Source organism: Anoxynatronum sibiricum (assembly GCF_039414295.1).
Taxonomy (GTDB): domain Bacteria; phylum Bacillota; class Clostridia; order Peptostreptococcales; family Tindalliaceae; genus Anoxynatronum; species Anoxynatronum sibiricum.
The window spans coordinates 1-57,671 of sequence record NZ_JBCITM010000020.1 but is presented as its reverse complement, the minus strand read 5'-3'; the positions used below and the strand labels follow the sequence as shown (position 1 = coordinate 57,671).

The 57,671-nt window shown below is 43.1% G+C and carries 51 protein-coding genes, 1 other RNA gene and 1 pseudogene; 48 read left to right on the top strand and 5 right to left on the bottom strand.

Going from position 1 to position 57,671, the window contains the following annotated elements; translation table 11 throughout:
• The first annotated feature begins 729 nt into the window (after positions 1–729).
• The 15 genes from AAIG11_RS14910 (at position 730) to AAIG11_RS14840 (ending at position 13,483) form a co-directional block, all read left to right on the top strand.
• Complete coding sequence (locus AAIG11_RS14910) at positions 730–984, top strand: Mor transcription activator family protein (protein ID WP_343187028.1); 255 nt, start codon at positions 730–732, stop codon at positions 982–984.
• A gap of 19 nt (positions 985–1,003) precedes the next feature.
• Complete coding sequence (locus tag AAIG11_RS14905; protein ID WP_343187027.1) at positions 1,004–1,165, top strand: hypothetical protein; 162 nt, start codon at positions 1,004–1,006, stop codon at positions 1,163–1,165.
• Between the two features lie 348 nt (positions 1,166–1,513).
• Positions 1,514–2,143, top strand: a complete 630-nt coding sequence (radC, locus tag AAIG11_RS14900; protein ID WP_343187026.1) for a RadC family protein — start codon at positions 1,514–1,516, stop codon at positions 2,141–2,143.
• 98 nt (positions 2,144–2,241) lie between these two features.
• A complete protein-coding gene (locus AAIG11_RS14895) occupies positions 2,242–3,045 on the top strand; it encodes an ArdC-like ssDNA-binding domain-containing protein (protein WP_343187025.1) in 804 nt (267 codons plus the stop codon).
• Between the two features lie 55 nt (positions 3,046–3,100).
• Complete coding sequence (locus AAIG11_RS14890; protein ID WP_343187024.1) at positions 3,101–3,271, top strand: hypothetical protein; 171 nt, start codon at positions 3,101–3,103, stop codon at positions 3,269–3,271.
• Positions 3,272–3,502: 231 nt separating this feature from the next.
• Positions 3,503–4,411 carry a YqaJ viral recombinase family nuclease gene (locus AAIG11_RS14885; protein WP_343187023.1) on the top strand — a complete coding sequence of 303 codons (909 nt, stop codon included), beginning with the start codon at positions 3,503–3,505 and terminating at the stop codon, positions 4,409–4,411.
• Between the two features lie 52 nt (positions 4,412–4,463).
• The gene (locus AAIG11_RS14880) at positions 4,464–5,285 is read left to right on the top strand and encodes a hypothetical protein (protein WP_343187022.1); all 822 of its coding nucleotides are present in this window, start codon (positions 4,464–4,466) and stop codon (positions 5,283–5,285) included.
• A 95-nt stretch (positions 5,286–5,380) separates the two neighbouring features.
• Positions 5,381–7,045 (top strand): ATP-binding protein, encoded by a 1,665-nt coding sequence (locus AAIG11_RS14875; RefSeq protein WP_343187021.1) that lies wholly within the window; start codon positions 5,381–5,383, stop codon positions 7,043–7,045.
• A gap of 380 nt (positions 7,046–7,425) precedes the next feature.
• Positions 7,426–8,403 (top strand): AAA family ATPase, encoded by a 978-nt coding sequence (locus AAIG11_RS14870; RefSeq protein WP_343187020.1) that lies wholly within the window; start codon positions 7,426–7,428, stop codon positions 8,401–8,403.
• The gene (locus AAIG11_RS14865) at positions 8,393–9,355 is read left to right on the top strand and encodes a ParB/RepB/Spo0J family partition protein (RefSeq protein ID WP_343187019.1); all 963 of its coding nucleotides are present in this window, start codon (positions 8,393–8,395) and stop codon (positions 9,353–9,355) included. The genes AAIG11_RS14870 and AAIG11_RS14865 overlap by 11 nt, the downstream gene beginning before the upstream one ends.
• Before the next feature lie 331 nt (positions 9,356–9,686).
• Positions 9,687–10,670, top strand: coding sequence for a replication initiation protein (locus AAIG11_RS14860; RefSeq protein ID WP_343187018.1), 984 nt, complete (start codon positions 9,687–9,689; stop codon positions 10,668–10,670).
• Between the two features lie 18 nt (positions 10,671–10,688).
• A complete protein-coding gene (locus AAIG11_RS14855; RefSeq protein WP_343187017.1) occupies positions 10,689–10,979 on the top strand; it encodes a hypothetical protein in 291 nt (96 codons plus the stop codon).
• Between the two features lie 105 nt (positions 10,980–11,084).
• A complete protein-coding gene (locus AAIG11_RS14850; RefSeq protein ID WP_343187016.1) occupies positions 11,085–11,438 on the top strand; it encodes a BRCT domain-containing protein in 354 nt (117 codons plus the stop codon).
• A gap of 28 nt (positions 11,439–11,466) precedes the next feature.
• Positions 11,467–12,534 (top strand): CAP domain-containing protein, encoded by a 1,068-nt coding sequence (locus AAIG11_RS14845; RefSeq protein WP_343187015.1) that lies wholly within the window; start codon positions 11,467–11,469, stop codon positions 12,532–12,534.
• A gap of 106 nt (positions 12,535–12,640) precedes the next feature.
• A complete protein-coding gene (locus AAIG11_RS14840) occupies positions 12,641–13,483 on the top strand; it encodes a coiled-coil domain-containing protein (RefSeq protein WP_343187014.1) in 843 nt (280 codons plus the stop codon).
• Positions 13,484–14,220: 737 nt separating this feature from the next.
• On the opposite strand, the gene AAIG11_RS14835 is transcribed toward AAIG11_RS14840, so the two are convergent.
• Complete coding sequence (locus AAIG11_RS14835; RefSeq protein WP_343187013.1) at positions 14,221–14,601, bottom strand: DinB/UmuC family translesion DNA polymerase; 381 nt, start codon at positions 14,599–14,601, stop codon at positions 14,221–14,223.
• Positions 14,602–14,631: 30 nt separating this feature from the next.
• Between AAIG11_RS14835 and AAIG11_RS14830 the strand changes: the two genes are divergently transcribed.
• The 19 genes from AAIG11_RS14830 (at position 14,632) to AAIG11_RS14740 (ending at position 40,252) form a co-directional block, all read left to right on the top strand.
• A complete protein-coding gene (locus tag AAIG11_RS14830) occupies positions 14,632–15,111 on the top strand; it encodes a hypothetical protein (RefSeq protein ID WP_343187012.1) in 480 nt (159 codons plus the stop codon).
• A 262-nt stretch (positions 15,112–15,373) separates the two neighbouring features.
• Positions 15,374–15,541, top strand: coding sequence for a hypothetical protein (locus AAIG11_RS14825; protein ID WP_343187011.1), 168 nt, complete (start codon positions 15,374–15,376; stop codon positions 15,539–15,541).
• Between the two features lie 223 nt (positions 15,542–15,764).
• Positions 15,765–19,313 carry an S-layer homology domain-containing protein gene (locus AAIG11_RS14820; RefSeq protein ID WP_343187010.1) on the top strand — a complete coding sequence of 1,183 codons (3,549 nt, stop codon included), beginning with the start codon at positions 15,765–15,767 and terminating at the stop codon, positions 19,311–19,313.
• Positions 19,314–20,228 carry an N-acetylmuramoyl-L-alanine amidase family protein gene (locus AAIG11_RS14815; protein WP_343187009.1) on the top strand — a complete coding sequence of 305 codons (915 nt, stop codon included), beginning with the start codon at positions 19,314–19,316 and terminating at the stop codon, positions 20,226–20,228. It begins immediately after the preceding gene.
• Positions 20,229–20,276: 48 nt separating this feature from the next.
• Positions 20,277–20,552, top strand: a complete 276-nt coding sequence (locus AAIG11_RS14810) for an integrase core domain-containing protein (protein ID WP_343187008.1) — start codon at positions 20,277–20,279, stop codon at positions 20,550–20,552.
• Between the two features lie 188 nt (positions 20,553–20,740).
• Complete coding sequence (locus tag AAIG11_RS14805; protein ID WP_343187007.1) at positions 20,741–24,244, top strand: S-layer homology domain-containing protein; 3,504 nt, start codon at positions 20,741–20,743, stop codon at positions 24,242–24,244.
• An RNA gene (locus tag AAIG11_RS14800) (hammerhead ribozyme type II) lies at positions 24,245–24,316 on the top strand.
• Positions 24,317–25,787: 1,471 nt separating this feature from the next.
• Complete coding sequence (locus tag AAIG11_RS14795; RefSeq protein WP_343187006.1) at positions 25,788–26,360, top strand: site-specific integrase; 573 nt, start codon at positions 25,788–25,790, stop codon at positions 26,358–26,360.
• Between the two features lie 314 nt (positions 26,361–26,674).
• On the top strand, positions 26,675–29,422 hold the full coding sequence (locus AAIG11_RS14790; protein ID WP_343187005.1) for a type I restriction-modification system subunit M: 2,748 nt from the start codon (positions 26,675–26,677) through the stop codon (positions 29,420–29,422).
• Between the two features lies 1 nt (position 29,423).
• Positions 29,424–30,680: a restriction endonuclease subunit S gene (locus tag AAIG11_RS14785; protein ID WP_343187004.1), complete on the top strand. Its 1,257-nt coding sequence runs from the start codon at positions 29,424–29,426 to the stop codon at positions 30,678–30,680.
• A 14-nt stretch (positions 30,681–30,694) separates the two neighbouring features.
• The gene (locus AAIG11_RS14780) at positions 30,695–33,853 is read left to right on the top strand and encodes a type I restriction endonuclease subunit R (RefSeq protein WP_343187003.1); all 3,159 of its coding nucleotides are present in this window, start codon (positions 30,695–30,697) and stop codon (positions 33,851–33,853) included.
• Between the two features lie 12 nt (positions 33,854–33,865).
• Positions 33,866–34,243, top strand: a complete 378-nt coding sequence (locus AAIG11_RS14775; RefSeq protein ID WP_343187002.1) for a DUF2513 domain-containing protein — start codon at positions 33,866–33,868, stop codon at positions 34,241–34,243.
• Between the two features lie 149 nt (positions 34,244–34,392).
• Positions 34,393–34,683, top strand: coding sequence for a GIY-YIG nuclease family protein (locus AAIG11_RS14770; RefSeq protein ID WP_343187001.1), 291 nt, complete (start codon positions 34,393–34,395; stop codon positions 34,681–34,683).
• 69 nt (positions 34,684–34,752) lie between these two features.
• Entirely contained in the window at positions 34,753–35,637 is an 885-nt protein-coding gene (locus tag AAIG11_RS14765; protein ID WP_343187000.1) for a GIY-YIG nuclease family protein, read from the top strand.
• 121 nt (positions 35,638–35,758) lie between these two features.
• Positions 35,759–37,087: a hypothetical protein gene (locus AAIG11_RS14760; protein ID WP_343186999.1), complete on the top strand. Its 1,329-nt coding sequence runs from the start codon at positions 35,759–35,761 to the stop codon at positions 37,085–37,087.
• Between the two features lie 221 nt (positions 37,088–37,308).
• Positions 37,309–37,632 (top strand): hypothetical protein, encoded by a 324-nt coding sequence (locus tag AAIG11_RS14755; RefSeq protein ID WP_343186998.1) that lies wholly within the window; start codon positions 37,309–37,311, stop codon positions 37,630–37,632.
• 395 nt (positions 37,633–38,027) lie between these two features.
• Positions 38,028–39,365 (top strand): GreA/GreB family elongation factor, encoded by a 1,338-nt coding sequence (locus tag AAIG11_RS14750; protein ID WP_343186997.1) that lies wholly within the window; start codon positions 38,028–38,030, stop codon positions 39,363–39,365.
• 251 nt (positions 39,366–39,616) lie between these two features.
• Entirely contained in the window at positions 39,617–39,841 is a 225-nt protein-coding gene (locus AAIG11_RS14745; protein ID WP_343186996.1) for a hypothetical protein, read from the top strand.
• Positions 39,842–40,030: 189 nt separating this feature from the next.
• Positions 40,031–40,252: a YdbC family protein gene (locus AAIG11_RS14740; protein ID WP_343186995.1), complete on the top strand. Its 222-nt coding sequence runs from the start codon at positions 40,031–40,033 to the stop codon at positions 40,250–40,252.
• A 119-nt stretch (positions 40,253–40,371) separates the two neighbouring features.
• Here the strand turns inward: AAIG11_RS14740 and AAIG11_RS14735 are convergent, their stop codons facing one another.
• Positions 40,372–40,914 (bottom strand): XRE family transcriptional regulator, encoded by a 543-nt coding sequence (locus AAIG11_RS14735; protein ID WP_343186994.1) that lies wholly within the window; start codon positions 40,912–40,914, stop codon positions 40,372–40,374.
• 99 nt (positions 40,915–41,013) lie between these two features.
• On the opposite strand from AAIG11_RS14735, the gene AAIG11_RS14730 reads away from it, so the two are divergent.
• The 11 genes from AAIG11_RS14730 to AAIG11_RS14680 all read left to right on the top strand — a co-directional run bounded on the left by AAIG11_RS14730 (position 41,014) and on the right by AAIG11_RS14680 (position 55,273).
• Complete coding sequence (locus AAIG11_RS14730; protein WP_343186993.1) at positions 41,014–41,634, top strand: hypothetical protein; 621 nt, start codon at positions 41,014–41,016, stop codon at positions 41,632–41,634.
• Positions 41,635–42,260: 626 nt separating this feature from the next.
• Complete coding sequence (locus tag AAIG11_RS14725; protein ID WP_343186992.1) at positions 42,261–42,923, top strand: hypothetical protein; 663 nt, start codon at positions 42,261–42,263, stop codon at positions 42,921–42,923.
• A 231-nt stretch (positions 42,924–43,154) separates the two neighbouring features.
• On the top strand, positions 43,155–45,314 hold the full coding sequence (locus AAIG11_RS14720) for a protein kinase domain-containing protein (RefSeq protein ID WP_343186991.1): 2,160 nt from the start codon (positions 43,155–43,157) through the stop codon (positions 45,312–45,314).
• Positions 45,315–45,415: 101 nt separating this feature from the next.
• Complete coding sequence (locus AAIG11_RS14715; RefSeq protein ID WP_343186990.1) at positions 45,416–45,658, top strand: DUF6794 domain-containing protein; 243 nt, start codon at positions 45,416–45,418, stop codon at positions 45,656–45,658.
• 437 nt (positions 45,659–46,095) lie between these two features.
• Positions 46,096–50,427 (top strand): RecQ family ATP-dependent DNA helicase, encoded by a 4,332-nt coding sequence (locus AAIG11_RS14710; RefSeq protein ID WP_343186989.1) that lies wholly within the window; start codon positions 46,096–46,098, stop codon positions 50,425–50,427.
• Positions 50,427–51,053, top strand: a complete 627-nt coding sequence (locus tag AAIG11_RS14705; protein ID WP_343186988.1) for a V-type ATP synthase subunit I domain-containing protein — start codon at positions 50,427–50,429, stop codon at positions 51,051–51,053. The genes AAIG11_RS14710 and AAIG11_RS14705 overlap by 1 nt, the downstream gene beginning before the upstream one ends.
• Before the next feature lie 30 nt (positions 51,054–51,083).
• Positions 51,084–51,377, top strand: a complete 294-nt coding sequence (locus AAIG11_RS14700) for a hypothetical protein (RefSeq protein ID WP_343186987.1) — start codon at positions 51,084–51,086, stop codon at positions 51,375–51,377.
• A gap of 111 nt (positions 51,378–51,488) precedes the next feature.
• Entirely contained in the window at positions 51,489–52,706 is a 1,218-nt protein-coding gene (locus tag AAIG11_RS14695) for an MBL fold metallo-hydrolase (protein WP_343186986.1), read from the top strand.
• 22 nt (positions 52,707–52,728) lie between these two features.
• Positions 52,729–52,929 (top strand): DUF3006 domain-containing protein, encoded by a 201-nt coding sequence (locus tag AAIG11_RS14690; protein WP_343187040.1) that lies wholly within the window; start codon positions 52,729–52,731, stop codon positions 52,927–52,929.
• A 1-nt stretch (position 52,930) separates the two neighbouring features.
• Positions 52,931–53,863, top strand: coding sequence for a hypothetical protein (locus AAIG11_RS14685; protein WP_343186985.1), 933 nt, complete (start codon positions 52,931–52,933; stop codon positions 53,861–53,863).
• An 84-nt stretch (positions 53,864–53,947) separates the two neighbouring features.
• Entirely contained in the window at positions 53,948–55,273 is a 1,326-nt protein-coding gene (locus AAIG11_RS14680) for a hypothetical protein (RefSeq protein ID WP_343186984.1), read from the top strand.
• A gap of 77 nt (positions 55,274–55,350) precedes the next feature.
• Here AAIG11_RS14680 and AAIG11_RS14675 read toward each other — a convergent pair.
• Positions 55,351–55,560: pseudogene (locus tag AAIG11_RS14675) on the bottom strand (Tn3 family transposase); the annotation flags it as partial.
• Positions 55,561–55,667: 107 nt separating this feature from the next.
• Between AAIG11_RS14675 and relB the strand changes: the two are divergent.
• Together relB and AAIG11_RS14665 are read left to right on the top strand one after the other, a co-directional pair.
• Complete coding sequence (gene relB / locus AAIG11_RS14670; protein ID WP_343186983.1) at positions 55,668–55,892, top strand: type II toxin-antitoxin system RelB family antitoxin; 225 nt, start codon at positions 55,668–55,670, stop codon at positions 55,890–55,892.
• 30 nt (positions 55,893–55,922) lie between these two features.
• On the top strand, positions 55,923–56,303 hold the full coding sequence (locus AAIG11_RS14665; RefSeq protein ID WP_343186982.1) for a hypothetical protein: 381 nt from the start codon (positions 55,923–55,925) through the stop codon (positions 56,301–56,303).
• Positions 56,304–56,363: 60 nt separating this feature from the next.
• Here the strand turns inward: AAIG11_RS14665 and AAIG11_RS14660 are convergent, their stop codons facing one another.
• Entirely contained in the window at positions 56,364–56,723 is a 360-nt protein-coding gene (locus AAIG11_RS14660) for a type II toxin-antitoxin system HicB family antitoxin (protein WP_343186981.1), read from the bottom strand.
• Complete coding sequence (locus AAIG11_RS14655; RefSeq protein WP_343186980.1) at positions 56,716–56,979, bottom strand: type II toxin-antitoxin system HicA family toxin; 264 nt, start codon at positions 56,977–56,979, stop codon at positions 56,716–56,718. The genes AAIG11_RS14660 and AAIG11_RS14655 overlap by 8 nt, the downstream gene beginning before the upstream one ends.
• A 217-nt stretch (positions 56,980–57,196) precedes the next feature.
• On the opposite strand from AAIG11_RS14655, the gene AAIG11_RS14650 reads away from it, so the two are divergent.
• A partial coding sequence (locus AAIG11_RS14650) for a recombinase family protein (RefSeq protein ID WP_343186979.1) occupies positions 57,197–57,671 on the top strand: 475 nt, incomplete at its 3' end.

Here is a 57,671-nt window from a genome sequence, read left to right as displayed (position 1 = left end):
AAATCCATCCTAATTGGATTCGCTTTCCCACCACTTTCATGATGTGTGTCCCCACTGTCATCTTCCCGTAGTTTTTTTACTTTGCCGATGCACATTCCTTATTTTGAATAGCCTGCCAGTCCATGGTCATCCAGGAACAACACCCGTGCCGTTATTCAACCCAGATCCAGCGACAGCTTTCAGTCATCCCTTGTGCTCTGATAAAATGATGACCCATTACAGGAGAATTACCATCCAGCAAAAACCTCCCGGCGATTTCGTTCATTTGCATGTCATATCTGTGTCCAAAGCGGGTGTGGGCTTTGCCCTTTCCAAAGGAAAACCTCCTTTGGACGCTCCTGGACGCCTGTTGGCGCTCATGACGAAATGGCCGGTCATTCGTCAGGACCACATGCGGGGTCGCCCGCCAGGTAGAATAGGAGGTTGTGCAAGCACCCTATTGAGGGAGAACCCGCCTTGCATGTAAAATTCTTCGCGGTTGTCTGTCGCGAAATGCTAAAGTATCCATTTTCAAGCATATATTATCACCATGAATCGATTCATCCAACAGCTTCCAGGTCCACACTGGAAGCTGTTTTTCTTTGTCTTTTACATTGAATTATTCAAAAGATAATTCAATCTGTTTTTCTTATCATGGAAACTAGGCATGGGCCATTCCGTTCCATCCCAAAAACGGTTTTTGGGTTCGTAACAGACAGGTTTTAACATAGATAGAAAGGCGTGCTGTCCATGAAGCCTCCCTCAAAATACTCTTACCTGAACGACATCTACCGAGAAATCGCTGAGGTGTTTGATGAAGACACCGCCACACGGTTTTACCAACATTTCAAAGGGCTGCAGATCACTTACCCGGTCCGCCTTTATGACCGGGAGCATACCTTTGCTCAAATCAAAAAGGAGTATAATGGGTCCAATGTGAAAGCATTGGCTCAGAAATACCATTACTCCGAACGCTGGATCCGCAAAATGTTGGAAGAAAAATAATGGAAAGGAGGGGTCCACTATGTTTTACATCGTTTTAGCCTTTATCATGGCATCCGTCATGTTCGGTGCCGTGAATAAGATGTTCCGGATCTATTATTTTGGCTTCGGTAAAATTGCCCTGTTGTTTTCGTTCTTCTTTGTCATGTCTTTTGTGATCCTTATGCAAATTTTTGGCTCCTAGTGCCCCCCGCCCACCAAACTCCCTATTCCCATCTGCTTTTAAATAGGGGGCAGGTGGGCACCTTGTAAGAAAACCCCCTTATGCCAGGCTTTTAGGTGCTTTACTGGCTTTTTTTGGTGGGCAAACCAAGGGACGACCACCTGCCCACTCTTTCTAACACCACACCCCCTTCTTCTTCTTTTCCAAACGCAAAAGTCGTTTATTATAACCATATATCATTATCACAGTACCGAGTCGATCGGTAGCTACCCCCCCCCCGCTGTCCAGCACAGCGGGGGTTTTTTGACGTTGCTGGGGGAGCAAATATCTGTGTTCCCCCTGTCCATCCCGCTGTGAAAGGAGTTTGCCATGAGACCTTACCCATGTCTTGACACGTTATCCGATGAAGCCCTCCTTCGAATGTTGATCCGAGAAAAAGAAGGTGATGGCACTGTCCAGGAACTCTTGAGCCGCCATCAGAGCCTAACAGATCTTTTTGTCCATGCCGAGCTAGAAGAACTGTGCCGCATCAAAGGAGTGGGGCAGCAAAAAGCCCGGTTGATCAAGGTGGTGTGGGAGCTTTCCAGGCGGCTTCACCAAGCCGACCTGGCAACTGCCCCCCGGATTAAAAACCCGGACGATGTGGTGGCCTTTGTCCGTGCTGACCTGAAGTACGCCCAGAAAGAAATGTTTCTCATCCTCTTGATGAACACCAAACACATGGTGATCCATAAAGAAATCGTCAGTGTGGGCAGCCTAAACGCCAGCATTGTCCATCCCCGGGAAGTGTTCAAAACCGCCATCAAAAAGAGTGCTTCCGCCCTGATCTGTGTGCACAACCACCCTTCCGGTGACCCTTCTCCTTCCAAGGAAGACCTGGCCATCACCAAGCGTCTGGTTGATGCCGGTCAACTCATGGGCATTTCTGTCTTGGATCACATCATCCTTGCCGGCAGCCATTTTGCCAGCTTGCGGGAGGAAGGGGCAGTGGAATTTTAAGGCCTGCGAAGGCCTTTTTTCACTGTCCCATGGACGCTTTCCCGAAAACATACTTTTGGTCCACCTTGTACCCAACACCGTGGAAAGGAGAAATGATCATGGCTAAAAAATCGAAGGAAGAAATCTTTAAGGAAGCATCGAATAAGCTGCTGGAGATGTTTCAGACAGGGGCCATACCACAGGCTGTGGGCTTTACCCTCATCCGCCGCCAGGCAGGTCATTTGAAACCATCTGACAACTGGAGTATCGGCAACCAGGTCTTGATGCTTGCCGGCGGCAGCTTTGACGCCCGTGGGTTTAAACAGTGGCAGGAGGCGGGGCGGCACGTCAAAAAAGGGGCTGCCGCCATCCATATCCTGGCACCCCTGACAAAGAAAATCCAGGATAAGACCACTCAGGAAGAAAAGACACTGATTTTTGGTTTTCGGGCTATCCCCGTGTTTCGCTTTGAGGATACGGACGGAAAGCCCCTGCCCGGTCAGCCGGATTACACGCCGGACCAGCTGCCGCCTCTTTACGAAGTGGCGGCTAAGTTGGGTATTACGGTGAAATTCGCACCCTTGATCGGTAACCGTTTAGGTTCCTACAGTTCCCGGAACAAATCCATCACGCTGTCTGCTGAAGATGCCGCTGTTTATTTCCACGAGCTGTCCCACGCCATGCATGACCGGATGGCCCCTTTAAAGGGCGGCCAGGACCCCCTCCAGGAGATTGTGGCGGAACTAAGTGCTTCCGTGCTGTGCGAAATCCAGGGGATCAGTGGTTTCCAGCAGCAGTCATACGCATACATCAAGCATTACACTGCTAAGATGGGTCACCAAGATGTTCTTAAAGCCATTATGAAGGTCCTTAGTGAAGTGGAACAAGTGGTGACAGGGATCCTGGAATTAGCAGCTGCTTAAAGAGCTTTTTTCTGACCTGGCTCTTTTTCAATTTTGATGAAATGAGGTGAACACCATGCTTAGGATTAAGATCAGCTATCGTGAGCAACCCCACGCCAAGGAAGCGCACCAGTTTTCTGCCAAGGTGAACAGTCCCTTAGAGGCAATCCAGTTATTCTACGACAAGCACCCTGATGCTGTTTGGATCGGTGTCAGATCAATCCGTCTTTTAGATGATACTCTCTAGACCAGCATCTTGTTAGGAGGTTATAACCTTGCTTATTTTTCATTTTACTCTAACCGAAACTAGCCGTACCCCTGTTTCTTTAACTCTTTCCCTTGAAGCTGCCAACCTCACAGAGGCATTGGAGATGTTGCATTGTAAGGCTCCTTGTTTTAACCTACTGTCTTGGAATATCACTGACGGAAAGAAGGCGATAATGAAATGAATGCAACAATACTCGTTCACACAAACGGATTGACGCATGAAGAATGGCTGTGCCATAGAAGATCTGGAATTGGAGGGTCTGATGCTGCAGCCATCGCTGGAGTCAGTCGATGGAAAGACCCTTTCAGTGTCTATATGGACAAAACTGATAAGGGGCAACCCTTTGAAACCAATGAGGCGCTTTATTGGGGCAGTACCCTTGAAAATGTCGTTATATCAGAATTTATGAAGCGCAGCGGCTTGCGAGTAGAACCATTGCCAGTCATTCTTCAGCATCCTGAAGTGCCTTATCTCTTGGCTAATCTAGATGGCATTGTGATTGATGATGAAGGTCATGTGGGAGTCTTTGAGGCTAAAACTGCCAACGCTTTCTCAAAATGTGAATGGGAGGGTGACAAGGTACCGGATGCTTATATGCTTCAAGTCCAGCACTATTTGAATGTGACCGGATATGACTACGCCTACATTGCTGTCCTTATAGGTGGTAATGAATTCCAGTACAAACGCATCCAACGGGACAACGAGATGATCCAACACCTAATGGCTCTGGAGATGCATTTTTGGACAAATCACGTACTGGCAAAGTCACCCCCTGTCCCTACGGCACAGTCAACTGAACTGCTGGCACTGCTGTACCCTGGGGGCAAAAAAGAAACCCTGATCCTTCCTGCTGATAGCCTGGACCTGATTAAGGCCTTTGAAACCCATCAGGCATCCGAAAAAGAAGCTAAGAACCTGAAGGATGAAGCGGCAGCAAAGATCAAGGCTCTCATGGGGGATCATGAGACTGCTGCCATTGACGGTCACTGTACCATCAAATGGACACCGGTCAGTTCAGAGCGATTTGACACAACGGCATTTAAGAAAAAACACCCTATCCTGGCACAAGAATATACGAAGGCTAGTATTTCAAGACGGTTCACCGTCAAATCAAAATAAGCACTGAAAGGAGGTGGCTCCGCCTGCTCTCTTCTGAGCAAGCGGTATTTTTATGTCTAAAAAGCTGATCGATAAGCTACAGGAACAGGTGGCGACCAAAGGCATCGTATTGGAAAATGAAAGGCAGGATCTATTAAGGTTAGACGATGAGCAAAAAGATCAGCAAGGAGCTTGCATGGAATTACAGCCTCTTGTATCATCTCAAATACTTCCAACACTTGCTATCACTTTAGAGGAGGCCCGAGAACGAATCAGAATGCTTCAAACTTTTGTTGCTGAAATGATGGTGGAAGGTCAGGACTACGGAAAAATCCCAGGCTGCCAGAAACCCACACTTTTGAAGCCTGGAGCAGAAAAACTTTGCGACATATTCGGCTTCTCTAAAGAAGTGGAAGTAATCAATCGTCTGGAAGATTGGGAGAAAGGTATTTTCCATTTCGAAGTAAAAGTCAGGCTCACCAGCAAACGGACAGGGTTTGTGGAGGCGGAAGGCATTGGCAGCTGCAATACCTGGGAAAAGAAATATGCCAGCCAGGACCCCTACACCCTGGTGAACACCATCATGAAGATGGCCAAGAAACGGGCATTGGTAGATGCTGTCTTGTCTGCTACTCGTTCCAGTAACCTATTTACCCAAGACTTAGAAGACCTTAGAGTACTGTCATCCATTCGTTCCAAGGAAACAAAAGATGAACCTATCACCAAGCCTCAGATTCTAAAAATACAGCGCTTGGGCAAAGCGCTAAACTTCAGTAAAGATGATGCTCAATTGCTGCTAAAAAAAGACTTTGGGGTTGAGCATACATTTGCGTTGTCAAAGAGTCAGGCCACACAGCTGATTCGCCATCTGCTGTCCATGCAGGAAGCTTCATGAGCATCCACTCTATTTGTTCGCGATCATGGAAAGAGCAGCCTTCAACAGGACTGCTCTTTTTTTCATTTTTTGAACCCTTAAAGGAGGAAATATTAATGTTAACCAGCTTAGTCATCAATGAAAGAGAATACCTTTTCAAGGAAGAGTTCGATGTGAATTTAACCCTGGATTATGAGAATGACAGCTGGGTAGAATGGCACATCCTGCGGGAGTTTATCTCTAATGCCCTGGACAGTGTGGGCGGTGACAAGGACCGGATCAGTATCCAATCGACAGTTGACGCCATCACCATCAGTGATGACGGGGAGGGCTACGGGATTGTCCTAGCCAAGCGCATCGGTGCATCATCTAAGAAAACAGACAGTGAATCCATCGGTCAGTTCGGAGAAGGCACGAAGATGGCGCTCCTCACCTGCCTGCGGTTGGGGTTAGATGTCACATTAGGCAGCCAGAACTGGCTTATCCAGCCCTTTGAAAAGGAACTGGAATGTCAAAGGGTGTTGTTTTACAGGGTCTATGAAACAGCAGTGCCGGCACAAGGCTCTTTTGTTCAGCTCCAGACAACAGATAAGCTGCGAAGTATCATCGAGCAGCTGGGCCACTACTTTCTTCCCTACAGTACAGTGACTCCACTATGGCAAAGTGATACTGGCAGTGTCTATCCCCGTTGCAAACAGGAACACCTGGGCCGGGTCTACAATAAAGGGGTCTTTATCAAAGAGGTGGAGGCTTTGTTTGATTACGGGGTTTCCATGGAGAAGCTGAACCGGGATCGAGATTTAATGGACACCAGTGAACTGGCAGACCAGGTGGGCAGTCTCCTTCGGCACACAGACCAGGAGGAGATCATCAAAGCCATTATTGGTGTGGCCGCCATGGAGGAGGAGGTGTGGCGGCCCCTCATCGAATTTAAGCCTTATCTGTATACGACGCAGAGTGAAAAATGGGCGGCGGCCTTCCACTCCCTATTCGGTCAAAAAGCGGTGTTATCCACCAATGAACTGGCCTCCCTGGAAGCACAGGTGCTGGGTTATCAACCGCTCAAGCTGCAGTCTCAAATTCACCGTATCTTGAAAGACGCCGGGGTCCCTGAAGACGTGGAAAAACTCAGAGAAGACTATAAAATCCAGTGGGTGAGTCCCGGTGAACTGACACATCAAGAAAAAGAGCTTTTAAAACAGGCAAAAGAATGCGCTGCGGCCATCCATTGGGAATGTGACGGGGAGATCCGGGTCTTTTCCCACTACCATGATTCAGATGACATCACCGGCCTGTACCTGCCGGAAACCCGCACCATCGGGATTAAAAGAAGCCAGCTGGAAAAAGGCCTCTCTGCCACCCTGGGCACCCTTCTCCACGAACTGGCCCACCTTCATTCCGGGGCGGATGATTACTCCCGCGACTTCGCTACGGCCATTAATGAAAAGCTAGCTTCTACTCTCTTGCAGTTGATGCGAAACAACGGGGTGCCAGCAAAGGCTAATATAGAGGAAATGAATTTGGTGCTGCCATCAAGTCTTTCTATTACAGCTCAGGACCTGCAGTGCCACCTCATCGTCACCGGTGCTGACCTAATCGTTAAAACATCCCAGCATCGCCTGCGGTTCCCCCTACTTCAGGAGATGGAACCTGTGATCCTGAAGAGAAGGATCAGGTTGTCATCAGAAGGATTTTGTGTGAGTCTAACAGATGAGTTGGCAGCTGCTTTTGGCGGTCAGCAGGAACACAATCAGTCCATCCTGTGCCATCAGTTGGAGTGAGGGTGGGTGTTTTATCAAAAATAAAAGGGCCGGCGAAGAACCGGCTCTTTTCACATTCCGACTGTGCTGGCAGAAAAATCAATTTCTTAAAATCGACGCAATCGCTTTTTCGCCGTTAATTAAGCGTCCTATCCATTGATGAAACTTCATCGCAGATATTCATTTTTTGAATAACAGGGTTTGGTTGCTTTCTAAATAACATCTAAGCACTTATCAATTCTATATAATTCAAAAAAGGTGGGAAGCATGCTTCCCACCTTTTACCTGTTTTTAATTCGGTTATAACTTTTTTTAAATTAGTGTTGAATCTATAAGTTGTTAGTGTTATGCTTTTGTTGAATAGTTTTCTGACTTTTATGTTTTTAAAAAGGGGGGTACCAATGAAAAGTCGGGTATTAAATGAAGTGCTGCGCAAAAGAAGGCTTGACGTTGATTTTACTCAGCAAGATCTTTCTTCAATGTCTGGAGTAAACATTTCGATCATTAAAGCCCTCGAAACAGGGCGGAGTGATACCACCTATGAAAACATTAGCAAACTATGTGAGGCCTTAAAAATACCTATTTCCGAGGTGTATTTAGAAGATTTTCGGGAAACAAAGGTTATCACCGTCGCCAATAACAAAGGAGGCAGCGGAAAAACCAGTGTGGTAGCAAGCCTGGGTTATTGCCTTTCTGAGATAAATGAAAATAGGGTTCTTTTAATTGATGGGGATATGCAAATGAACCTGAGCTACAGCTATAACGTGGAGCGGAATGACAGGTTGAACCTATATGAGGCAATCATTCAAGAATCCCCTCTCACTGAATATATTGTCAACACAGAATTTCAAAATATTGACATCATTATTTCTGATTTCAACATGGCAACTATTGAGATGATCTTGTTTACAAAAACCCTTAGAGAAACCATCTTTAAAAGAATTTTGCAGCCAGTCATTGATATGGGAACTTACGACTATATTATCATTGATACTAATCCCACTTTAGGAATCCTCAACTTCAATATTTTAAATGCCAGTGACTATATTATCGTACCTGTTGAAATGTCAGCTTTTGGTATTTTGGGTCTTGAAATTCTAACAAAATTTATTCGTCAAGCACAAGATATAAACCAAAACCTTGCAATTGCTGGTGTTTTACGTACAAAGGTTGATAAACGAGAGCTTATTACTACCGAGGCTGAAAATGTGCTAATCGATGTTTTTGGAAATAAAATATTTGACACCTACATTCCCATTGATACTAATGTCAAAAAATCTCAGTGGGAACAAATTCCTTTAAATGTATTTAGCGAAAACAGCCGAGCGAATAAGCAATATCAAAATTTAGCTAAGGAGGTGTCTCGCATTGTCAAGTAAGTTAAAGAATACAGATAGAATGAAAAACCTAATGAAGTCTTCTGCAGAGGATAGTAATAAAAGTCTTTTCACTCGTGATATTAACATGTCCCACATACAAGGAGATACTGATATCCGGTTCATAGATGTTACTTCTCTCATCCCTGCACCGAGTGAATGGAACTTTTTCACACCATTGACTGACAGTAAAATGTTCGAGCTGATAGAAAGTATTCTAAGCAAAGGCCTTCTCCACCCTATTGTGGTTTGGGAGAGGGAAGACTCAACATACATGATCCTATCTGGACATAATCGGGTTAAAGCTTATGAATATATTTTAAAGTCCACTCAAGATGAAACTTTTAAAAAAATCCCCGCTTTCATTAAAGGTGAAAATGCCATCACTGAAGATGAAGCAAAAGAAATCATTATTGATACCAACTGGGTGCAGCGAGTACTTTCTCCTTTAGAAAAATCTCGGTCCATCGCCACTAAGTATGCTGTTCTTCGTAGTAAAAGCCACTATAAAAGTGCTTACAATAAATACGGAGATGGCAAGATCCGGGATAAGATCGCCGAAGAATATAAGATTTCTGGGCGCCAAATAACAGAGCTGGAGCGATTAAACAAACTCATTGAGCCATTTAAAGATAAGTTGTACCAAAACTCGATAAGCTATAGCGCTGGAGCGAAGATTGCTCTTTTTGATGAATCCATTCAACAATGGCTCTTCGATCATTATGTAGATAAAATGACTTCAAAATACACGCGACGTTTCAAAGGATCTTTAACTCAAAAACAGTTGGAAGATATCCTTTCTCAAGAATCAACTCAAGAGTATAAAAAAATATCTATAGAAATCTCCAGTGACGTTGCAGAACTTTTTGAAAATCTTTCTATGCTTGAAAAAAACAAATTGTCTTTAAAAATTGAGAAATTGATTGAATCAGCTAAAGAAACTTTGTCAAACTGAAACCAATTGAAAAAGTAACCAAAATCCCTTATTTTTGTCGTCTTATGGAAATGCAGCTTGGAAGTTAACATAATTAAGAACAGTTTCTCTCTATTTAACTTCATTTAACAGATTTAACTACATTTAAACCATTTAAAGAGTCTGAGACCCTTTAAAACAAAAGGATACAGAAGTTAAATAACGACAAAAACAGGGTAAAGAGACGACAAAAACAAGGAAATAAGACGACGAAAACAGGGTAAAGAGACGACAAAAACAGGGTAAAGAGACGACAAAAACAAGGAAATAAGACGACGAAAACAGGGTCTTTTTTATGTGAGGATGGGTGAAAATGACCAAGTCAAAAAACAACCAACTTGATGGAAGCAATATGGTAGCCAAAGGTCATGCTTTAGTGAGGGCAAAAGGTAAAATGGGTGCTCTTGAGCAAAAGATTGCACTAAGTGTTATTTCCCTTATCGACAAAGATGACACTGAATTTAAGGACAGCTATCAGATTGATGTAAAAGATATACAAAAGTTGACTGGGACCACAGATAAAAACTTCTACAAGGTTGTTAAGGAGACAACAAGTGACCTGATGGATAGAAAAATTGTAATAGAAGAAGAAATTGAAGGTGGCAAAAAGAGATTTTTTGAAGCCAGGTATTTATCATCTGCAGAACACGTTGAAGGATCAGGAACGATCACTGTGACCATGGAAAAAAAATTAAAGCCTTACCTTATACAATTAAAAGCATTTACTCAATTTCAGCTTCAAAACGTGTTGAAGATGAAAAGTGGATATGCCATTAAGCTCTACGAATTGTTAAAACAGTGGCCTAAAAAAAACAATTTAGCAATGGAAGTGAATCAGCTGCGGGAAATTTTAGGCATTGAAGATGATGAATATGACAGATTTTATGATTTTGAGAAGAGAGTCATTAAGACGGCCATAAATGAAATAAACAAGCATACCGATGTGAGGGTTCATTATGAAAAAGTAAAGAGAGGCAGAAATATCGAAAAAATCGTTTTTTTATATGAAACAGTCGAGTCTGATCCAGAGAAAGCCTTCCTGGAAGAAATGGTAAAAAAAGGGAGCTACGATATTGGAGACATCAAAGAAAAGTGCGGCATTGGGGAATATAAGTTTAATGCAAAGCAAGTGACTGCGTTGTATACGCTGGCCATCAATAAGTTTAACAAAGACCCTTTTGGTTACACCAAATACTATGTGGAAAAAATGAAAGAAAAGAGTGTGAAGAATAAATTCGCATATCTTAAAAAAGCCCTCTCGGAAGACTGGGATTACTACTCTTACCAAAACAGATGATATTCAGAAAAGTAGATTATGATAAATAAGAAAACCAGATCCGGTCCATCATCTTTAGTACTGGAGGTGAAAAAGGTGATGGGATGTTGGCGCTGGATCACCTCAACTCCCCACAACTCTCCAATATCTCCAAACTTTCCATTCATACCATTGAAAAAAGAAGAAGAGTGCGAATACCATGGATTAACCCGAGAACAAACCATACCCGTAACCACCCAGGAGCATCCAGCGGCCAAACTGGGTGCTTTTTTATGCGCTTTATCCTTAAAAGCCTTGCTAGGTGTCTTCTGTCGTAATATAATAAAATAAACAATGTAAACATATTGCAAATCAATGTATACAAATAATTATAGCATTGACACTTCAGACTATCCCCCCCGCCCCGCCAAACCGTCGCCATAGGAGGTGGCCGCCATGAAACAGATGGATATTTTCCAGCTCATGGAAGAAACCCGTCTACAACCATCAATTAAGGGCAAAAACATCTGCATTACCGGCACCCTGATGGCTATGACCCGGGAAAAAGCCTATGAACACATCCGGAGCAAAGGGGGCATCCCTCAGTCATCGGTGACCAAAGAAACAGACTACCTGGTGGTGGGGATTGGTCAGAGGGCTGGTAATTGTAATGGCAAAAAAAGCGCCAAAGAAAAGAAAGCCCTGTCCTATCGAGAAAAAGGGCTTTTCATTCAGGTGATCAACGAAAAACAATTAATGACCATGCTGGGAACGCGGGGGGGAGAAAAACTCATCAGCAAACGCCTATAACACATAAAGACAAGGAGGGATCCCTTCTATGAAAAAAGAGACCCTGATTGGCATCATGGCAGGCATTGCCCTGGGGATAATGGTCACCCTGACAGGCGGCCTGTTTCTCTACTTCCAGATTTCACAAGACAGCTCCCCTTTTATAACAGAAACACCAGCAGAACAGCCAGAAGAATCCATTTACAAAGAAGAACCCTTTCTGCAGCCCACCCAGGAAGAGCCGGTGGAAGAAGAGCCTCAAGCAACAGAGCAAATGGTGCCACAACCCATCACCCTGGGAATGTCCCTTGAAGAAGTGGAAAGATTCATGGGCCTACCCACAGAAATGGTGAAAAGTGAATATGGATTCCATTGGTATCTTTATACCGGGGATTATCACCACTACCTGCAGCTGGGTGTTCTCAACCACCAAGTCATCGCCTTTTATACCAATTCTGCAGAGTACCTGTGGGAAGAAGCCTTAATGGGCATGACGAAAACCCAGGCAAGACAGCGGTACGGCACCCCAGAGACTTATATTCAAAAAGGGAACACCAGGTACTTCTTCCCCTCTCCAGAAGAAGCAGACCGGTTTTTACAGGCCGGTGAATACCTGATCTTATTTTATGACCAGCACGACAGCCACCAAATCCATGGAGTGATGAAAATCACAGAGGCAGTGGAAAAAAGCCTCCCAGGTTTCCATGGAACCCTGTCAGATCCTGTGAGAGACGGCCACGAAAAACAGATCTTTCACCTGAACAACGCATTTCGTGCCAACCATGGACTGCCTCCCTACACCTGGCATGAAGGGGCAGCCTCCGCTGCCAGAAAACACAGCCAGGACATGGCAGCCAACCGCTATTTTTCCCATACCAGTCGACAAGGCACAGACCCGGGGGACCGGTTGACCCGGGAAGGAGTTACTTGGCAAATGTACGGTGAAAATATCGCTCAGGGGCCCAACGCTATTTTTGCCAACAACGGCTGGATCAATTCACTGGGCCACCGGCAAAACATGCTGGGGGATACCACTCACCTGGGGGTGGGCAGTGCCTTCGTGATAAACAGTGGCGAAGGCATGTACCATACCCAAAAGTTTGTCACCCCAAGGTAAAGCATAAAACGACAAAAACAGGGTAAAAAACATAAAGAAAAGTAAACTACGTATACATGTTGTAAATACCTATAAACTATGTTTACAAAAGAGAGGAGCCCTCCCCATGCCAGATACTACCTACAGCGTTCGTGTCCCCGAAGAATTAAAAGAAAAAATGACCCAGGTGATGCAGGAAAGCGGTTTAACCGGCAAAGAATTTGTCAGCGATCTCCTGAGCCTTTACCAGCTCCATCTAGCCAAGGAAAACGTACCTGTGGCCCTCCAGTCAGACATCGATGAACTGAGACGGTACACCAACCGGATTAACCATATTTATGCCAACATCGTGGAAAGGACCTACGAAACCACCCAGCTTCAAAAAGCCACCCATGAAGAAGCCATGGAAAAAGTAAAGGCAGAGCTTTTAGAACTCCAGGAAGACTTCCAGGGTCAAAAAGAAAGCCTTGCCCTGATGAAAGAAGAAAAGGCTGCCCTCCTGGTCCAGAAGCAAAACCTGGAAAAAGAACGAGATAACAAAGAAAAGGAATACCAGCGCTCCCTTAGTATCATGGCAGATAACCTGAAGGGAAAAGAAACCCTCCTGATGGAGTTAAAAGAAAAAGCAGAGAACCTGGCCGGCATTGTCAGTGATCAAAAAACCGACATTGAGCAGGCCAAAGCCTTTGAAAAAGAAGCGCAAGAAGCACAGAAAGCGTTGGAAAAAGAGACCAGAGAAAAAGAAGAACTGGCAGCACAGCTGGCGGCCACCAAAAAAGAACTGAAAGCTAAAGAGACCGCCCACGGGGAGGCCCTTGCCACCCTGGAAGAGAAACTGACCCTGGCCTGTGACCAAAAGCTGCTGAAAATGCAGCAGGATCATCAAGGGCAGCTCCAGGAGATCCAGGAAGGGTATAACGCAAAGGTGAAAGAACTGCTCCTGGAACTGGAGAAGGGAAGGGAGAAATAAAGGGAGAAGGGGCCGCGCCTATGCCTCAATTTGAAAAAAAGAACACCTTGTCATTGAATGACGGCGAGAAATGTACCCTCATGGCAAAAGAGATTGCAACAATGAGGATGGGACTGGAGGGGTAGAGCAGCATATGAAAGAAAGAGTGGTACTGTTGGTGGTATTGATAAGTATTGTAGGATCGGCGATGGTTAGTAGCATGAATGAACTGAATCATATGGTCAATATATTATTTTATGGTATTTCAATGGTAGCCATTATCATCACTTGTCTGGTAAGTGTCTACAAACATGTGAAGAAGAAAAGTGATCAGACCTGAAATCTTTATTGGACACAGTTTGTCAAAAAGACGACACCAACATTACCATCAGGGATATCTGTGAAGCAAGAGGAATCACGCTTCTTTCTACTACCGTTTCAGTTCCAGGAAAGCCCGGCACCACACACTGGCGGAAGACGTCGCTACCAGCCTGAAAGAAACCCCAGAAGATGCAACAAACCACAGAAAACATTCATGAGGATGACAAAAGAAGTGATAGGAAGCTAAGTCAAGCTCAAAAAAATAAATTGAAGAACGCTTTTTCCTAAAAATAAGAAATATGCTGGGAAAAATCGTCTTTCAATTTTGATAGAGTCATCGTTGATAAGCAGCCGGGTTTCAACCGTTGGGTATGACACGTGCTGCTTCAGAACATCCAGAAAAATTCAAGTAAAGGAGTGGACAGCACTGCGTAGTGCTACAGATAACTGGACATCATGGGATATGCCTCCTCCTGGTCCTGGAGAACCCCGCCCATCATGGGCCGAATGGGGGAATGGGCAAAACATCCCCTGAAAACAGCATCCGTGCCAAATCGATCCCGCAAGTGATCAATGGTCCGGTCAATGCGGCAGAGCCGATCAACGTCCCTGTCAAAAATAGTGAGCTGACAGAAATCATTACTGCACAGTTCCGACACATGCACCCCCAGGTGACGTATAGGATCTCCTTTCCAGACTTCATCAAACAGCCGGCAGGCATGCTGCCAGAGATGGGTGGTGATATCTGTCGGGGTATCCAGCGCCCTCTGGCGACGGTATGAAAGGAGCTCCTGATTGCGGTTAGTCACAGAAACCACTGGGAGGTATTGCCGTTATTTGACGAGTTCATGGATAATAAAAAACCCCCTGCGATATTGGGTATCATCTTTAAAACGATTCAAAATAACCAACTGCTGATGGGCTTTCCTATCCCAAAGTTCATATTGAATAGGATGGGTGATCAAGAAGCCATGGCCACCTGTCAGGACAACACCATGAAAGGGAAGCTGAAGCACCTTTATATGGCCATTATGGCCCTGCAGAAGGCACAGCCGGACCAGATGGTGCTGCTCTTAAAAGACCGGTATTTCTCGGAAGTGGAAGACAGCGAAGAAGCACTGTCCATCACCAGCTGGCTTTCCCCCATGGAGGAAGAAGTAAGCGTGTTCCTGGAAAAAAGTACTAAGGTTCACCGATTTCATGCTCCACTGGACCAGGTACTGGACGCCTTTGACCGGCTCATCACCGGATTGGTGCTAAATATGACCCAGGAGAAAGAGATGAAAGACCCGGAGCGGATTTGGGAGCTGCTTGTGAAGGGGTTATAGGAAACAAAAACATTGATTGGCCCATCGTGCTGGCAATAAAAACGATGGGCGTTTATGTTGACACCAAAAATATTTTCTTCAACCCCAAAAGACCCTGCGATCAGGCAGATCGTGAAATATAACTGCAGATACATTATTACCGGTGTAAAGCCTTGAAAAATCTGTGAAAACCAAGGGATCCCCTATTGCAGGATAATGATCATTTAGGTACAATGGATGATAGTTAACAGCCACCTTGTTCACACCACAGGGAGCCGATCGTATGAGCAGGATCGACCAAATGACCAGTCCGCGTAACATCCACATAGAGGGGACACCCCCTTCATTTGACATGCTAATGAACCGGTATCAACCCATGATCACCGGTTTTTTGTGTTCCCGGACAGTTTCTACCCAGCTGGCCGAACTGGGAACAGGTTGGCCCATTTAAATGCCTGAGTACTGGTTTCAAGGGCTCATCTTTCAATTACACCATGACGTCAGACGGTTACAATTCACTTTCTGGGTGGGTGGGAGTGAATTACTGAACTTGACTTGGGTTTTTACTATTGGACATGCTCCTTATCTTTTTTGTTCAAAAAAGGGTTGCCATTCCAATCATCATTTTGCTCGGGTAAAATAATTGAAATCTACATAAAACGGGGGAGATCGATATGAAACAACCGTCATATAAAATTGTGGTACTGTTGATCGTAGCTATTTTGATTTCAGGCTGTTCAAATCAAAAAAAATATAATGATAGCAAGGCATTTGACAATGCCACTGAAAACCATATGCCACGAGTGACTTTAAATGGCATGCTCATTCAACTGGATGACGAGTTCGATCATCATACATTATCAGGTGAAGCAACGATAAGGTACTTTACAGGGCAAGAGTATCGTGGAATGCTGAAAAACGGCATGAGAAATGGAACTGGATCTTATTATGATGTGGATGGAGTTAAGATCTATGAAGGAGAATGGGAGTCAGACAAAATGCATGGCCAAGGGACATTCTATCTTGATGGAGAGTCTTCATTTTATCAAGGCATATGGGAAAAGGGAGACCCGATTCAGGGACATTATTCCATTAAAAAAAATGATGGTTCCTCAGAAATAGAGGAAGGTTACTTATACAAGGGGGTCTACGCAATACCACCACAGTTTGGTTGGTCCGTTGGTTTTTCTGAAGGACTCTCTTTTACCTACGATAAAGCCAGCGACGGATGGGGCTTTATTAATCGAAAAGGCGACTTTGTTATTTCGCCGATCTTTGAGCCTGCTTCACAGTTTATATTGGAATTTCAAGACGGTGTAACTCTTGTTGAAAAAGACGGGGCAAAGTGGCTGATTGATACGATGGGGAATAAAGTGGCCGCGCTGGCAGATTACCCGCTGTTGGATGGCATGGAAATATGGGAAGTAGCAGAAATTTTTGAAGGCATAGGAGTGGCTAACGATGAACTGGATACCTACATTGACATTGACACGGGTGAACAGGTGGAACCAAGCAATGAATACTTAAAGCGAAGAAGTGAGTTCTTTGAAAACAAGTGGGTTTATGATCCTGTAACAGCTGAAGCGATTAACGAAAACAAGCGATTTCTTTATTCTTTTAAAAACGCAAACGGTGACCTTCTTGCGATACGCCCGATTATATTACCATCTGAGGAAGGAATGATGAACGGTTTTCGCGAAGGGTTGCGAGTTGCAGCACCTGTATGGGATACAAGATCTTTTAATCGATATATTCTCGATAGATATGAGCCTGAATCTCAGTATGGAAGGTACCCTTATAGCTTTGGATTCATGGACATGTATTCACTCTATTTAGAAAGAGAAGTTAAAAATTATAAGCGGCAGAATTATCTTCAAGATGAACTATGGTTTAATGGGTACCATAAACCCGTGAATATCTATCATATCAATGGAATTACGGTTTTTGTAATCGAGCATCAAGGGAGATATGATGCGAAGTTTTCTATCTATGCTATCGATAGCCAAGAGAAAATGATTTTGGAGATTGATGAAGCTGAACACTTTGTTTTTATGGATCTAAATGGCAATGGGGATACGGAATTAATAGTTCTTCCATCAGCTAACCCAGTTGATGGGTATAGCGAGGTATATGATGATATTGGACTTATGGTCTACGGGTTTCTAAAGGATAGACTGTTGCTTTATCCCGTTGAATCTTCAAATCTATATAGTCAAATGGAGAGCGAGTTTAGAGACTTGATGATGCCTGACCGGTTATACCTGACTGAACACAATGGAAATTTGATGATCTATTATTATGTTCACTTTCAGGGAGGCAATAGCCGCACGTTTGGAACAAGAGTTGCAACTTACGAATTTAAGGGAGATAGATTCTTTAAGGATGTGTATCAGTCTACCACAAGCACATCATATGATGAGCACACAAACATGTCATCGATTGAATGGAGAGAAGGGAATCTAGCTTATGAGTATCTTTTGAGTCAGTCGTGGGGTCTTACCAATAGGAACTTAAATCTGCCTACAAGGCCTAGCGAAGTTTCAATAAATCACCATCTATCTAATTTTGGCCTGTACATGGAAGATGGCATTATAAAAGACTTGCAACAGCAGGGAAGAAAAATAGATTTCGAAGTAGTGATGGAAGCACTGGAAAATGTCTATCTGAACTTAACAACAGAACAAAAAAAAGATGCCACCTTGATGCAATGGCTGATTCAGGATATGGAGCGCCTATATCAGAGTTGCTTTTATGGGCGTATTCCGTTCGTGCAGAATGTAGCGCTTGTGAATCAAGTGTCGGTGAACATCGAAGTACTTAGCAAAGCCGACAACAATGCGATGGAAATATTCAGAAGCCTTGTGAAGGAAGTATTGTCAGATCCCAACGTACAATTGATCAGAACGCCTCAATTTTGGAGCAAGCATCGTGTGGCTTGGGTGAATCACCAATATGATTTTGAAATTCAACTGGATCAATCGATTGCCGACTTGGTGAATGAACATTACGGGATCCAATTATTGGTGGGCAGATACACTTTCTTCATAGACGATGATTTTGTTCAGGAAAATCTGTCAGATAAACAGTCATTAAGAATTACTGTAAAACCTGAGGATGTTGAAAGTGGAAAGATTCGTGTGGAATTTATGGATCAAAGCAGAAGTCGGATTCAATCTTTGGTGAAAAGTCTTAGGATAAATATACCCGTGGATATTCACAAGGAAAACGTAAGCCTCTTTTTCAAAATAGAGAATGACTATAGGAATATAGGCGGGCTATACAATTTGGAAGAGCAAAGCATACAGACAGAAATTAGAGACTCGGGAGAATACAAAATTCAAGAAAATAGGATGAATTTCAAGGATCTTGAAGATTTGGATGACGAGGATCGAGAAGCGATTGAAAGGATGGCTACCACTGGAATTATCCAAGGAAGAACGGACATGCTCTTTGAACCAGACAAACCACTGACCAGGGCAGAATTTGCAGTCGCAATGATTAATGTATTCTTTGTGCTTGATCGCAACGCAGAGGCATCCTTTACGGACGTACCCAAGAACTTGTTCGAGTATGCCCATATTGCATCAGCCGAGGAGGCGGATATTGTTAGCGGATATGATGATGGAACATTTAGAGGAGACGAACCAATCATTCGAGAACAGCTGATAAGTATTGGGGCTAGAGCATTGCACGAGAAAAGAAAATATTTATACCCTGAAAACAGCCAATATTACCTACCGTTTGATGATATAAAAGATTTTTCTGAGTATGCCATCAGACAGATACCCTTAGTATTTCAACAGGGGATTATCGAAATTGATGGAAAAACCAGTTTTAAGCCAAGAGAAGTGGTCACACGTGCTGAAGCTGCAGTATTTGTCGATAAACTCTATCAAAAAATATATGGTGGAATGGCGAACTTTGATGCCATCAACAATCAGGCTGGACCCGAAATTCAGTCGCAATATATCTTGCCCAACAGTCATCAGAAGCTGCTTGGTACAGCTGATATAGAGTCATTAACAATGGAAGAATTAAGATTGGCTCGAAATGAAATTTTTGCAAGACACGGGTACGCTTTTAAATCCGAGGATTTGCAACAATACTTCAAACAAAAAGAATGGTATTCCATAAATGATAGTTACAGAGAAGATCTCTTATCGGACATTGAGAAAAAGAACGCTGAGTTCATCCTAGAATACGAAAAAAGTAGGTCGGAGTAAATGAAAAATAGGTTATTATCTTTAATCGTTATTCTGGTAGCGATTGCGTTGGGAGTGTCAGTTGTTGATATTCGAAAAGAACAGGTAACTTCACAGGTAACTTCACAGCAAAGTTCGCAGACAACTGCAGACAATACATGCTCGACTGAAAATGCCACCGATATCAAGATCATTAACAATACAATGCTTACCGGGACTGCTCCTCGCGCACCGGAGGATGAACCTGACAACACGATCACAAACGATACAAATTCAGAAGCATCATACATCGTTTGCATTGATCCGGGACATCAAGCTATTGCAAATTATGAGCATGAAAGGATTGGACCAAACACATCAGAAATGAAGATTAAAGTGAGTCAAGGAACAAAAGGTGTACACACCCAGACAATGGAATATGAACTCAACCTACAGGCAAGTATCCTACTGAAAGAGTTGTTAGAAGAAAAAGGTATCAAAGTATTGATGACGCGAACAACGAATGAAGTAAATATCAGCAATAAAGAGAGAGCTGAAATTGCAAACAATTTCGGGGCAGATCTTTTTGTGCGAATTCACGCGGATGGAGCGTCTAACCAGTCTATTAGGGGAGCGCATGTGCTGATACCCGATGAGAGTCATCCAACGCCTGGTGTGTACAGTGCAAGTAAAAAAGCAGCAATGATACTGCTTGAGCATTTAGACGGAGAAGGAATACATTTACTTAGCAGTCCACTCAGCAAGCGTAGTGATATATCTGGATTTAATTGGTCAGAAGTGCCGGTGTTTTTGCTTGAAATGGGTTTCATGACAAATCCCGAAGAAGATAAAATGATGTCAGATTTTTTATACCAGAGGAAGTTAATGAATATTACCGCAGACGCAATAGAAGAATTTTTAATGAAAGACGAAGTCGTTGAAGAGACAAGTCCTTAAGCTTAACGCCGAATTGCTCATGAGGCCGCGAGTACGGATTCTTGGAAAATGCTATTGGAAAGGCTGGACATCGTGCATGAAAGAATCCCTCCCAAAACCCCGAATATGAATGCTTACATCGAGGCATATCACAGCATCCTTGAAGATGATTTTCTTGAACAGATGACCTTCGAAACATTTCAGGAAGCGGTGGAGCAGCTTGACCGGTATGTGAAGTACTATAACAAAGTCCGTATCCATGGCAGCTTGGGTTATCTAAGCCCTGAGCAATACTATAACCAATATAACCAAGGGTGTCTGCCATCGGTAGAAATCAAACTGTAAGGCAGATTCTAACATGTGTTTGGTGTCTCATTTTAGGGGGCCTATCTGCTTGTGTCTCACCCTATGGGTTCATTTTAGGGGGATTGGATAAGAGTTGAAAATAGGCCCCTTTCTAGCGGCTGTTATGCATTGACTGGCCGCGATGCACTGATGATACAGGCCCAAATAGTTGAAAAGGAGGAATAGGTTTGACAAAAAAAATTGTAGCAGTACTACTGGTGCTAGCGTTACTACTAGCACCGCTGACCTCGTTTGCGGCCAGTGATCTGAAAGGACACTGGGCAGAAAACGTAGTCAGAGAGATGATGGCTAGGGGTGCAATTAATGGGTATCCGGACGGAACTTTCCGACCAGATAATCCAATCACCCGTGCCGAGTTCACCACAATCTTGGTCTCTGTGATGGGGTACCAGCAGGACGCATCTAAAGTGTTCGCAGATACTCAATCGCACTGGGCTAGGGCAGCGATATCTACTGCCCACCTGCAAGGTGTCGTAAAAGGGTACTCAGACAGCATGTTCGGTCCAGACGATCCGATTTCAAGAGAGCAAGTAGCTGTAATGGTGACCAAGGCAGCCAGTCTACCAAGGGGCGGACAACCAGCATTTACGGATTATATGGAAATCAGGGAATGGGCTAGAGAAGGAGTAATCGCTGCAGTATCTGCAGGTATCTTCTCCGGATACCCAGACAATTCATTTAAGCCCAGAACACCAATGACCCGTGCTGAGGCATCCGTAGTACTGCAAAAAGTTCTGATGTACAACGCAACATCTGCTTCAGAGGATTACACACCTGCTCCAAGACTAGAAAGAGAGCAGGAAGAACCGGAAACAACACGTCCCTCAACCAGCACTTCTACCAGCAACGACAGAGATTATTACGACAGAGACTATGACTACTCCGAGAGAGCACAAACATATTATCTAAGAACCTCAGGAGTGCATGGTACCGCCGGGTCTACCACGACCATCAGAGGAAACCTGGTAGTGCAGGCCAGCAACACAACCTTAAGGAATTACCACATTACTGGAGACTTAATTATTGCCTCAACTGTTGGCAATGGCGAAGTATGGTTGACAGATGTAGAAGTTAGGGGGCACACCCACGTTCGAGGTGGGGGAACCAACAGTGTATACATCGAGGGAGGGCTGTTCCAGAGGGGACTGACAGTTGAAAGAACCCCCAGTGGAGCCATCAGAGTAGTATACACAGGAAGCACGCCGTTGAATATAACCCTAAACGCTAACGACAGAGCACAAACAATAATCCTAGAGGGCAACTTTGGAACAGTAACAGCAGAGTCCGATAACCTACTGATCCAAGTAGCAGACGACTCAGTGGTAGATACCCTAAATGTAAGACCAGGATCTAGAGGGACTATTCTAGACTTGGGCTCCGCATCACGAGTCAACCTTCTGTGCAATGACAGCCCAGACCTCAGTGTTAGAGGAGAAGGTACCATTAACGAAGTAGTCGGGTCCAGAGATCCAGATATTTCAGACGATGTGGCGATCCCAGGCAGAACCATCGCTGTTAGTACAGTGTCAGTGACTTCCGAAACAGCAACAATTCAGGTAGGAAGCACCCTTCAGATGAACTCAAGTGTATTACCGGCTAATGCTACAAATAGAGCAGTAACTTGGTCAGTGACCGGCCCAGGAACCATCACCACAAGAGGACTTCTAACTGCTACAGGTGAAGGTCAAATCACAGTAACCGCAACAGCAGGTGGGGTAACCGGCACTAGAACCATCACCGCACATGCAGAACCCGTAACTACTTACACCGTCACATTTAGCCAAACAGGAAGCGGGACGGTAACTGCTACTGTGGATGGCATGTTCATTGCAACACCGATGCAATTGCCAGCTGGCGAAACTGTAGTATTCACCGCCATCCCAGGCCCAGGTGCAGAGCTCATAGAGTGGTCTGTTAACAACACAATTGTAACAAATCAATTAACAGTAACTATTCCATCGCTAGATAAAAACTACAATGTGGTCGCTAACTTCTCAACTCCGCAATCAGCAGGGCCACATACCTTGACGTACATGCTGGATATGTACCCAGAGAACTCCGGCGCAATTCGAGCTGTTGCGGCTAACGTCCCAGGGTATACTGCAGGGGACGTAATTGCTTCAGGGACAGAACTTCCTGGCAACTCCATTGTTAAGATTGAGTCGTTGCCAAGCGCTGGATATGAAGTGTACGCGTGGACTATCAACGGCTTAGTGCAGTCGGGCGAAACAGACGATCACATCTTTGTCAACATGAACGCAAACATGTTTGTGATGCTCACGCACCAATTAATAAACCCTGAACCAGCGGAAATCACCATTAGATCTGTGACAGGCGGAACAGTAACAGTGACGCAAAATAATAATCCACAGACAGACAACCCGTTCATCGCACAACGAGATGACTGGTTGCGATTCACCCCTGTACCAGACACAGGATACGAGTTTGCGTATTGGGAGTTCGAGGAAGGCAACTCTACAGAAGTACCACTTGTGCTACACTATATCCAAGAGAATGTAGAGGTTGTCCCTGTGTTTACGCCAATCGCCCCCACCACACACCAAGTAATTTTTACAGCATTAAATGGTACCATCAGCGCAACAAAAGATGGCTCCCCGATAGCAAATTACAGCTCTCACGAAGAGGGATCAGTGCTTGTATTCGAATTCACACCGAATGCGGGTAGAGTCTTCTCCAGTTGGCATGGGGCACCAGTAGGGCAGCATATAAATAACCCATTAGTAATCACACTGACAGGACCGCTAACACTCACGCCTAACACACTAGCAGCACCTCCTCCGCCTCCAGGAATGGCTACAGTAACTTTCTCTGGGTTAAATGCTACAGTAACAGCTTCAGTGAACGGTAATCCAATAAACAGTGGAGATTCCGTGGAGGTGGGTAGCTCAGTAGTGCTGGAAGCGGTGCCTGGTAGTGGATATACCTTCGTTAGTTGGAATCACCTGGGCGCTCCAGTATCGTTTAATAACCCGGCTACAGTGGTAATACTGGAGGATATTGAGTTCTTTGCCATCGCCACACCCCCAGTAGGATACAACGGCTTCACGGTATCAAGAGTAGGTGAGATGATCCGGTTTGCGATTTACCTCTTAGATGCGGATTCAAACCCTATTGGGTACGGAGATCTAGAGGCAAAAGGCGTCAATCTGGGCGACTCAGCAATATCTATTGGAATGGACAGAATTCCGTTGCCAAACTTCACCTTCTCCGGACAAAACCCAACGGTTATACAGATGACTTACGATGATTTCCTGGTGACATTCCCGAATGTGTCTGCTGTAAATATTGATTCAGCTTACTTCATTTTAGAGTACAACACTCTAGGGGTGGGTCCTCATCCGATAATAACCCCAATCGACGAAGAAGTCATAAGTCTACTAGCTGTGAATAAAGCGGTAGCAGCAATAGACGCCCTTGATATACCTGTCGGGTGGGCAGTGGAGTACACACTCAGAGTCGCTCTCGGTTTCGATGCACACAACCTCATGGCAATACAAGTCATTGACAGCGACGATACAAATAAAGTAGCTCTAGGTGACGGGATAGTCGGGGGAAGTGCTGGTGATACTGTATATGTAACCATTGAGTACACAATGGGAACAGATTCTGCAATTAAACAAGCATTTCGAGTAAACATCATAGCTCCATAAAGTCGAAACAGCCCCAGAAACTTGGGGCTGTCTATACGTAGTCGCTTACGCATACTGATGAGACAGGCTGAAAGGGTCGGCAAATAAAAACCATCGATCAATAATGGCAGAAAACACCTATTAAAAATTTGGTGTTTTCTAGTGTTTATTGAAAAGCGGTATAGAATATACGTCTCCTTATGGCCAGTCTGCTTCAGCCTTTTTACCAAGCAAACGATGGCACCTTCCCAAAGTCAAAAAGTACCGGCTTTGGGTTTGCTGCAATTATTGAAGGTTGAGCGAGGGATCTAGCGATGCAAAGTGTGGTTATAGGAAGAAGCAATATGAACCAAAGAAGTGGCGTGAACGCCCCTTGGATGCAGGATCAGAAAATACATTTCTCGCTGTTAATGCTGACTGTGTTTTTGTACATGAGCCTTATTTGGAGGAACGGCTTTTGCTGGATATTTCGGTTGAATAAGGCCATGTTATCGGTCAAAACAGGCCATCCTCACGGTGCGATTAGGCCATTAATATCGGCTTAATTCGGCCAGTGTCACGGAAGAGAAAGCTAGACAGCAGCACAATACTTGATCTTTGGCACTTTCATACACAAACCCATGAGACAAGAGCACTTTCAATTAGCCAAATGCGAGAGGGTGCCGGCAAAGTGCACTTTGCTTTGCCTTTACAAGGCACCCGGCTCGCATAGAGGCCCCGCCTTTTGGGGCCGTTGCCTGTTTTACCGCCAACCCGCGTTAAGTATGGAACTTACTCCGCGGTCGCTAAGATTCAGCAGTCACTACCCTTGGTTTGCGCTCGTGAAAGCCCTTGCCAATTTTGAATAGACGCAAACCTGTTAATCAGCCTCTGCCAGTTCTTTAGTCCTCACCGCATATTGCACTGGCAGCCATTTGCCGCTGGCTGTAACCCAGGCTCTTTAGCCTCAGTATTTCCCTGTAATTCACCATACACATCTACTTCTCTTAATGGTTTGCACAAACATTGTGCTACTTTCATTATAGGCAAATAAGATGGCTTGGTGTTCCGGTAATGCTGGCCTGATTTCACCGTTAGACTGGCCTAATATCGCCGACGCAGTGGCCTTTTTAGACTGAAATACTCATTTGCCACAATGGATCGCACATACATCATCGGGATTTTATCCTTTGGCACTATCGAAGAGAAACTGGAGAAATAGGATGCGCTGGAGGGTTACCTCACTGAAGAAATCAGTTTTTATTAAAGTCGACCATTTACGGATATCCTGTTGTTGCTTTACGGATATTCCATTGTGTTGAGCAGATGATGAGTTAAGGCGGAGACAAATTAACGGCCTTCTGTTCGTTTGTGAATCGGGCGGAGGTCCAGATCACTTTTGAAAAAGCTAGTCCCAAAAAAGAAAGATAACCGCAAAACAATGGTGCAACTCAATGTCTATTGAGTTACATAAGCTTTTATGTATTTCCAAGGCTTACACAGATTCCAAAAAGTTGCGGGCCTTTTTACGCAACATATTATCTTATATTATGATATAATGTTGCATAACTGGAGGTGAGAAGAAATGAACCGAACCGAGCCCATTCGAGATAAAAAAATGATCGAAATGATGAAGATGTACCTGAGAAATCAGTCCACCCGGAATTACCTGTTATTTGTTTTTGGCATCAACAGTAATCTTAGGATCGGTGACATCCTGTCCCTCCGGGTAAAAGATGTGTGGAGTAACCGGACGGTCTTAAAGCACATCCTCATCAAAGAACAGAAAACCGGGAAGCTCAAAAAAGTGAGACTCAATGAGAGTATTGTGGCGGCCATCAAAGAACACATTAAAACGAATCATCTGCAACCGGAGGACTACCTTTTTCAATCAAAAACCAGCCGGTACGGGAACAAGCCCATTGACCGGGTCACGGCTTTTCGGATACTATCCGAGGCAGGGGAGAGAGTAGGACTGCCTGAACCTGTGTCGCCCCACTCCTTACGAAAAACCTGGGGGTACTGGGCCTGGAAACAGGGGATTGCCCTGCCGCTGATCATGGAAGCCCTGAACCATTCCAACCAATCCATTACCCGTCGTTACCTGGGGATCAACCAGGATGAGCTGGATGATGCCTATATGGAGCTGAATTTATAGGTTGAAGGGTATAAAAAACAAGATCTGAAAAAACCGGGGCCATAGAATGGCCATAATGGCGGTGATTCGAATCTCTTCCATACAAAGCGTCTTTGAAGGGGTGAAACGACAAATTAATGCCCTCCGGGCGGTTTTCGTGAAAATGACCTGATTTTGGCGCCAAATAAAAGGATTTTGAGGATGGATGGCGAAAATAATGAATGGTATTTAGATATTTTTGATAAAGTGGACACGAGATGACCATGGTGCGTTGTATAATTGAAGTCTCGACATTTTAAATAGTAACGCAAAAAATTCGTTTCAGGAGGGTCAATATGAACAAACAAAAACTGGCCAATCGCATCTGGGAGTCAGCCAATAAAATGCGCTCCAAGATCGAAGCAAACGAGTACAAAGATTACATATTGGGCTTTATCTTTTACAAATACCTCTCAGACAGAGAGCTAAAATTTTTGAAGGAAAACGGATTTACCCAGGAAGACATCGAAGCCCTGACAGAAGAAGACGTTGAGGTTATGAAATATGTTCGTGGACGAATCGGGTATTTCATTTCCTACAGGAACCTGTTCTCCACTTGGATCAAGATGGGAAAGGACTTTGACGTTTCCAATGTCACAGACGCCTTGTCAGCCTTTAACCGCCTCATCAACCCCTCTCACAAAAAGGTGTTTGAAAGCATCTTTAATACCCTGGAGACCGGCTTAAGCAAACTGGGCGACAGCGCTGCTTCACGAACCAAATCCATCAGCGACCTTATTTACCTCATCAAAGACATCCCCATGGATGGAAAACAGGATTATGATGTCCTGGGGTTTATTTATGAATACCTGATCAGCATGTTTGCTGCCAACGCTGGTAAAAAAGCAGGAGAGTTCTATACCCCCCATGAAGTGTCACTTTTGATGTCTGAGATCGTGGCACACCATCTGAAAGATAAAACGGAGATCAGTATTTATGACCCTACCAGTGGTTCAGGCTCACTCTTGATTAACATCGGCCGTGCCGTTTCCAAGCACATCGAAGGTGAAAACAACATCAAATACTATGCCCAGGAACTGAAACAGAACACCTACAACCTCACCCGGATGAATTTGGTCATGCGGGGCATCCTGGTGGACAATATCTTTACCCGTAACGCTGACACCCTGGAAGATGATTGGCCTTACTTTGATGAAGCCAACCCAGTGGAAACCTATGACCCTCTTTATGTGGAAGCTGTGGTGTCAAATCCTCCCTACTCCCAGCACTGGGATCCTAAGAATAAAGAAGCTGACACCCGCTACGCACGTTTTGGTCTGGCACCAAAATCAAAAGCAGATTATGCTTTCCTACTCCACGACCTGTACCATCTGAAGCGGGACGGCATCATGACCATCGTATTGCCCCACGGCGTTCTGTTCCGTGGCGGGGAAGAAGGTGTAATCCGTAAGAATCTGATTGAATGCAACCACATTGACACCATCATCGGACTCCCGGCCAACATCTTTTTTGGAACAGGCATTCCCACCATTATCATGGTGCTAAAACAGAAACGGGACAATACAGATGTGTTGATCATTGACGCCTCCAAAGGCTTTGCCAAGGTGGGCAAAAACAATATGCTGCGAGCCTCAGACATTAAAAAGGTTGCCGATACCGTGGCTGCAAGAGCCGATATCGACAAATTCTCAAAGAAAGTCAGCCGGAAAAAGATCCGCGAAAACGCCTATAACCTGAACATTCCCCGGTACGTTGATTCCTCAGAATGTGCAGAAAAATGGGATATCTATGCCTCAATGTTTGGTGGCATCCCCAAGAGTGAAATCGATGAACTGAACAGATTTTGGAAAGCATTCCCTGGGCTGCGAGAAGCCTTGTTTATAGAAGGTGAAGGCCCTTGTGTCGAGCTGTTCACAGATAGCCTTGAACAGACCCTGATAGACCATCATTCTGTAAAGAATTACATTTCCAATTTTGAGGGTGTCTTTAGAGACTTTGATGAGTACTTAAAGACAGAGCTCATGACAAACATGGCAGAAGTTAAAACTTCGAAAGAAGAAGGTGTATTAACGGATTACATTTTTTCCCGCGTCACGCCCATGCCCCTGGTGGACCAATACAAAGCCTACCAGGTGCTTCATGACGAGTGGACAAAAATCGCCATCGACCTGGAAATCATCCAGACGGAAGGTTTCAGCGCAGTCAATAGGGTTGACCCCAATATGGTGAGCAAAACAAAAGATGGAAAAGAAGTGGAAGTGCAGGAGGGCTGGGTTGGCCGTGTGATCCCCTTTGACCTTGTGCAGCAGACACTACTTTTAGACGAGTACCGGGCCCTGGAACAAAAAGTAAGCCGCCTGGTGGAAATAACGGCTGAGTACGATGAAATCCTTGAGTCCATAGACGAAGAAGACAAGGAGTCAAGTGCCATCAATGATTCCGGTGATGGTTTTGTGGCCAAAGAAGTGGGGGAAGTACTGAAAGAAATCTATACTGAAGTGGAAACCCCTGAAATTGAAGCCCTTAAGGCCTACGCGGAATTGACCAAGAAAGCGGATAAACTCACTTTTATCAGCGAAAACAATGTGGTGAACTGGTCCAACATGGAAGCCAACCAAGACGACACATATGCTAAAAAAGCGGTAAACGCTTATGTACTGGAGCTTCAGTCTGTGTTTGAGTTCCCGGAAGACTCTTTCGAAGCAAAAATCATTCAGGCAAGTCGGTTGATGACGGAAGAAAAAGAAGTGAAAGCCCAAGTGAAAGCCGAGACGGCAGCACTTCAACAAAAAACAAAAGAAACCATTGAATCCCTTTCAGAAGTGCAGGCCTTGGAACTCCTTGAGAAAAAGTGGATTGTTCCTGTGGTGGAGCAGATTGGACAGCTTCCCCATGAAGTGGTGGATGAGCTGACGGGCAAGATTAAAGGCCTGGCTGAAAAGTATGCCGTTACCTACGCTACCATTGAAACTGAGATCAAAGAGACTGCAGCAGCACTATCAGACCAGATTGATGAGTTGGTAGGCAATGAGTACGACATGAAAGGTCTCAGCGAGTTACAGAAGCTGTTAAAGGGTGAGTGATATGGGAGAAGAAAGGAAAAGGCCAGATATTCGATTTGCTGGATTTAATGATGATTGGGAGCAGCGGGAATTTAAAGATCTGTTTATTACACTACAAAACAATGCATTATCCAGAGCAGATTTGATTTCTGATACGGGAATTGCGATGAATATTCACTATGGAGATATACTGACAAAATTCGGAGAACGCTTAGATATCAGAAACGAAAAACTTCCATTTATTGCAGATGATTCTTGTGTAAGAAAGTATAAGTCTTCGTTCTTGCATAATGGTGATGTAATTATTGCAGACGCTGCTGAAGATGAAATAGTTGGAAAATGCAGCGAGATAGTTGGTTTGACCACTCAAACTATCGTTTCTGGATTGCACACAATTCCGTGTCGACCTACTCGACCTTTTTCAAGTGGTTATCTTGGATACTACATGAATTCGAATTCGTATCATGACCAATTACTGCCATTGATTCAAGGCACAAAAGTGTCAGCCATTTCAAAGTCAGCGATTAGCAACACAATACTAAAGTACCCAAAATCTAAATACGAACAAACCTCTATAGCAGACTACCTTAGTAACCTCGAAAACCTCATCACCCTCCAGCAACAAAAATATGACAAGCTAAAAACTATCAAAAAAGCCATGCTGGAAAAAATGTTCCCGAAGGAGGGGACCGATGTTCCAGAAATTCGCTTTGCTGGATTTAAGGAAGCTTGGGAACAGCATAAGTTCTGCGAGTTATTTATAGAACGACGCGATAAGACGGAATCAGAATATGAAGACACATTATTATCATGTGCTATAGATGGAATGTTTCTTAACTCAGAATTATTTGGTCATTTCCGTGGCAGCACTACCATTGGCTATCTGAAGGTTAAGAAAAACAATCTTATTCTATCTGCGCAAAATTTGCATCTGGGAAATGCAAATGTTAATCTACGCTTTGAAAGTGGCATTATTTCACCTGCGTACAAAGTTTATGATTTAGATAATTGTTATCCATATTTTATTCAAGTATGGGTAAAAAAGGATGCAACAAAGAATTTCTTTTTGGCTGCTACGACAGAAGGCGCCAGCCAATGTAGAAAAAATATTGAATGGAACACTCTTGAAAATCAAACTATTAGAGTTCCATCTTTTGAAGAACAGCAAATAATTGGTGAATACTTTTCCAACCTCGATCACATTATTAACCTTCAACACCAAAAACTAGAAAAACTAAAAAACCTCAAGAGCGCCCTGCTGGAAAAAATGTTCGTATAGGAGGTGTTCGCACTATGATTTTCAACAAAGAACCTGATTTTGAAAAAGTCCTGATCGAAACACTCTTTCACAAAGGGTGGGAATCAACGGTCTTGAGAAATCCAACGGAAGAAGTCTTGCTGAATAACTGGGCAAAGATTCTTTTCGACAACAACCGGGGCATCGACCGCTTAAACGATTATCCTTTGACCAGTGGTGAGATGCAGCAGATCATGGAAGAGATTATAAATTTAAAAACACCCTTGAAGTTAAACGGGTTTATCAATGGGCGAACAGTATCCATCATCCGGGATAATCCGGAAGACACCCTGCACTTTGGTAAAGAGGTGAGCCTGAAAATTTATGACCGCCGTGAAATCGCAGCGGGGCAAAGCCGTTACCAAATTGCACAGCAACCCGTATTCAAGAGCAAATCCAACATCTTAAATGACCGGCGTGGAGACTTGATGCTTCTCATCAACGGTATGCCGGTGATCCACATAGAACTGAAGCGTAGCGGGGTATCCGTCAGCCAGGCTTATCACCAGATCGAAAAATACTCAGCCGAAGGGGCCTTCACCGGGATCTATTCCCTGATCCAGATTTTTGTTGCCATGGAGCCGAAAGAAACCGTCTATTTTGCCAACCCAGGCATGGACGGCAAGTTCAACAAAGACTTTTATTTTCATTGGGCCGATTTCAACAACGAACCCATCAATGAATGGGATAAAATCGCGTCGTCGTTGCTTTCCATCCCCATGGCCCATCAGCTCATCGGGTTTTACACCGTGGCCGATGGTTCTGATGGGGTGCTCAAAGTTATGCGTAGCTACCAATATTACGCTGCCAACGCTATTTCGGACCGTGTTTCCAAAGTCAGCTGGAATGGTCACGACCGGTTGGGGGGCTATGTGTGGCACACCACCGGCTCCGGCAAGACCATGACTAGCTTCAAGTCAGCCCAGTTGATTGCCAACTCAAAGGACGCCGATAAGGTGATCTTCCTCATGGACAGAATCGAGCTGGGCACACAATCCTTAAAAGAGTACCGCGGCTTTGCTGAAGAAAATGAGGATGTGCAGGCCACGGAAAACACAGCGGTGCTCATTTCCAAACTGCGTAGCAACGACCCTGCAGACACTTTGATCGTTACCTCCATCCAGAAAATGAGCAACATCAAAGACGAGGAGGAGGGCATCAACGCCGACGACATTGAAAAAATGAACGCCAAAAGGATCGTTATCATCGTTGATGAGGCCCATCGTTCCACCTTTGGTGATATGTTGATCACCATCAAACAAACCTTTACTTCAGCGGTTTTCTTTGGGTTTACAGGTACGCCCATCCATGAAGAAAACCAGCGGAATATGAATACCACCTCCACCATTTTCGGTGATGAGCTTCACAGGTACAGTATCGCAGACGGTATTCGTGATAAGAATGTGCTGGGGTTCGACCCCTATAAAGTGCTGACCTATAAAGATAAAGACCTACGCCATGCAGTGGCGTTGGAGCGGGCCAAAGCCGCCACCCTGGAAGAAGTCCTGAAAGACCCGGCCAAAAAAGATATTTATTACAAGTATATGAGTTCTGCTCAGGTGAAAATGGCGGGCTATATAGGAGAAGATGGAAGGTATGTAAAAGGCATTGAAGATTATTTGCCAGCCTCCCAATACCAGACAGAAGCCCACATGGACAAGGTTGTGGAAGACATCACTGCCAACTGGACCACCTTAAGCCATGGCAGTAAGTTCCATGCCATTTTTGCCACCAGCAGTATCAATGATGCCATTGATTATTACCGGAAAATAAAAGACGCCATACCAACACTAAAAGTGACCTGCTTGTTTGACCCAACCATTGATAACAACAGTGGTTTTGCTTTTAAAGAAGATGGCCTGGTGGAGATCATTGAAGACTACAACGACCGGTATGAACAGGAGTTTAGCCTGAAAAACTATCCTAAACTAAAAAAAGACATTGCGGCTAGACTGGCCCATAAAAAGCCATACCAATATTTGGAAAGAACACCAGAGAAGCAGCTGGATTTGTTAATTGTTGTGGACCAGATGCTGACAGGGTTTGATTCCAAGTGGGTGAACACACTTTATATGGATAAAAAGATCCGGTATGAAAACATCATCCAGGCATTCTCCCGCACTAATCGATTATTTGGTCCGGAAAAGCCTTTTGGAACCATCAGGTACTACCGTGCGCCCCATACCATGGAAGAAAACATAAAACAAGCTGTGAAGCTATATTCCGGAGACAAGCCCATCGGCCTGTTTGTGGAGAAACTGGAACAGAACCTGAACAAACTCAATGCCATTTTTGACGAAATTTCTTTATTATTTGCCCATGCCGGCATTCCTGACTTCGATAAGTTGCCAGATGATCTGGCGGAGCGAGGCAAGTTTTCTTCCCTATTCAAAGAATTCAACGACTACCTGGAGGCATCAAAAATTCAAGGGTTCTATTGGAACAAACTGATCTATGAATTCAGCCACGGCAGCGGCAAGCCTAAAACCACTGTGAAAATGGCACTAGATGAAAATGACTATTTAATTCTGGCACTGCGTTATAAAGAGTTGTTCAGCGGTGGTGGTCCTGGAGAAGACGATGTGCCTTTCGAGATTGACGGCTACCTGACGGAAATTGACACCGACAAAATTGACGCGGATTACATGAACACCCGCTTTGAAAAATTCCTGCGGATTCTAGAGCAAGACAAGATCGACCCAGATGAAATGCGAAAGACCTTGGATGACCTGCATAAATCTTTCGCAATGTTGTCCCAGGAGGAACAGAAGTATGCCAACATCTTCCTCCATGACGTGGAAAGGGGTATCGCTGTTCTGGAACCCGGCAAGACATTTAGGGATTATGTCACCAAATATCAATTCAAGGCAAAGAATGACCAGATCAAACGTATCACAAACTACTTGGGTGTGGATGAAAACAAGCTGCGCAGTTTATTGGCGGGCAATGTAACAGAGGCTAACTTCAACGAGTATGGTCGCTTCGACAGCCTCACCGACACCGTGGATAAAGAGAAAGCAGATGCGTATTTCGGAAAGTTGGAAAGAAGAAATTTAAAGACGTTCGAAGTTATTATTAAGGCACACGATTTGCTTCGGCGGTTTGTATTGGGTAGAGGGATTGATATAGAAGAGCCGGTGGAGGAAGAGAAATAGGGAGGCCATACTTTGAAACGGGACATAGAGTTAGTTAGGAAAATACTACTACGGGTAGAAGAGAAGTTTGAGCCCGGCACTGGTTGGATTAACAATCTGAAGATTGATCATTATGAAATGGAAACTGTTGCAGAGCATTGTGATCTACTATATCAAAATAAACTGATTAGGGAATACAAACCATTTTATGCAGATGATCAAATTTATTCCTTTGGAGTCGGTCCGTTGACCCAAGAGGGCTATCATTTTCTTGATCAAATTCGGGATGAAACAACATGGAAAAAAACGGTGAAGGAGATTAATGAAAAAAACTTACCAGGCACCATTGAAACGTATGGATGTGTGGCAGCCTCAATAGCAGGTGCGTTTCTCAGAGAGTACAATAGATAATAATAGAAATCGGTGTTATTGTGAGGGTTATGCTGACTAAGGGAGACCAAGCCATAAATAGAAGCATTTTCACTTAAAACTCCTTTAACAGTCATAGTTTTACACATTGAAAATGACATTTCATGAATCATTTATAGAAGGGAAACCTTATGAAGATCATTTATAAAATCACATATCCCAATGGAAAAATTTATATCGGTAAAGATCTTACGGATAGTATCAATTACTTTGGCAGCGCTGACAGTCAACTCATTGAAAAGGATTTCAGCAGAGAAGAACGCAGAGACTTCATCATACGAAAAGAAATTATCTGGGAATCAGACACCGCCACTGATCAAGAAGTAAACCGCAGGGAAGTCGAACTGATTCGTGAGTTCCGATCAAACGATCCGGCAGTTGGGTACAACCAGTGGCCTAAATTCAAAATGAATCGTGTGTAACGCCTATGACAAATGTTGGATGGAACACATGTTGTTGGCTCTTCGATGACGAGTTAAGGAGGATTGATAATGCCCACAAGAGGAAAAAGCATCAATCTATACCTAATGGACGGTACCGCCAATGGCCGCATCAAATGCACACTGGCCAATTGGACAGGGGTGGCTTACAAAATACCCCGCACTGAAATAGACAATTGTAAAGAACGGCATGACCTTAAGCAGAGCGGTGTCTATTTTCTCTTTGGCATCTCTGACCAGACGGGTGATCATGTGGCATACATTGGCCAGGCAGGGGCCAGAAAAAACGGGGAAGGCATCCTATACCGTTTGCAGGAGCATAAGCGCAACCCAGAGAAAGATTACTGGACAGAGGCGGTAGTGTTCACCACCTCCAACAATTCCTTTGGGCCAACGGAGATCAGTTACCTGGAGAATCGTTTCTGCAAATTGGCCACGGAGGCCAAGCGATACCTGGTCAAAAACGGAAACGACCCTACCCTTGGCAATATCACAGAAGAAAAAGAAAGTGAAATGGAGGAGTTTGTTGACTACGCCAACATCATCATGGGCACTTTTGGTCACAAAGTCTTTGAGCCCTTGGTGGGCAGCACACCAACCCCAGCCATAGCCCCTCCAACGATTGACAAAGAACCTAAGCTCTACCTGTCAACCACCAAAGCCAATGCCGTTGGCCGCCGAACCAATGAAGGTTTTGTGGTGTTTAAAGGATCCACGGTATCAACCACTCCAACAAAGAGCTGCCCGGAGACCATTGGCCGGTTAAGAAAACAGCATGCAGCACGAGTCAGCAGTGAGGGCATGCTGCTGGAAGACACCCTTTTTGGAAGCCCTTCTGCAGCGGCAGGTTTTGTGACCTACAGCAGTGCCAATGGCCTAACCATGTGGGCCACTGAAAGTGGCAAGACATTGAAAGAGCTTGAGGGTGAGGATTGATAGAAGAAGATTGCTTCTTGTTAAAATTTGAGAACTTCTTTTGTAATTAAAGCCAGAACATATCTAAGAGGGATCATGACATCATCGTGCAAGGATCACTTTCTAAAAGGAGTGAGTTTCGTTGACTTACTTTGCAGGAATAACAGGGCTCCTGGGTTTCATTGTATCTTTAATGCTACTGGTTAAACGGATGAAAAACTCTGAAATTCTGAATGGCACAACGGAAGAAAAGCCAGGGATAAGAAGCGAAGTGAAAACAATTCTTCTAGCGGTAGCGCTTGGAATCTCCCTTGCATTATTGCTGGGTTCTATTGTTGTGCACGTTGTTCTTATGAACCAGCAAAAAGAAGGTGACCAAGCAAGTCTTGAAAATGAACAAGTCAATAAACAATCATCTGTGGATGATTTCTACTTTTCACTGACACAGAGAACCATGGATATTTGGCATGAAACAGTAAACTTAAGGGGTATATTAGTAAATCCAAACTATAACAATATGGACCAATGGTTAACTGAGGTTACGGCACAAGCTAATTGGATCTCAGAGCTCATGATTCTAGCAGAAGAAATGGAATTTCATGAAGCTTTTACACCTATTGAAGAAAAGTACTTTGATGCTTTACAGTTGATTGAAGCGGGTACGCAACAGTTCATTTACGGCTTTAATCAAGATGACGTAGAGGTGGAAGTGCTCAATGATGCAATGGACAACATCTGGGATGGTTTCTACAACTTATCTAAGCTGAATGTCGAAATTGAAGACATCTATGAACATCACAAATTATCCCTTGAAGGGAATATCGATGGCCAGGTACGGAATGATCTAAAAACAAATCAACTAACGCTACAACATTTTATACCAGAGCAGGGTATTGAAGTGGCTTATATTGACGCTGATGGCAACAGGGTTGTTTCCAGTTGGGAAAAGTCGGGTCTTGGTGAGTACACAAACCGCCTTAACTATTGGGATGGTGCGGTGCGAAATAACCATTATCTGATTGACAATGAGGGCGTGCTGGAAAAGTATCGCAGAGAAGAATCTGCCAGTGGAGAAGTTAACTCGGAAGCAACCCCAAAGGGAAAAAAGGTGTTTCAACACTCTGGAGAAGAGGATAAATGGTTGTCAGTTTCTGAATACTACAACGACACCCATGGTCATTCTGGGTTGGATTATATGATATTTACCTACCTTGGCGAAAAAATACTTGAGGTTGATGGGGAAGAAATAGAAGTGGCGCATATTTCTTTAGAACATTCACGCATCAATTTCATTGAAATGGAAGCCCCCATTGGCAATCCAAATTATGTAAAATCGGTGGAACGATATTATGCAAAAAACGTTGGATTGATCCAAGAGGATAGTAAGACATATATTTTAGATGGAGAGGGGGGGTTCTCAACACATAGCAGTTCTTTGAAAGCTGTAAGCATTAACAGAGCTGCAAATTGAAACGGAGATAATAAGACGATTGTTTGTAACACTATTGTGAAGGTACCGCATAATGTTTGTTAATCAGAAATGATTGTTTAAAATGATGGTGAATGATCGAGTATAAATGAATGCCGGAACTCAAACAATAACTATTCTATAAAAAGGAGGAGTGACCTTGGTCTAGATAGCAGTGAGACTGAGGTTTCAGATTTAAAATGAAAAGATCAATAATGACTCTATTGGCAATTATGACATGGTTGTTTTTAGTTTCGACTCAGGCACATTCTTACATAGGACAGATGCCCGCACCACTTGAAAATGAACGTATTTCTCTTCAATTCTATTATACAACGCAAGCGAGAGAAAAGGCGCTTGAAACAAACGGGGTGTTTCTTTCTTCTGAAAAACAAAGTGTATCTGTTCCCTTCAATAAAGGAACTTTTCAGGAAAAAGGTATTCTCCATTTAGTTGTGCTTAATACCTCCGAAGGGCGAAATGAGTATATGTTAACATCCCAAATAAACTCTTCGTTAATAAACCTATTTCAAACAATACACAGTTGATTGATGAGCTTAGCAAACAATATGGTTCCAAGCAAAGCACTTTAACATTTCTGTCATTTATGATGATCGCACTGGTTGCATTCACTGTTGTTATTGCCATAACCGTCATAGCTTTACAGGCGAGCAAAACAACTAAATAGAAGTTGGGAGCAGTAAGGAAACCATCAATCTTTGGATATGTGAGTACAAGGAGCATTATTAAAAAGACGCCACATTGGCCAAAGCTAGAGCGTTGCATAAATGAAAGATGAAAGAACGTGCGCAAGAAAACGTTGACTAACCCTGATCGGCGAAAGAAGATAATTTGAAGCAAAAGTGTTAATCGTGAGCGATAACCCCTGAAGGAAAATAAACCTGTGCAATGATAAAATCAAAAACTTGAAAAGGAGAGCCGTATGGAACACACTCTTGTTATGTCAAAAGATGAAGTTGGACAATTGATGCATTGTTACGAAGCAATACTATCGCGACATTATTTTAACAAGAACCTGGAAAATGACACGACTACATTTGAGGGTTTATCCGTTTTTGAACGTTACATGAAATCTATGTGGCTAATGATGCAATCTTTCAGCCTTAAAATCACGACACAAGAAGTATTGGATAGTTGTACGATAACGGAGGCCGTCAAGGAAACGTATGATGAACTAATTGGCGCCAAAGCTGACTTTTTTTCTGCCTATACCTTTTGGCTGAAGCAGTGCTATGTGAGAGGATTTTTCAAACAATATGAGGACGACCTAATGTATGAGTTATTGGCTGGCGACGCTGATAAACATGAAGTACCAGCTCAGGTAATCATGACAAGTATTCAGATACTGAAACAGTACATTCATTTGTACGGACAGATTAGTATGGATAAATCATTTTCTAAACCCTTGACCAAAGGTGAGTCCAATCAGGATAACCCTTTGGTAGATATTATTTATTCTAAAGTTTACGAAGCGCAACAGAATCATGGTGATATCAGTCTAGAAGGAATAACGATCACATTGGAAAAATCACAGGAGAGATCTGCGAACACTGATTTCCCTTCATTCCCTCAAGTTGCCCTGGAACTCTACCATAAACTTAACTGCCTGTTGGGAGAAGCTGATGAAACCCAGGCATCAGTCAATGTTGGAGATATAGTAACCTTAAAAAAATTCGCCGACTCAGAAAACAGAAACTTGTTCGAAATAGAAAGGTTCGTTTTAGTTGAAGAATGGGATGGCATTCTTCATGAGATGGAGGACAATTTGCTCAAAGTGACAATGTCATCGCCTTTGGGAAAGAAACTTTTTCGATCTTCTGTGGGAGATGTGATTGAATATAGCGCAGTCAATGGCATAGATTATTCATACAAAATACTGGATATTCACCGTGATGAAAAAGCCAGGATAACCCTTGAAATTACCTTGGACGAATGGCTGAATACCTGGGTGGATGACCATAATTACCAGAGCGGTTTTTCTTACTCAGGGCAGCGCGCAAGGCAGGAAGAAACCAGGTTGTATAAAACAGGTTATAAGATCTGGGAAAAGGGAACTCGGTTATCGGATGAAGAGCGCTGGTATCGTCTGATGAACCATGCTATACCCAAATTAGGAATAAAAGAGGTTAGCGAGACGATTAATAGTCATATTCATTATCTTGCTGCCGGGAACGATCAAGCTGTAGAAAGATGGAAGGATGATTTAGAGAAACTGAAGCAGAAATACTACAGGAAGGATAAAGTTGGGTACTTCGATTGAGAACGTCCTAGCATTATAAAAGCCGATAAGACAAAGAAAAGACAGAGAATATGACAAGCATAGAATGATCTCAGTCTTAATGACGAGTGATGTGCGTATGCTAACCCCTAAGCAGCATAATAGTAACGGAGATCTGTAGAGTTGTTCTTGGTTGTATACCAAACAATTTCTCGCAAAAGTAAATCTGAAAGTTGCTAGAAAGTGTGAGGATAACTAACGAAGTGGCGAAGTATGGTAAAGGGTGTGTGCTCATGATTATGTTAAATGACATTCTTCATCTTTCAGAAGCGGATCTAAAAAATACAAAAATTCGCTTCAATCAAAGCAACTCAGGTGATTTTGATCCTGTCAGCCTTTTCAAAGAAAAGAATCAACGGCTTTACGAAGGCCAGTTTTGGAATTACTCAAAAAACAAATCGTTTAAAGAAGGACAGATTGCCATCGGCTTCATTACAGAACATTGGGGACGGAGGTAATGCAACCTCTATTCTCACCTGATCCTATTGGTGAGCACCAGTGGCCTAAATTCAGACAAATACTTGAGTAGTTATTCTCCAAGCAAGACCAATCATTTTATTAGAGTGAATCCTAGTGAAGGTATTTCTACTGAAGACTTCAGTAATGAACAAAATGATTATAATTTCAATACATAAGGAGTGATCAAAGTGCCCGAAATCAAATATGAAATCGTAAAAGAGTTAGGCGTTTTAGCAGAATCGCCCAAGGGCTGGAAGAAAGAACTGAAGCTGGTGAGTTGGAATGACAATGAACCTAAATATGACCTGAGAGACTGGGCGCCGGGTCATGTGAAGATGGGGAAAGGGATTACTTTGTCTGTGGCAGAACTGAAGAAGTTGAAAGAGATATTGGAGGGGATGGAGTTATAAGAGATTATTGGCGGCCGCCACAATTATGATATCTTTCAATTCTTTGACTGAAGGATCCTTACAAAATAAGCTTTTCTCCTGTAATCTCTTGGTTTGAGCAGGTTAAATATCGAAAAACACTATTCAATGCAACCCAACGGTTGGAGTTGATGTTCCAGTAAAGCATAGTTTACCAAATCAATGTCGTAAATTGCTTTTCTCACGAAAAAAAGAATGATCAAATCAAAATTATGACTCATAGAAAAGCTGAACCCGGCAGATTCTAAGAGGTTTTCAGCCTCATTTTCCGTCAATCTCATCGCAATGATTAATGAAAAAATAGTGCGTTTGCTCGTCTGATAGGTTTCATCGCTCCTTATTTTGGAAAATAGACGGCGGTCGATACCAGCTCTCCTATAGATATCAGCATCTTTCATGCCTTTCTTATCGATCATGTCAAACAGCGTTTCACGGAAGCTGGGTCTTTTATAGGACTGCATGTAAAGTTCGTATTCTTTCAAAAGGCTTTTGTCGGGGGTCACACCTAAATCTTCGAGCTGTTGCTTACGTTCAGATTCTGACAAGGGAGCATACTCCCTCACTGGTTCCATTAAACACATTTTAGGGAAATGTTTTTTGGAAATAAAGACCTTCAACTCATTTAATAGCGCTTCATTGTCCATCAGAATTACCTCCCATATTAAGAATGTCCCTTAATAAGCGACCAGATGAAGACTGTGCACTGATATTATTATATCAGAACGGTCAGGAGCGTGGTTAGTATGGGAATAATGAGTGCCGAGTTGCTGATCATTGTTGATCATGTGAAGGCATCAAGAAATACTGAAATTGACATGATGGTTGGCTTAAAAAAATTTATCCAAAAACAACAGTGTTTGGCCAAAACCAATGTGACTACAGTGATGTTTAGGGGATTAATTGACCGTTTCAAAGAAGAACTCTTAATGGAAGAATCGGTTTTCCGAAGAGATGCTGACTTAAATAAGCAAAAATTTCAACTTTTGGATAGTATTGTGTTTGAGATATACCAAACGCATTCGTGGATTCAAAAATGTCCAGGTGTTTTTAGTCCAGAAACGGTGATTGTAGTGATCGTAACAGACAGATCTTTAGAAGCAGGCATACAATATGATCAACGTGATGTTCAATCTTTGATCCTTAAAATGAGAGATCAAGGATGGGAATTCATTTTGATAGGTGTTGGCTTAGATGTTAGCAAAGCAGGTGTGAACCTAGGAATTTTATCTCAAGATATATACGAATACATAATTGACCAAAGTTCTCTGACAGACGTGTTTTCTTTGATGCACTTTTTGGTCGCAGCTAAACGAGTGAAGAGTCAACGCATTCAAATCAAAAGGAGGGCTAAAAATGTCTGCTAATGTGGAGTCGATGTTTTTTGTTGGAGAAGTTCCTTGGCACAAAGAAGGTATTAAGTTGATCGACTTGCCATCTATAAAAAAAGCCGTCATAAAAGCGGGTTTGGACTAGAGTACTCGCAAAGAAAACCTAATGTTAGAAACTGGCGGCCAGGTCAATTGCCACTTCGGTATTGTCAGGAGAGATAATCAAAAAGTGTTAGGCGTTGTAAATAAGCGATGCCAGCCACAAAGATTCGTCTGCCCATTTGCGCCTAAAACGTGAAAATGAACCAGGAAGGCAGCCCACAATAGCCAACGGGGATCTTGCCCCTCAAACTTGCTTCAAAATGAGTATCGATGCTTCATTTTTAAATGATGCAAGGGATCACGGGGTCAAATATCAACTTTTGGCAGTAGAATCATCCAATGCGTTAAGGTATGCGGCTTCCATATGTGGAATGAGATATGTCGAGGGTCCGGATCGTGTTAAAAGAAATAAAATTTAGGAAGCTGTGAGTGTTGCTAAAATGGCGATTGGCTCATAGGACTATACCGATAATTGCCATGAAGTTGCGGGTAGAGTGTTGAATGAAGAGAACAAAAAATTTAATACGCTCATTTTCGAGATAGAGAAGGGATTGAAATCTATGTCGAACAAAGTCTACAATCACGCTTTTATAGATGTTCGAAGAAGGGAAAAGATAAGTAGATTTTTAGAAATCATATCAGAAATAATTAGCGTTCCAATTGTTGCAATGAATATTGCCAGCGGTATCATTGGTGGGATATGGTTGCTCTTCTTTAAGGAATGGCATTTAATAGTTTTTGGCATCTTATGGGCGGGACTCGCTCATCAATTATTGGCGATATTGATGTGTATAAGAATTCCTATTGAAAGTGCTGTATTATATTCTATAGAGAAAAAAATCAAGCCGCTCCAATACCTATTTGGTTTTTTATCAATACTATTTACGAATGTGCTTATTCTTGTCTCATGCGCTTTTGCTTTTTTCTATTGCTTGAGTCATGTTGATACCTACTCGTTCATGTTTCTAACACCTTATTTGTTGTGGTCTTGGGGAATGGCAATAAATCCTTGGAGAAAAAGTCTTTCTCCTACTTGCGACAATGAAATTGAGATGCTAACAATCTTTCTTACAGCGTTGTTTTATTTTCTAATTTTAGCTAGCTTTGTCGTTAATCCCACAATTAGCATGATAATAGTTTTTATATTCATAGTTACCTTTGTGTTAATTTTGCCAGCAGGAACAGTCTATTACTCGGCCATTTCAGATGATAGAGATCCCTAAATGTTTCCATGTGTTATCAGTATCTGTTCAACAAAACAGTCTCTACTCAAGAAATAAAGGTATTCATCTCTCCGGTGGAAGGATTTCCTTCTCCAGAAACTCATGGAGTCTGGATAGTGAAGTAGCATAGATTTTCGTAATTGGTAAAAATATTGAATCACTGCATTAAACCAAGGTGATAGCATGATCTGTTTTCTACAAAACAACCATTCTGATCGGGAGGCATGATCCATGGACGAGATCCGGCACATCTGTCTTAACTGTATGGGGAATAAGGGGGAGAATCAGGAGTGTCCTGAATGCGGCCACTCGAAAGATCTCACCGTGACAGAACCGGTGCATCTGAAACCGGGTACTGTCCTGAATGGCAAGTTTCTCATCGGCAAAGTCCTGGGCCATGGCGGCTTCGGTATCACCTATCTGGGCTGGGATCTGATCTTGGAGATCAAGCTGGCCATTAAAGAGTACTTTCCCCAAGACCTGGTTAGTAGAACCCCTGATTATAATCATGTCTCTGTGTATACCGGTGATGCACGGAATCATTTTGAGCATGGCCTAAAGAAGTTCATGGAAGAAGCCAAGGTGCTGGCTAAGTTTGATGATCACCCCGGGATTGTCTCTGTTCGGGAGTATTTCAAAGAGAACCAGACCGCTTACATGGTGATGAACTATGTGGAAGGGATGACACTTCAGCAATATGTTGCCCAGAAGGGGAATGTGCTGCCATGGAAAACAGCTTTAGGATTAATGATGCCGGTGCTGGATGCCTTACATGAGATCCATGAGGCGGGTATCCTGCACAGGGATATAAGTCCGGACAATATTTACATCACCAAAGAGGGCAGGGCAAAATTATTGGATTTTGGTGCCGCCAGAACCGCTTCCTTGGATCAGCAGAAGAGTCTTTCAGTGTTGCTTCGCCCTGGTTATGCTCCGGAGGAACAGTATCGTACTAAAGGGATTCAGGGGCCTTGGACTGATATCTATGCAGCTGCAGGAACGCTATATCGGCTTGTTACCGGCGAAGTGCCTCTCGAAGCCATGGAAAGGCTACTCGATGATTCCCTTAAGAAGCCTTCAGATATGGGTATTAGTCTGCCAGAAACGTTCGAATTAGCTTTGATGAAAGCTTTGGCGATTCGAAGTACTGACAGGTATCAAAATGTGAAGGAATTTCAGAGCGACTTCAAAGTGGATCTATCTGCTGTACTTTTTACTGAAGTAGACCTTGATATTGGCAAGGAAAACATATTAAGTTCCAGTTCAGAAACAAACGGTAAATGTAATGATCAGGTTGAATCTTTCTCCTCGGGATATAATGTTGATGATAACGATAATGACAAAATAATGACAGAAGAAAAGAGCAATAATGAGATAAATGAACCTGTGGATGGAAAAGTGACTCCGGCGAATCAAAACAATATAGATTCTGCACGTTCATCTGACTACGAGAAAAAAAGATCAGATAAGCAAATCAAGGCAATCCTTGCCGTTATTGTCATTCTGGTGATTATTTTCGGTGCTTTGCTTGGCAATTGGCATGATATGTTCAATAATAAATCTGCTAACAGTGATGACATAGATGCGAACACCACCACTTCTTCAGGCGTAGTTGTGAATGAAAAAGTGGTTGGGGAGAGCCCGCGTCTAGCTGTTGATTATTTTTCAAGCGACTGGGCCTACATGACAGAGAATATTGATCAGCAAGATGTGATGTCGGGATATCGATTGATCAGGCGGGGTGTTGTTAACGGACCCCTTCGAAGTGAAAGCGTGGTCAATGACGTTTTGGATCATAGCACAATTATTGTAACAGATACCTATATTTTTTATGTAAATGGAGATGATGGAAGTGCGCTATACAAAGTAAAAAAAGATGGATCCAATAGAAGAAAAATAGCTAATGGTCATGTCTCCAGCTTGAATTATTACGACAATGCGATATTTTTCCAACAGAGCTTCAATCAATTTTCACCAGGAATTATACATGCGTATAGTCTCCATAATGACCAACTGTTCCGAATCAGTGATGATTTGAGCAATTTAAATCATGTTGAAAATGGTTGGATATACTATTCTGATGAAAACTTTCACTTGTACCGCATGACAACTGCTGGAATACTTAAATCAATAGTTATAAACGAAGAGGGTCTTGTTAATTTTTTTTATGACGGATGGATTTACTACATTTCGTTTGAAGATAACTGGAGGCTGTACAGAATTATGACTGATGGATCTGGACGAACAAAACTAACAGATATCTCTGTCTGGTATGCGTTCAATCCGGAATATGATGGATGGATTTCATATACAGAGAGAGATCATCTTGGCCCAACAGATAGAAGATTTAAGATGCTTCCAGATGGATCTCGGAACCAATTTGTTGAGTAAATGGATTGGAATTTTAATATGATGAATCAAAATTTGACTGAAAATTTCTTGTAGCTCGTATAAAGAGAGAGAGGTGAATGCTACCGATGACCATCCATTTCTTGTCAAAAAAAGTTTTTATCGAACATATTGCCCAGGACTGTTTGAGTCAGTTAAATGATGATGACAAAAAACACATGAAGGAAAACCCTGATCCTTTTCAATACCATTTTGGCTTGGGGATGTTTATCCGTAACAACTACATTTACGGGAACAATAGTATAAAATTTGAGTTTGAATCACCTGATGACTTATCCAGTGAGATCATTGATAGGATGCTGGAGATACTCTCAGAAGAAGACTGATTTAAGGAGCTCCCGATGAAAATATGCGCCGAAATGATGAATCACAAAAGAAGCTTTTACTTGCTCCATGCTACAACAGGACTGATATGGGGTACTGTCATTCTCATGTCCCATATCTCTATCCTTACTGGTTTCTGGACCATCAACACTTATGTTGCATTGGCCTGGACGATAGCGGCACAGTCAGTGATAAGCTGGCTGTGCTGGAAGGGTGGCTATGGGTTGAAGTGGAGCAGGTTGACTTATTTCAGCAATAGTCACAACTGTAGGGCCTGGGATTGGCTTTTTAATGAACCTCACCGATGACTATCATCTACGCAGGAGAATGGAAAGCAATGTAGAATTATACTTATAATGACAAAATAGACTCTTTACGTGACACTATACGCTCATCATCGCATCTTCTGTTTCGCATTATTAGATTGTGGGGGCAGATCATGAAATCATATGACAAAATGACACCATATGAACTGGGAGAAACAGGTCAATCAGAAGCACTTCGATATTTAAAAGATTATTTAACCCAGGGAACGACAAATGAGCGGCGGTTGGCCGCATCGGCTGTTTCAAAAATAGCTGCCAAATACAACCCTGCCGCGAAAGAGCTGATTCCCTATCTAATGAGTAATCTTACATATGATGCTTCTCAAGTCAGGCAGTATTCATTGAAAGCATTGGAAGCATTTGAGTTGTCAGGCGATGAACTGGAAGTGATAAAATCAGTGGCAGCTTCTGATAGTCAATCGTATAACCGTATTGGTGCCCAAAGAATCTTGCAAAAACATGAAATACCGTTAGCTGGAGCAGTCCTTCCTTCTCAGACGGGTGGCTTAAGGGGTGTTGATGAGGTCGCCGATTCATTTGAAAATAGACCATTGAAAAAAGCAGCAGCAACTGTAAAAGAAACAATGGTGCCAGGAAAACGACCCTTTGAACCCCTTGGTTATATTTCGAAAGTGCCTTTACCAATATCGTCTTTCAAACAGGTGTTGAGTAGGGTGAAACAGGAGTATCACTTGGAAAACGACGTTCAGACTATCAATGAGTGGATGGTTCACCAGGGGTTGCTCGCAGAAGAAAACAGTGGTGACAGAATTATCCAAAGTGTGACAAAAAAAGGCAAAGCCCTTGGGATCACCAGCAAATTAACAAGTTCAAACCACCATGTGCACTATTTTAATGAAAATGCTCAAAGATACATTTTTGAACATTTTTTTCTCATGCCCTCGGCGAAATCAAAAGATTCGCAGAATCATCGGATGGAAGAGCAACGTCATGAGTCTGACGCTAAAGTTGATAAAAAGAGCAAACAACAGAAGACCATTCCCCGCCATGTGTATCTCAGCGAAGAAACCAAGAATATGCCCATACGTTTCTTCCACAGTCATGAGACCTATACAGCCAATTATGTACCTGCCAATCATAACTTTGTCATTCAAAACATTCCAGGGCAAGTTATGAAAGATGCTGCTCATTATCCGATGATTTGTGTGCTGAAAAACATTCTGATGCGTGGAAGGCCTACAAGGCCCTCCCAGTATCTCCATAGTCAATTTAGCCAGCTTTCTGATGACGAAGAGCTCTGTTCGCCATGCTTTTTCATTTCTAATGTTCAGCCTGTCTGGTTGGATACGATCAAGGGGCATGATGAGAGCAATGACCAGACGGCTGTCATTTTTTTTGAAGAAATTATTGAGGAATATCTAGGGGAATATGGCTTCATCAAACAATTACTTCTGCCCGAAGTCTCCATTGGAGAGATTACACTGGCAGATAATCAGCACTTTATCGATGAAAAAGTTGATTTTTATCTTCCTCAGGCGCATTTAGTCATTGAAATAGACGGCTTTCAGCACCAACAGAACTTATCCATTAACATGAATGATAAAGAGCGGTCTCGATACCTGGAAAAATATAAAGTTAAGACCATCCGGATTAATGCAAAAGATATCAAACAGCGTACACATAGCCTTCAAGAAAAAATGCGGGCCATTAAAAACCGGTTGATGGAGTTTGAAGAAATACTGGGAGAATATCAGACAGCCTATTGTCACCAGGAAGAGTATTACTCCCAGCATGAAAATCACAATAAAATGCAATTAACCGCCGTCATGCGGTTTCAGATACTGCTACTCTCTTTGCTTGAAAAAGGGCATATCAAACTTTCGGATAAAAAGTGGCAGTTTGCCATCGTCAACAGAGATGTGGAGGGCTACGCTAATATGGCGGTCCAAGACTTGTTATTGTGGGTCAAAGAGCTTTCTAAACTGATGAAGCTTCCCTTTGTAAAACCGCAGGTCATTATAAAAGAGTACCCAGCGGGCGCTTCCAAGCACCATGAAAACTGGATTAATATCGACTTTAGTCTTCTCCAGCGATGGACCGATGAAAACGAAGCAGATGGTGAAGAAGACCGGATCTATGTGAGAACAGATTATTTTGATAGTCGCAACTATTTTTTTGTCAGTGTGGCTAATCCCATTAACTACGATATTGTTATGGAAGGAAAGAATAATGATATTGGGGCCATGCACTTCATTCTGAAGAACATCTTTGGCTATGATCAGTTTGCTCCGGGTCAACGTGCAGCCATCATAAACTCATTGTCGGGACGTCAAACCATTGGCCTACTGCCAACCGGGGGTGGAAAATCCTTAATCTATCAATACGTGGGTCTTTTGCAACCCTGCATAAGCTTTGTTGTAACACCCATCAAGTCTCTCATGCAGGATCAAAAGGAAAGTTTGGATCGATTTGGGATTCACCACACAAATTACATCAATAGCAATCAATCAGCAGATGAAAAATCCGAAGTTCAAAAGTATTACGGTAGTGGTAAATATCAGTTTGTCTGGATATCCCCCGAACGCTTTCAAACAATAGGGTTTCGAGAGCAGCTTGAAGTGATCAATCACGAGCGAGTGATTGGACTGGCAATCATTGATGAGGTCCATTGCTTGAGCGAATGGGGGCATGATTTCCGTACTGCCTATCTTAACTTGGCGAAGACCATTAACAAGTTCTGCCCTTCTGCAAGAATCTTAGCACTAACAGCGACTGCCTCTGTTAATGTACTGAAAGACATCATGATTGAGTTTGACATTTCCAGAGACGACGTGAAAACGCTGCCTTCATTTACAAGGCCTGAGTTGAATTTCCATATTGTTAAAGATAATGGTGCCTCCAAGCATGTCAAGTGGAAGCACCTGACGAGCGTAATCAAAACCCTTTCAGACGAAAAGGATATCCTCACGCTGAAGGAGGAAAATACCAGTTCAGGCCTCATATTTACACCTTTTGCAAGTGGTGATGCAGGCTGTTACAAAGTATCGATGAACTTAAAGAAAAAATTTGGCGCTGATGTTCGCTTCTATTCAGCAACAATCCCAAAAGGAACGGGATTTAATAATGACCAGGACTATGATCGTTACAAAGCAGTAGTTCAGGAAGAATTTAAAAACAATCGATTTCCTCTAATGGTGGCCACGAAAGCTTTTGGAATGGGAATTGACAAGCCGAACATCAGATATACCATTCACTACGGTATTCCTGGTTCTTTGGAAGCACTTTATCAGGAAGCTGGAAGAGCAGGGCGAGATAAAAGTCCTGCTGACTGCTTTGTTCTTTTCAGTGAAGAATCCACTGGACAACAGTATTTTGAGCAGATCTTTGGATTGCAGAGTCGTTATGATCAGATTCAATCAGTTTTACAGGAAGTTGGATTTGATCAGCGAGATTGTTTTAAACAGTTGTATTTCTGGACCATTGGAGTTAAAAACATTGATGAAGAAATGACTGAAATAAAAGCTGTCTTCAAACAATATGGAAAACCAGGTGGAGAAGTCTTAATTCATGGCAAGCCTTTGGGCCTCACAAAATCTCACCTGGAAAAAGCCATTTATAAACTAAGCCTGATGGGTATTGTAGACGACTGGACCATTCATAAATGGAACGACAGCATGCCAGTGCTCCACGTGACCTTCAAAGATTACACCCTTGAAAGCGTCAGAGAGAATGTTGTCAATTATATCAGGAAATACGAACCCGAATTTAGCCTCTATGAATCATATCAGAGAGATCCACAAAAAACTGATTTCTCAAGCATCTATAGAAAAGAAGAAATACATGAGTTTTATCGACTGCTACAAATCCTCCTTACTTGGCAATACGAAAATGTAGCCTATCACAGAAGACAGTCCATCTTAACGGTTTATCAGCAGTGCCAAGAAAAAGCTGAAGATCCCGAAGCTTTCAAGAAGTACATGGAAGCCTACTTTAAGTTTAGTGACAGTGCCTTTGCATTTGACTATATTGCCGAGAATCCCAGAGATTTTAAAAACTGGTTTGACATCTTTTTTAAGGAAGACCAACAATTTGTGGGGAAAGAAGCCATCGCTCAAGTCATGCCGTCGCTGCGACGATTTTTGGAAAGTTACCGCAGCAACAGTGGGTTGAATTTTGTAAGTGGTGTGATTCACTTGCTTACAGGACAATATCAAAAAGATGATGGCAAACAGCGATTGGAAGATGCTTTTCAATCCATTCGAGAGTTTGGAGAATCAGAACGAAAAGAAATCCTGAGGGCTTCGCTTCTTATTGCTCCTCATATGGATGAAGTCAACCGCTCTCATTTTAGCAAGTTACTGCTTGATGAATTTCCCGAAGAAATGCTGCAAATTTATGATAAATCAAGAGATCCCTACAGCAAGAAATACGTGCTTGATCATTCCGTTGGCCGAATTAAAAAGCTTGTGGAAGGAGTTATATAATGGACGCTTATCGGTTGGATAATACCATTCAAGAGCTTGAATCAGAAGTTACCAAATTGAAATCAATTAATGTTTTGCTGGAACAAATGGCAACACTGGAAGAATCTCTAAATGATTTGCAGGTATCTGAAAAGAAAAATATGGAAGCCATTGAGAAAGCGCATCAACAAAACTTAACTACTTTGAAAGACATCAAAGCCTTTACCGCTTCCGTTCATGAATCTGTAAGTGTCCATCAAAAATCATTTGAAGAAAGCACTAAAAAATTAATGGACGAAAACAGCAAGCATAGTGCAGTGCTGGGAGAAAATCTGAAAAGTTATTTCAATGAGATCGATAAAAAATACGATGAGCTGGCTCGCGACTATCGAAAGCAGTACCGTGAATACGAAGTCTTAGTTGATTCAAAAATTGAAAGGCTTCGATCAGACTTGGAAGTACAGCTGAGAGACATTAGCAAGAGCCTTGATGAGAAATTGGAGATGACATCAAAGAAACATGAAGATCAATTGGAAAATGGAATGTTCATGATTCAAAAATCCATTGAGGATTTTTCAAAGAAACTTATCATTCTAGGAGTTGCTTGTACTGCTGTAATTGGAGTGGTCATATTCGTGTTGCGCTAATCAGTACTAATTAATGACAAGGGGTTCCATATGAAAGTCATGACTGAATTACTGAATCAGAAGAAAAACTACTACATGCTCCATGCTGCCTCGGGGATGGTATGGGGTACTGCCATCGTTATGGCTCACATATCCATAATTGCGAGATTTTGGACCAGCAACACCTATGTCACCATTGCATGGGCGCTCATGGTCCAGGGAGCGCTGAGTCTATACTATCACTGCAAAGGTCCTTTTTCAGTGGTAAAAGGCGTAGGGATCACAGCCGCAGTGGCAGCGTTTACCATTGCAGCTGCTTTCATACTGTCGCTGTATGGCCTGTAGGGCCTTTCTGTTAAGAAATCCTGCCAGAATACCTCGTGGGCTGGCCCCGGGAAGCATCAGGCAACATCTAAATCATTACCATCCTTGGTAAACCTAAAGGAGCTGAACGACTTGTATAACATCTCAAAAAAGTCCCAGAAGTGGCGCTGCTTATATGTACTGCTGATCTTCTTCATTCTTCTCACAGGATGTTCATCAGAACCAGCCTCGGATAACAAGCACATTAGTTATGCAGAGTCAATCACAGAAGAGCCGGCTATCTCAGAAGCCAATGAATCATTGGAACAGGAAAACTCCAGTGTACTCGCCACAGAAATTGTCTCCGCCCCCTCAGTAGAAGGAGAGCTAACCGTTCATTTCATTGATGTGGATCAGGGTGACGCCACCCTGATTATCACCCCTGCAGGGAGAACCCTTTTGGTTGACGCGGGGGAACCCTCTCAAGGGAATCATCTGGTCCAATATTTGACAGCCCTGGGAATCAGTCATATCGATGTCATTGTGGCCACCCATCCCCATGCAGATCATATCGGTGGCCTTCCACAAATCATTCGCTCGTTTGAAGTGGGCAAAGTCCTGATGCCCAAAGTCACCCATACCACCCGGGCCTTCGAAAACCTTCTGTTGGCCATCCAGGAGAAGGGCCTGAAGATTACATATGCCAAAGCTGGACTCCCCCTGGAAATCGATCCTGAGGTGGGAATCATGCTCATCGGTCCCCACGGTGATTCTTATAATAACCTCAATGATTACTCTGCCAGCCTTAGACTCACCCATGGTGAAAATGCTTTAGTGATCACAGGGGATGCAGAAGAAACAGCGGAAATGGAAATGGTGAGAAGCGGGATGGATCTGGCGGCCAACCTATTAAGAGTTGGCCACCATGGCAGCAGCAGCTCTTCCGTCCCGGCTTTCCTTGATGCGGTATCTCCCAGCTACGGGATTATCTCCTGTGGCCGTGACAACTCATACGGCCATCCACACCAGGAGGTGCTTCAGCGACTCCAAGGCAGGGGCATCCAGGTATTCCGTACAGATGAACAGGGCACCATCATTGCTGTCAGTGATGGAGAAGCTTGGCAGTTTGATACTATGCCGGTGACCAGCTTTGTAGAAGAACGGACAGCAGAAGCAGAGGCAGCCAAAGAAGAATCTTCAGCTGCCGCCGGATCAAGTGATGGACGGGGCTATATTGGCAACAAGAACTCGGGTATTTTTCATACGGCGGACTGCAGCTCCCTGCCGGCAGAACACAACCGAATTTACTTTGACACCCGAGATGAAGCCATGGAGGCAGGACAGCGGCCGTGTCAGCGGTGCAAACCGTAACTAAGCAAAGGACGTGATACTGATGAAGGTGATCATTGATCGATTTGAAGACAATTATGCGGTGGTGGAGCTGGAAGAAGGGGTGTTGATCAACATGCCCAAAGTTCTTCTGCCGAACCTGGCAGAAGAAGGGGATGTCATTACCATTGAGATTGATGAGGAAGAAACAAAAAGAAGGCGGAATCGCATTGAGGAAATGATGAATAGCTTGCAGGAAGACTGAGTTGTCCCCTGAACAGCATGGGGTAGAACATCACTTATTTTTGTCGGCAAGACCTCTTTATGGCACCGCAAAATTATTAGTGGAGGGATTTTATATGTTTAATTCAAAATTGAAAAAAGAAGCATTGGAGGATCTTAGGATTTCGGAAGAAAAGTACATGGAGAAGTATAAGGAAACAATTAACCGATCGCTTAAGTTGCACGAAGAACGTACTAAAGCTGTGACAGGGATAAAATCTGTTGAAGATCTTGTGAATCGGCTGGCTAATACGCCGAAAGAGTTTGATAAAATTGTAGCGGATGTAGCTGTACTGCGCAAAGAATTTGAAGTAAGTGTCGTTGAGCTTGAAAAAAAAGCTGAACAAGATTCGAAAATTGCAGGAGGTGTTGCTGGTGCAGGTATTGTTGGCGGAGCCGGAGTGGCCGCCCTTGGTCCATCAGCAGCCATGGCGTTTGCAACTACTTTTGGTACAGCCTCCACCGGTACAGCTATTTCTGCTCTTTCGGGCGGTGCTGCGTCGAAGGCTGCCCTTGCATGGCTCGGAGGTGGAGCGCTTAAAGCTGGGGGTGGCGGCATTGTTGCCGGAAAAGCGCTTTTAGCTTTGTCTGGCCCTGTTGGCTGGTCTATTGGGGGTGCCGCACTTATCGGCGGAGGTCTCCTTATGAATTCAAAAAATAAAAAGATTGCAGCAGAAGCAGAAGCGGCGACTGTTGAACTAAAGAAAGAGTTAACTGCTGTGTCCCGTATCTGTGCAAAGGTAACTGTGTTAGTGAAAGAGGTGCGGGAGTTGCAGGCTAAGATCCAACCAATCCCTTCTTGTTTAAACGATGCTACTAACTTCCTCGATTTATCCCAGGAACAAAAAGACGATATGAAGGTGTTGTTAAACGCTACTATGTCGCTATCTGCCAAACTGGTTGAAAAAGTGGATTAAGAGTTAATTGTGAACCCGCATAACTCCAGTTATATTCCTCTGTATATTGACAATATTGATTTTTTATAAGAAAAGAGTGTTGTTGTGGCCGCTAATCCGGAATGGGTAAACGCAAAATGTGACCGATATGATTATTTTATTGCAGGGTTCAGCGGGGTGGCTGCTGGACTGATAGATATCTTTTTTGTCGGTATGCCAGGCGCCAGTTCGCTTGGCTCGATTACTGATGCTCAGGCTGACGGATTGGTTAAGCAATTTGCAAAGTTGAAGGGTTGGAGCCCTCGGGAAGGTAATGAGGACAGTGTTGCCAGTGCGATCGGTTTTTTGGAAAAAGAGTTTCCCGTTAACTACGATCATCGACACACTGTTGACGTGGGTGGCGCTTTTAAAATGGGCACTAAAAATCATCATTATAAGTCCTTGGCCCATTCGCCGGATATTATCGGACTATTTTTTTCCATTCTTGACCAATTTCAAGGGAAGGCCAGTTTTTTGAGTGACGGGCAATTGATTCGGATTGACAGTGAAGGGCCTAACCTTCGATTGCATGGTGGAAGCTTTCCGGCAAAAATTTTTTGTGGGTTCTGTAACTGGATCGGGCATATTATGTCGGACTTGGCAGGCAGTTCTGGTGGCCGTGGCTCAGTGTTGACTGGTCGAGGGTCTGGTGTGCCGGTTCCTTTCATGCCTCTTTTTCAGCTATGTGATTTTGGTGAGTTTCAAGTTGGCCAACACCGCCAGACGTTGGCGAAGGTAATGACCCAAGTGTTTCAAAACGGTTATGATGCTCGATTTGGGGCAGCAATGGCAATCCCTGTTCTCGTTAATGAGTTGATTATTCGTACTTTATGGGTTATTAAGCAGCGATTTTACCATAAACGTCCATGGAGTGAGTGTTTTCCCTCTGAAAAACATGCTGATTTGAGAATGATGCTTTTAGTCGGACATGGAGCTTTGTGTTTAATGGATGGAGCAGACGCTGCCATTCGCTCTGGTGGAAATGCTGTTGTGTTTTTCCTTCGATTAAACCTGGTTGCCTGGGCAAGGTTCATGATCCTTGTTTTTAAAGAATTGCGTATCCGTTATGGTGAACAGGTCTTAGCAGCCCTTAAGGCTTTTCTTGGAACACTTGATGATGTGTTGACTCCTGGGGAACGCAAGTTACTTCTGGAATACAGGCAGCGCATGAATGAACTTGATTTGGAGCTATCAAAACTTCTTGAAATGTACATGAAACAAGTCTATGAAGATTACCTTCTTTTTCATGCAGCGCTGGAAAGCTCTTTTGATCAAAAACTTTCTTCTGATATGAGAGGTGAAAACAGCATTGCACTTGCAGAACGCTGCAAGGTGGATGATAAGAAAATTATAAAATCGGACCAAGACCTTGATGATTTTTTCACTTCATAAGAGGCCATATATTTTTGCAAAGTATAATCCGCCTTCTTTATTTAGGGGTGGAGGCAGGATTCGGATAAAATCGCACGTTAATTGACCGTTTTCGTTACTGAATCATTGAGTCTTTTCTGCCAGACATAATTGCCAGAGAGATTAATGTGTTCCCAGTCCAGCGGCGAAAGAAACTGTATCTTATTGTGGTCCAGATGGTTATTCTTTCCGTGTAAAGCCAGAGTAGCCCTTTTTAGATAAACAGTGTTCCAGAATACGATAGCAGCAATAATCAAATTGAGACCACTCTCGTCCTTATCATGCAATTTTATCCAAATTCTGCGCCCCCCCTATTGGGAAGCCTTTTTCAAAAAGTGCTACAATGTGTTGCAATTAATAAAAAGGAGGGGTTTGCTTGAGCACAGTTACCGTAAGATTAAATAAAGAAGAACACCAAGCTTTTGGCGAATATGCAAAACTACAGGGGGTTTCCTTGCCAACGCTTCTTAAAAAAACGCTGGAAGAAAAAATGGAAGACGAGCTGGATATGGAGTTGATCCGGCAACACGAAGAAGATGTTAAAAATAATAACTCCGAAGCCTTTGTTCACGATGAAGTCAAAAAAATGTTAGGGTTGTAGCGCAATGCAGCCTACAAGGAGGTTTTGCTGATGCTAACAGTGACCAAAGAAGAGTTAGAAAAAAACCTGGAGAAGTATCTCTCCCTTGCTCGCAAAGAAAACATCACCATTACCATCAACGGGGTGCCGGTAGCCATGCTAACCGCACCTGATAGCAATGCAAAAAGTCTAGTCTCCCAACTGACGGGGATCATCCCAAACAATGGTGCGACTAAGGATGAGATACGAGAAGAACGACTGGTCATCCAAGAAGACTACAACGGCTTAATGGAAACTCTTTGCCTGTGTGCTATTCCCAATATGCGTCAACGAATCATGGAAGGTCTTAATGCGCCCATAGAAGATTGCGTCAGTGAAGACGAGAATATAAAAAGCAGTCAACTACCCATCACTGAACTCACGGGTAATTGACTGCCAAAAAACGTTCCAATACTTGGAATAACTTGATTTTATTCAAAATAATGGTTGCCATTAGGAAGTTTTTAATGTGTCCATAATGGCCTGTTCCACAAACTGATTTAGCGATATGCCTTTTTTTGCCGCCTCTAAAGCTACTCTTTGATGTATTTCTGGTTTAATGCGCACATTGAAGCTGCCTTTGTATGTTCGCTGAGGATTTTTACCGATTTCTTTGCAAAAATCCAGGTAATCGTCAACCGCTTCCTGGAAAGCTGCTTTTAACTCCTCCACAGACCTTCCTTCGTAAGTAATGCTGTCGTTTATTCCTAATATCACGCCATAAAGAACCTCATCTTCAGCACTGTATTCGACTGTTCCGATATAATCACTGTATTTGATGGTCTTATCTAAACTGACATTTCGGCTACTCATTTATATCACCTTGCTTTCTTAAAAAACGGATAACTTCCAGAACTTGATATTTTTTTAATTCATTCCCGGGGTGGGGTTTATGCATGCTAAAGACTGCTTTCGTTTCATTATGCCAAAACCGGATGCGAGACCCTGCATGTTTTTCATTGAGATGATAGCCAAAATATGACATTAGCCTCACGAGATCTTGATAGGTAAAAGTAACTGGCGTAGGGTTTGAAAGAAGTTTTTGAATCAACTTTTCTTCTTTGCTCATTGTGCAGCTCCTTTGATTTGCAACTACTATTTAGTTACATTATAAGCTTTGTAAAAGCATCTGTCAATTTATTTTTGGATGCACTCCCTCAAGAGATGGTTTTGTTTGTTCACAACCGTATCAATAGACTACACTCTATTGATACGGTTGCCGTAGTCTGATATAATCAGGGTTGAGAGTGTATCACAAGACTTGTCTCAAAATGCGAGGTGATATTTTGCGAAAAATTGGTTATATCAGAGTTAGTTCCACCAGCCAAAATCCTTCAAGACAATATCAGCAATTAAACGAAGTCGGAATGGATATTATTTTTGAAGAGAAAGTTTCTGGTGCGACAAAGGATCGAGAGCAACTTCAAAAAGTGTTAGGGGCTTTAGAAGAAGGTGACCTTGTCTATGTAACAGACTTAACTAGGATCACTCGAAGTACGAAGGATTTATTTGAACTGATTGATGTCATACGAAGTAAAAAGGCCGGCTTAAAATCACTCAAGGATACTTGGCTAGATTTATCAGAAGATAATCCCTATAGCCAGTTCTTAATTACGGTGATGGCTGGTGTTAATCAATTAGAACGGGATCTTATTCGCATGCGTCAAAGTGAAGGGATTGAGCTGGCCAAAAAGGAAGGGAAGTATAAAGGCCGAGTCAAAAAATATCATCAAAACCACGCAGGTATGAATTATGCAGTAA

What these genes read in the sequence shown, in the direction of transcription:
- AAIG11_RS14910 (WP_343187028.1), top strand. Translation starts at nt 730, where the DNA reads ATGAAGCCTCCCTCAAAATACTCTTACCTGAACGACATCTACCGAGAA.
- AAIG11_RS14905 (WP_343187027.1), top strand. Translation starts at nt 1,004, where the DNA reads ATGTTTTACATCGTTTTAGCCTTTATCATGGCATCCGTCATGTTCGGT.
- radC (WP_343187026.1), top strand. Translation starts at nt 1,514, where the DNA reads ATGAGACCTTACCCATGTCTTGACACGTTATCCGATGAAGCCCTCCTT.
- AAIG11_RS14895 (WP_343187025.1), top strand. Translation starts at nt 2,242, where the DNA reads ATGGCTAAAAAATCGAAGGAAGAAATCTTTAAGGAAGCATCGAATAAG.
- AAIG11_RS14890 (WP_343187024.1), top strand. Translation starts at nt 3,101, where the DNA reads ATGCTTAGGATTAAGATCAGCTATCGTGAGCAACCCCACGCCAAGGAA.
- AAIG11_RS14880 (WP_343187022.1), top strand. Translation starts at nt 4,464, where the DNA reads ATGTCTAAAAAGCTGATCGATAAGCTACAGGAACAGGTGGCGACCAAA.
- AAIG11_RS14875 (WP_343187021.1), top strand. Translation starts at nt 5,381, where the DNA reads ATGTTAACCAGCTTAGTCATCAATGAAAGAGAATACCTTTTCAAGGAA.
- AAIG11_RS14870 (WP_343187020.1), top strand. Translation starts at nt 7,426, where the DNA reads ATGAAAAGTCGGGTATTAAATGAAGTGCTGCGCAAAAGAAGGCTTGAC.
- AAIG11_RS14860 (WP_343187018.1), top strand. Translation starts at nt 9,687, where the DNA reads ATGACCAAGTCAAAAAACAACCAACTTGATGGAAGCAATATGGTAGCC.
- AAIG11_RS14855 (WP_343187017.1), top strand. Translation starts at nt 10,689, where the DNA reads ATGATAAATAAGAAAACCAGATCCGGTCCATCATCTTTAGTACTGGAG.
- AAIG11_RS14850 (WP_343187016.1), top strand. Translation starts at nt 11,085, where the DNA reads ATGAAACAGATGGATATTTTCCAGCTCATGGAAGAAACCCGTCTACAA.
- AAIG11_RS14845 (WP_343187015.1), top strand. Translation starts at nt 11,467, where the DNA reads ATGAAAAAAGAGACCCTGATTGGCATCATGGCAGGCATTGCCCTGGGG.
- AAIG11_RS14840 (WP_343187014.1), top strand. Translation starts at nt 12,641, where the DNA reads ATGCCAGATACTACCTACAGCGTTCGTGTCCCCGAAGAATTAAAAGAA.
- AAIG11_RS14830 (WP_343187012.1), top strand. Translation starts at nt 14,632, where the DNA reads ATGGATAATAAAAAACCCCCTGCGATATTGGGTATCATCTTTAAAACG.
- AAIG11_RS14825 (WP_343187011.1), top strand. Translation starts at nt 15,374, where the DNA reads ATGAGCAGGATCGACCAAATGACCAGTCCGCGTAACATCCACATAGAG.
- AAIG11_RS14820 (WP_343187010.1), top strand. Translation starts at nt 15,765, where the DNA reads ATGAAACAACCGTCATATAAAATTGTGGTACTGTTGATCGTAGCTATT.
- AAIG11_RS14815 (WP_343187009.1), top strand. Translation starts at nt 19,314, where the DNA reads ATGAAAAATAGGTTATTATCTTTAATCGTTATTCTGGTAGCGATTGCG.
- AAIG11_RS14810 (WP_343187008.1), top strand. Translation starts at nt 20,277, where the DNA reads ATGCTATTGGAAAGGCTGGACATCGTGCATGAAAGAATCCCTCCCAAA.
- AAIG11_RS14795 (WP_343187006.1), top strand. Translation starts at nt 25,788, where the DNA reads ATGAACCGAACCGAGCCCATTCGAGATAAAAAAATGATCGAAATGATG.
- AAIG11_RS14790 (WP_343187005.1), top strand. Translation starts at nt 26,675, where the DNA reads ATGAACAAACAAAAACTGGCCAATCGCATCTGGGAGTCAGCCAATAAA.
- AAIG11_RS14785 (WP_343187004.1), top strand. Translation starts at nt 29,424, where the DNA reads ATGGGAGAAGAAAGGAAAAGGCCAGATATTCGATTTGCTGGATTTAAT.
- AAIG11_RS14780 (WP_343187003.1), top strand. Translation starts at nt 30,695, where the DNA reads ATGATTTTCAACAAAGAACCTGATTTTGAAAAAGTCCTGATCGAAACA.
- AAIG11_RS14770 (WP_343187001.1), top strand. Translation starts at nt 34,393, where the DNA reads ATGAAGATCATTTATAAAATCACATATCCCAATGGAAAAATTTATATC.
- AAIG11_RS14765 (WP_343187000.1), top strand. Translation starts at nt 34,753, where the DNA reads ATGCCCACAAGAGGAAAAAGCATCAATCTATACCTAATGGACGGTACC.
- AAIG11_RS14750 (WP_343186997.1), top strand. Translation starts at nt 38,028, where the DNA reads ATGGAACACACTCTTGTTATGTCAAAAGATGAAGTTGGACAATTGATG.
- AAIG11_RS14745 (WP_343186996.1), top strand. Translation starts at nt 39,617, where the DNA reads ATGATTATGTTAAATGACATTCTTCATCTTTCAGAAGCGGATCTAAAA.
- AAIG11_RS14735 (WP_343186994.1), bottom strand. Translation starts at nt 40,914, where the DNA reads ATGGACAATGAAGCGCTATTAAATGAGTTGAAGGTCTTTATTTCCAAA.
- AAIG11_RS14730 (WP_343186993.1), top strand. Translation starts at nt 41,014, where the DNA reads ATGGGAATAATGAGTGCCGAGTTGCTGATCATTGTTGATCATGTGAAG.
- AAIG11_RS14725 (WP_343186992.1), top strand. Translation starts at nt 42,261, where the DNA reads ATGTCGAACAAAGTCTACAATCACGCTTTTATAGATGTTCGAAGAAGG.
- AAIG11_RS14720 (WP_343186991.1), top strand. Translation starts at nt 43,155, where the DNA reads ATGGACGAGATCCGGCACATCTGTCTTAACTGTATGGGGAATAAGGGG.
- AAIG11_RS14710 (WP_343186989.1), top strand. Translation starts at nt 46,096, where the DNA reads ATGAAATCATATGACAAAATGACACCATATGAACTGGGAGAAACAGGT.
- AAIG11_RS14705 (WP_343186988.1), top strand. Translation starts at nt 50,427, where the DNA reads ATGGACGCTTATCGGTTGGATAATACCATTCAAGAGCTTGAATCAGAA.
- AAIG11_RS14700 (WP_343186987.1), top strand. Translation starts at nt 51,084, where the DNA reads ATGAAAGTCATGACTGAATTACTGAATCAGAAGAAAAACTACTACATG.
- AAIG11_RS14690 (WP_343187040.1), top strand. Translation starts at nt 52,729, where the DNA reads ATGAAGGTGATCATTGATCGATTTGAAGACAATTATGCGGTGGTGGAG.
- AAIG11_RS14665 (WP_343186982.1), top strand. Translation starts at nt 55,923, where the DNA reads ATGCTAACAGTGACCAAAGAAGAGTTAGAAAAAAACCTGGAGAAGTAT.
- AAIG11_RS14660 (WP_343186981.1), bottom strand. Translation starts at nt 56,723, where the DNA reads ATGAGTAGCCGAAATGTCAGTTTAGATAAGACCATCAAATACAGTGAT.
- AAIG11_RS14655 (WP_343186980.1), bottom strand. Translation starts at nt 56,979, where the DNA reads ATGAGCAAAGAAGAAAAGTTGATTCAAAAACTTCTTTCAAACCCTACG.